Raw genomic sequence first — 57,671 nt, 5'->3', positions numbered from 1 at the left:
ATGTTCTGGGGTGCGACGCGGCGTGCCGAGATATCGGCGCGCGAGACGGCCGAGGAGATCGTGGAGTTTCTCGAGATCGAGACCATTCGCGACCTGCCGGTCGGGACCCTGTCCTATGGCCTGCAGAAGCGGGTCGAGCTGGGGCGCGCGCTTGCCATGCAGCCACGCCTGCTGCTGCTCGATGAGATGGTCTCGGGCATGAACCAGGAAGAGACCGAAGACATCGCCCGGTTCATCCTCGACATCCGCGAGGAACGCAACATCACGGTGATGATGATCGAGCACGAGATGGGCATCGTGATGGACATCTCCGACCACGTCTGCGTGCTGAACTTCGGCCGCAAGATCGCCGACGGCACGCCGGCCGAGGTCGCGGCCGATCCCGCCGTTGTCGCGGCCTATCTGGGCGTCGGCACGGAGGCCCTGGCATGACGCGCGACCATCGCCTGAGCGCGGACTCGGCGCTGCCGCCCGGCGTCGCCGAAGGCAGGGCGACCATGCCGGGTCTGCTGCGCCATCGGGCGCGTCATACGCCGGACCGCGTCGCCTTGCGCGAGAAGGTCCGCGGCATCTGGCAGGGCACCACCTGGGCCGCCTACTTCGAGCAGGTGCGCGCCTTCGCCCTGTTCCTGCAGGACGCCGGCTTCGGCCAGGGCGACAAGCTGGTGATCGCGTCGGACGGCACGCCCGAGTGGTTCATTGCGGATCTGGCGGCGCAGTCGCTCGGCGGCGTGACGGTCGGCATCTACCCGACCAACCCCTGGCCGGAGCTCCAATACATCGTCCGGCACTGCGCCGCCAAGGTCGCGGTATGCGGCGACCAGGAGCAGACCGACAAGGTGCTCGAAGCCATGCGCCAGGCAGACGGCCTGCCGGCGCTCCAGCGGGTGCTCGCGGTCGACTGGAAAGGCATGCGCCACTACGACGAGCCGATGCTCATGCCGTTCGCGAGCGCCCTCGAACGGGGCCGCGCGCTGGCACGACAGCCCGGGCGCTGCGAAGCATGGGAATCGATCGTCAAGACCCTGAGTGCCGACCAGGATGCGCTCATCGTCTACACCTCGGGCACGACCGGAATGCCGAAGGGCGCGCGCCTGTCGCATGCGGGCATCCTCTCCGACGCGGCTGTTCTGGGCCAGGTCCAGGGCTTCGCCGGCAAGCCGCTCACGGTGGTGTGCTACCTGCCCCTGTGCCACGTGGCGGAGCGGCTCATGTCGCCCGTCATGCAACTCGTGTATGGCTCGGTCGTCAACTTCGCCGAGTCGATCGATGCGGTTGCGCACAACCTGCACGAGATCGGGCCGAGCTTCTTCTTCGGCGTACCCCGCATCTGGGAGAAGCTGCAGTACGAGATCCTCATCAAGTCGCGCGATTCGCGGCCCATCGCGCGCCGCGCCTTCGAGCGCGCGATGGCCATCGCGACACCCATCGCCGAGCGCACGATCGCCAACGGCGGCCGCCCGGTGAGCCGGCGCGATGCCCTCGTGGCCTGGGCTCTTCGCGTCGCGGTGTTCAGCAACCTGCTCGCCGGCATCGGGCTCGACCGCACCTGGGTCGCGATGACGGGCGGTGCCTCCATATCGCCTTCGGTGATCCTGTTCTTCCGCGCGCTGGGCGTGCCGATCTACCAGATCTACGGCATGACCGAGACCAGCGGCGCGACCCATGCGCAGTCGGCCGCCATGTCGCGGCTGGGCTGGTGCGGCCCGCTGCTGCCGGGCATCGCGGAGCAGCGCGTCGCGCCCGACGGCGAACTGCAGGTGCGCGGTGCCGTGGTGTTCAAGGGCTATCTGCATGACGATGAAGCGACGCGCGCCGCCTTCGACGATGGCTGGCTTCGCACCGGCGACATCGTCGAACTGGACGAGGCCACCGGGCAGGTGCAGATCGTCGATCGCAAGAAGGCCATCCTGATCACGAGCGGCGGCAAGAACATCACGCCCTCGCTGATCGAGAACGCGCTGAAAGAGAGCCTTTATATCAGCGAAGCCGTGCTGCTCGGCGATGGCCGGCACTTCGTATCGGCGCTGATCCAGATCGACCTCGACACCGTGGGCAAGTGGGCGCAGGAGCGCGGCATCGCCTACACCACCTACGAGACCCTCGCGCAGCTGGACGCAGTGCGGGAACTGATCGGCATCGAGGTCAAACGGGTGAACGAGCGCTTTTCGCGCGTCGAGAGCATCCGCAAGTTCGTCCTCATCCGCAAGCAGCTCGACCATGACGACGGCGAGCTGACGGCGACCATGAAGGTGCGCCGGCGGGTCATCGAGCAGAAGTTCGCGGCCGAGGTCGCGCACATCTATGGACCCGTGGAGGAGGCCGCCTGATGAACTACTTCCTCAATCTGGTCACCTCCGGTCTCGTGATCGGCTCCTTGTACGGGCTGGTCGCGATGGGCTTCGCCATCGTCTACCGCGCCACCGGCATGGTCAACTTCGCGCAGGGCGAAGTGATGATGCTCATCGCCTACATCAGCTTCAGCCTGGCGACGATCCCGGGCATCGGCTTCGGTCCGTTGCTGGTTTGCGTGCTGGCGGTGTCGGTGCTGCTGGGGCTTGCGATCGAACGTGTGTTCATCCGGCCGATGCTGGGCGAGCCGATGTTCTCGCGCGTGATGGTCACCATCGGCCTGGCGGTGGTCATCCGCTCGGTCGTGATCCTGGTCTGGGGCGTCGAGCCGACCGCGTTCCCTCGCCCTTTCGGCAATGCGGTGATCCGCTTCGCGGGGCTGGCGCTCTATCCGGGCCAGATCTTCGCGCTGGTATCGCTGGCCGTGCTGTGTGTGCTGATGTGGCTCTTCTTCTCGCGCTCGCGCATCGGCATCGCGATGCGCGCGACCTCCAACAACGAGACGACGGCCTTGCTGATGGGCATCAACGTCAAGCGCATCAGCGGCATCGCGTGGGCGCTGTCGGCGGTGTTCGCGGCCTTCGCGGGCCTGGCCTTCTGCCTCATGTTCAGCCTGGAGCCCGAGATCTCGCAGATGGGACTGCGCGGCTTCCCGGCCACCATCCTCGGGGGCCTCGACTCTGTCATCGGCGGCGCGCTCGGCGGCCTGGTGATCGGCGTGTTCGAGAACCTCGCCGGGGGCTACCTCGGGCGCGGTCTCAAGGAAATTGCGGGCTTCGTGCTGATCATCGTCGTGCTGATGGTCAAGCCCTACGGCCTCTTCGGCCAACGCGAAATCGAAAGAGTCTGATGCGCAGCAGAACCTATCAAGTCTCCTATGCCGGGTTGGTGTCGCTCTCGACCCAGCCCGCGACCTGGTGGTGGTCGTTCGCCGGGCTGGCACTGCTCGCGCTGGCGCCGGCGTGGTTCGGCTCGCACGGACTCAACATGCTGACCACCATCTTCGTGGTGTCGATCGGGGTGCTCGGGCTCAATCTGCTCTCGGGCGTGGCGGGCCAGATCTCGCTGGGCCATGCGGGCTTTCTCCTGATAGGCGCCTATGCCCAGGCCATCCTGACGACCGACTACCGCATTCCGACGCTTTTGGCGATTCCGATGGCAGGCGGCGTGGCCGCGGTGGCGAGCCTCGTCGTCGGCGTGCCATCGCTGCGCCTCAAGGGCTTGTACCTGGCGATCACCACCCTGGCCTTCACTTTCATCGTGCGGCATGTGGTGCTCTTCGCCGAGGAGGTCACGCGCGGTTCGGCGGGGATGCCGGTCGAGGCGTTGAGCGTGCTCGGCGTCTCATTCAAGGGCGACCAGCGTTTCTACTACGCGGCACTGGCGATGCTGGTGCTGTTCGTCTTCATCACGCTGAACCTGATGCGCACCCGCATCGGCCGCGCCTGGCTCGCCTTGCGCGACCACGACATCGCGGCCCGGGCGATGGGCATCGACCTCATGCGCTACAAGCTGTTGGCCTTCATGGTCAGCGCCTTCTACACCGGGGTGGCCGGGGCGATGGTCGCGTTGCAGACCCGCTTCGTCAACGTCGACACTTTCAGCGTGCTGATCAGCATCGAGGCGCTGGCGATGATCATCGTCGGCGGCATGGGGCGTGTCCATGGCGCGATCCTCGGCGCGGCGCTGATCCTGCTGCTGCCCGAATTGCTGAACCTGGGTTTCGATGCCGCGGGCGATGGCGTTCGCATGCTCATGGCCGACCGCATCTACGAGATCAAGGGCTTGATGTACGGCGTCGTCATCCTGCTGTTTCTGCGGCTCGAGCCCGAGGGCCTGGCCGGCATCTGGCGCAAGTCGAAGCGCTTCTGGGTGCAGTGGCCGCTGTCGCAATGAAAGCGCTCGCCACGCCACATCGATGACTTTCGCGAACTACGGGTTTCGGTCACAACAGGAGACAAGCATGCACAAGAGAAACGAAGCGATCGGGAATCGAACGCGCGGCGCCCTCGTCGCGCTGGCGGCATGGGGTGTGGCGTCGGCTGCGCTGGCGCAGGACGTGGGCGTCACCGCCACCGAGATCCTGATCGGCGAGGTCCAGCCCATGTCGGGCCCGGCCTCGCTGATCGGCAAGGCCGGCGCGGCAGGTTCCAAGCTGGCGATCGCCGAGATCAATGCCGCGGGCGGCATCAATGGCCGCAAGCTGCGCGCCATCTACGAGGACGACGGCTACGTGCCCGCGCGCTCGGTATCGGCCGTCAAGAAGCTGATCGATTCGGACAAGGTCTTCGGCCTGACCGGAACCACCGGCAGCTCGCACATGGTGGCGATGCTGCCGGCGATCGAGGAGGCGAAGATCCCGACCATCGTGCACATGGCGCCCAACCCGGCGGTGGTGACGCCACGCCGGCCCAACGTCTTCATGATCGGGCCCGACTACGACTATGCGGGCTATGTGCCGATCCGCTACATGGTCGAGAAGATGGGCAAAAAAGGCGGCAAGTTCGCAATCCTCTACCAGGACGACGACTTCGGCAAGGCGCTGCTGGCGGGCTACCAGAAGGCGGTCAAGGAGTTCGGGCTCAACAGCGTGGCCGAGATCTCGTTCAAGCGTGGCGCCAAGGACTTTTCGGCCGAAGTGCTGACGCTGAAGGAAAAGGGCGCCAACGCCATCTATCTGGGCACGCTCACGACCGAGTCGGCTTCGATCATGTCGGAACTGCGGCGCCTCGACATGGATGCGACGCTCGGCACCTTGTGGGCGGGGCAGCTGCCGGCCGCGGTGAAGCTGGCGGCGCCCTCGGGCTACCAGTACCTCATTCCCGACTACTACGCGTCGAACTACGACCCGGCGGGCGTCACGCTGATGGCGTCGGCCAAGAAGCTCCTCGGCGCGGACGACTACGCCAACTTCAACCGCTACACGGTGAGCGGCTATGTCGGCACGATGGTCTTCGCCGAAGGCGTGCGCCGCTGCGGCGCCAACGTGACGCGCACCTGCGTCATTTCGCAACTCGACAAGCTCAAGGACTTCAAGGTCGGCGGACTGAGCGGGCCGGTCTCCTTCGACAACCCGAAGGGCCAGGCCGTGATGCCGATCAAGCTCTTCCAGACCGATCCGGAAAGCGGCACCGTGAAGGCGCTGACCGACTTCATCGCCTACTGAACCGCACGGCCCGACCCGGACTTCATGACGATGCCGAAAACTCCATCCTCCGCCAGCACCGAGCGCTACCGTTCGGCCTTTCGCCCCGGCCTGTTCGAGGGCCGCACGGTCGTGGTGACCGGTGGCGGCAGCGGGCTCGGCCGCTGCGCGGTGCATGAGCTCGTCAGCCTCGGCGCCAACGTCGCGCTGGTCGGACGCCAGATGGACAAGCTCGATGCGGTATCCGCGGAGATCGCCACGATCTATCCGGAGCGGGCAGGCGGCATCACGCGCCATGCCTGCGACATCCGGGACGAGGAAGGCGTGAAGGCCACCGTGGCGGAGATCGTGGCGCGGCACGGCCGGATCGACGGGCTCTTCAACTGCGCCGGCGGGCAGTATCCGGCGAGGCTGCGCGATATCTCGCTCAAGGGCTGGGATGCGGTCGTTCGCAACAACCTGCACGGCACCTTCCTCTTCTCGCGCGAGTGCTACGTGCAGTGGATGGAAGCGCACGGCGGCAGCATCGTCAACATGCTGGCCGACATCTGGGGCGGCCTGCCGGGCATGGGGCACTCGGGCGCGGCGCGCGGCGGCGTGCTGACCTTCACCGAGACCGCGGCCTGCGAGTGGGGCCATGCGGGTGTTCGCGTCAACGGCGTCGCGCCGGGCTGGATCGCCTCGGCCGGTATCGACACCTACGACGAGGGCTACCGCAACGTGTTGCGCGGCCTGCGCGACAAGGTGCCGCTGCAGCGCTTTGGCACCGAGGCCGAGCTGTCGTCGGCCGTCGTGTATCTGCTGTCCGAGGCCGCCGGCTTCATCAACGGCACCGTCATCCGGGTCGATGGCGGCGTGCCGACCGCGCGGCCGACCTGGAAGCTGGAACCGGCCGAGCGCAGCTTCCCGTTCGATGGATTCCCGCAGTACCGGCCGCCCGAGACCTTCGCGGACCGCCAGCCGCCGGGAGCTGCGAAATGACCGCCGAACGTCCCCAGGTCAAGGTCGAGCGAGACGGCGCCGCCTGCCGCCTCACCATCGATCGCGCAGAGTCGCACAACACGATGTCCGACGCCGTGATGCTGGAACTGGTCGATGCGCTGCATGCCGCGGAGTCGATGGAGGGCGTGCGAGCCATCGTCCTCACCGGCGCGGGCGACAAGACTTTCTGCGCGGGCGGGCAGCTCAAGCCGACAGCCGATGGGTCGCCCTTCGCGCTGGAGCCGGGCCGCTTCGACAATCCGGTCGCCGAACTGTTCCGCGCACTGGACAAATGCAACCTGCCGGTGATCGCTCGCGTCAACGGCAGCGCCTTCGGCGGCGGACTGGGCCTGGTCTGCGCATGCGATTTCGCGGTGGCCTGCGACGACGCCATGTTCGGCACCACCGAAGCCAAGGTCGGCGTGTTTCCGATGATGATCCTGCCGCTGCTGATGCGCGTGATCCCACGGCGCCGGCTGCTGGAGATGTGCTTCTTCGCGCACCGTTTCGGCGCCGCCGAGGCCGAGCGCTTCGACATCGTCAACCGCGTGGTGCCGCGCGATGGCCTCGATGCGGTGGTAGACGACATGGTCGCGCGGCTGGCCGCCAACTCGCCGGTGGCGCTGCGCATCGGTCGCCGTGCGATCGGCGCGATCACCGACCTCTCCTACCATGACGCCCTCAACCTCGCGCAGGCCATCCTGCCGGTGCTCTCGCAGAGCGAGGACACGCGAGAAGGCATGAGGGCCTTCGCCGAACGCCGGGCACCCGTCTGGCCCGGACGCTGAGATCGACATGACCGCAGCTGCCACACCCTTGTTGTCCCGTCCCTTGCGGATCGGTTGCGCCAGCGGCTTCTGGGGCGACTCCGAAGCCGGCGCGGCGCAGCTCGTGCGCCACGGGAATGTCGATTTCCTGGTGTTCGACTTCCTCGCCGAGATCACGATGTCGCTGCTGGCGCGGGCCCGGGCGAAGTCGGCGGACGCGGGCTACGCGCCGGATTTCGTCCGCATCGTCGCCGCACTGGCGCCGGAACTGAAGGCGCGCGGGATCCGCGTGGTGTCGAACGCGGGCGGCGTCCATCCGGCCGCCTGTCGCGACGCACTGAAGAAGGCACTCGATGCGCAGGGCGTCGCGATGCGGATCGCGGTCGTCGAGGGCGACGACCTCTCCGTGCAGGCCGACGCGCTGCGTGCGGCCGGAACGCGGGAGATGTTCAGCGGCGCGCCGATGCCCGACAACTTCCTGAGCATCAATGCCTATCTTGGCGCGCAGCCGATCGCCGCCGCGCTCGACGCCGGGGCGGACATCGTCATCACGGGCCGGGTGGTCGACAGCGCCGTCACGCTCGCGCCGCTGGTGCACGCCTTCGGGTGGCGCTGGGACGAATGGGACAAGCTCGCGACCGGCAGCCTCGCCGGCCATCTGATCGAATGCGGCGCGCAGGCCACCGGCGGCATCTTCACCGATTGGGAACAGGTGCCGGGCTGGGACGACATGGGCTTTCCCGTCGTCGAGTGCGCGCCCGACGGCAAGAGCTTCGTTCTGACCAAGCCCCCGGGCACGGGCGGCCTGGTTTCGCCCGGCACGGCGGCCGAACAGATCGTCTATGAGATCGGCGATCCGCGGGCCTACCTGCTGCCGGATGTCTGCTGCGACTTCGCCGATGTGCGGCTGGTGCAGGAGGGCGAGCATCGGGTCCGCGTGAGCGGCGCGAGAGGCACCCCGGCCCCGCCGGACCTGAAGGTCAGTGCGACCCATGCCGACGGATGGCGCCTGCTCGGGACGCTCATGATCGGCGGCCCCCGCGCGGCCGGGAAGGCGCAGCGGGTCGGGGACGCGATCCTCGCACGGTGCCGGCGCCTGCTGGCCGAACGGGGCCTGACGGACTTCGGCGAGACGAGCCTGGAAGTGCTGGGTGCGGAAGGCACCTACGGCCCTCATTCGCGCATGCAGGACAGCCGCGAAGTCATCCTGAAGATCGCCGCACGGCATGGAGAGCGCGCCGCGCTCGAACTGCTGGCGCGCGAGATCGCGCCATCGGCCACCGCCATGGCGCAAGGCATCACCGGCTTTGCCGCCGGCCGGCCGTCGCCATCGCCTGTCGTGCGGCTCTTTTCGCTGCTGGTGGATCGCGGGGAGGTCGAGGCGCGCGTGAGTCTCGATGGAGAGGCGCTGCACTTCAACGAAATCCGGCCAACACTGGCGGGCGACGCGCCACGGCAACCGGACATCCCGGCGCCGCCGCAGCCGCGGATCGACGGGCCGACCGAGCGCGTGCCGCTCCTGCGCATCGCCCACGGCCGCAGCGGCGACAAGGGCGACATGGCCAACATCGGCATCATCGCGAGGTCGCCGGAGGCCTGGCGCGTGCTGCTGGAGGAACTCGACGCAGACAAGGTGGCGGCGTACTTCGCGCATGTCTGCAAGGGCACGGTCAGGCGCTATACGCTTCCGGGCTTTCACGCCCTCAATTTCACGCTGGCCAACGCACTCGGTGGCGGCGGCATCGCGTCGCTGCGCTACGACCCGCAAGGCAAGGCCTTCGCACAGATGCTGCTCGACCTGGAGATCGACGTGCCGACAGCCGTACTCCGGAAACTCTCATGAAACAGAACACCAAACCCGATTCGAGCAACGGCGGCGAAGCCGACAAGGTGACGCCGATCGCCGCCGGCAAACAGACGCCGAGACGATTGCGCCGCGCGGCAGAGATCCTCGCCGCCGCACGCGAGGTCTTTCTCGAAAAAGGCTTCGAGCGTGCGTCGGTCGGCGAGATCGCGACACGTGTGGGCGTGGTCGAAGGGCTGGTGTACTCGTACTTTCCGACCAAGCGCGACCTGCTCAACGAAGTGCTGCGCGGCATGTACGAGCCGCTGATCCAGGACATCGCCGACAGCTTCGCGCGCATCCATGGCCTGCGCAGCCGCCTGCGCTACCTCGTCTGGCGGCACCTGCGCGTCTATGTCGAAGAGCCCAGCCTGTCCCGCATCGTGCTGCACGAGGTGCGCACCAGCCCCGAATACTTCAAGTCGGTGCTACACGACCTGCATGTGCGCTACACGTCGTTCCTGCTGCTGACGGTGCGCGAGGCCATGCAGGCGGGCGAACTGCCGGCCGACACCGATGCCGAGACGGTGCGCAGCATGGTCTACGGCGGCATCGAGCACCGGATGTGGTCGCTGCTCTACGGCAGGGGTTCGATCGATGTGGAAGCCGTGGCGGACAGCTATACCGCCATGCTGCTGCACGGGATCCTGTCGCCGCGCGAGCGCGCGGGCGGCAGCGAAGCCGTGGCGCGCATGGCCAGCCACGGCGACGCGCCGTCGAGCGAAGACATCGAACGCCGCCTGGCGAGGCTGGAGCGCATCGTCGCGCAGGGACTGACACCCGCGCCCGCGCAGACGCCCGTCGTACCCGCTGCCGCCAAGCGGCGCAGGAAGTCGACATGACGCGGATCCGCAAGCTCTTCATCGCCAACCGCGCCGAGATCGCCCTGCGCATCGTGCGGACGGCCACGCGCATGGGCATCGAGACCGTCGTGCCGTGGCACGAGAAAGACCGGGCGGGCCCGGCGCTCGGCGCCGCGACCGAGACCGTCGAGGTGTTCGGCGAGCCGCCGGTGGCTGCGTGGCTCGACGCCCAGGCGATGATCCGCGCCGCGCGCGAAACCGGCTGTGATGCCATCCATCCGGGCTACGGATTCCTGTCGGAGAACGCGGCTTTCGCGCAAGCCGTGGCGGATGCCGGGCTGATTTTCGTCGGCCCCTCGGCCGCCGCGATCGAGTTGATGGGCGACAAGATCAGCGCGCGCCGCTTCGCGATCGGTCACGACGTGCCGGTGACGCCCTCGGCCGACGAGGCCGACGATCCGGCGAGCTTCGCGCAGCGGGCGCGCAGCATCGGCTTTCCCCTGCTCATCAAGGGCGCCGCCGGCGGCGGCGGCAAGGGCATGCAGATCGTCCGGCGAGAGCAGGATCTCGCGGCGGCCATCGACATCGCGCGGGGCGAGAGCCAGCGCTACTTCGGCGATGGCCGCCTGTTCGCGGAGCGCTTCATCGAGCAGCCGCGGCACATCGAAGTCCAGGTGTTCGGCGATGCGCACGGCGCAGTCATTCACCTCGGCGAGCGCGAATGTTCGATCCAGCGCCGCTTCCAGAAACTGATCGAGGAATCGCCGGCGCCCGGGCTCGCCCCGGCTTTGCGCGAGCGCATCTGCAGTGCGGCGGTGCGGCTGGCCTCCGCGGCAGGCTACGTGAACGCCGGCACGGTCGAATGCATCGTGTCGCCCGAGGGCGATTTCTTTTTCCTCGAGATGAACACACGGCTGCAGGTCGAGCATCCGGTCACCGAGATGGTCACCGGGCTCGATCTGGTCGAGCTCCAGCTGAGGGTCGCGCAAGGCGAGCCCCTCGACATCGCGCAGGACGATGTGCGCACCTCCGGACACGCGATCGAATGCCGCATCCTGGCCGAGGATGCGGACGCGGGCTTCGTGCCCGACACCGGGCGCGTCCTGCTGCTGCGTACGCCGCAAGGGCCTGGCGTGCGCTTCGACGGCGGCGTGACCGAGGGCGCGGCGGTCACGGCCGATTTCGACTCCATGCTGGCGAAGCTGATCGTGCATGGCGCGGACCGCCGGCTCGCCATCTCGCGCATGCGCACCGCGCTGGCCGAGACGACGATGCTCGGCGTGACCCTCAACAGCGACTACCTGGCTCGCGTGCTCGCTCATCCCGCCTTCGGGCGAGGCGAGACCGACACCGGCTTTCTCGAGCGGCATCGGGACGAGCTGCGTCCCGCACCGCTCACCGACGGCGAGCGCCGCGCCTTGCTGGCCGTCGCCGCCAGCGCTGCGCCCGACCGCGCGGTGCATCGGGTTCCCGAACCCTACGCCTCCATGGGCGCATGGCGCAACTGAATCAATCGAAGCGATCCTCATGACGACCCTACTTTTCAGCAACGCGCCGGGAGAGCGGCACCAGGTGCACAGGCTTGGTGAGGGCATGCAGGTGGACGATGCGAGGCTCGCAGTCAGGAGCCTCGGCGGGGGCGACTTCATCGCCCCCGTCGACGGCCGCGGCGAGCGCCTGTGCGCGGTGGCGCACGGGGACGCGATCTATGTGCAGCTCAAGGGGCGCGCCTGGCGGATCGATCGCGTGGACGCCACGCGCTCGCGCGGCGGCAGCGCATCGGAAGCCGCGGGCGCTTCGGTCGCGCCGATGCCTGGCGTGGTCGTGTCCGTTCACACCAGCGAGGGCCAGGCCGTGCGGCAGGGCGATCCATTGATGGTCATCGAAAGCATGAAGCTGCAGATGACCATCGGCGCTGCCGCGGACGGTGTCGTCGCCGAACTCCCATTCGCCGTCGGCCAGACCTTCCAGCGCGGCGCGATGCTGGTGCGCATCGCGTCGGGGGAGGGCGAAGCATGAGCCGGATCGAAAGCCGCATCGACACCGGGAGCGAGAGCTTCAGGCAGAACCGCAAGGCCATGCTGGCGCACGTCGAAGGCCTGCGCGCCCGCCTGCGCAAGGCCCGCTTCGAGCGGCCGGAGCGCGACATCGAGCGCCTGCACCGCCAGAACAAGCTCACGGTGCGCGAGCGGCTCGACCTGCTGCTCGATCCGGGCACGCCCTTCCTGGAAATCGGTGCGCTGGCCGCCAACCGTGCCTACGAGGGCGAGGTGCATGGGGCCGGGCAAGTGTCGGGCATCGGGATCATCGCGGGGCGCGAAGTCGTCATCCATGCCGACGATCCCAGCATCAAGGGCGGCGCCTGGTATCCGTTGTCGGTGAAGAAGATCGTCCGCACGCTGGACATCGCGATCGAGAATCGCCTGCCCGTCGTGCACCTGTGCGACAGCGCCGGCGGCTTCCTGCCGCTGCAGTCGGACCTGTTCCCCGACCGGCATGCGGCCGGACGCATCTTCCGCAACCAGTGCACGCTGTCGAAGATGGGCGTGCCGCAGATCGCGGTGGTGCTCGGCCACTGCACGGCTGGCGGCGCCTACATTCCGGCCTTGTGCGACTACAGCGTGATCGTGCGCGGCAATGGCGGCGTCTTTCTGGGAGGCCCCCCGCTGGTGAAGGCCGCGACCGGGGAGGTCGTTTCGGCCGAGGCCCTGGGCGGCGCGCAGATGCACACGACGGTCTCGGGCACCTGCGACTACGCCGCCGACGACGAGCCGCATGCCATGGCCATCGCGCGTGACATCCTCGCCCAGACCACGCCGATCCGCAAGCAGCAGATCGACCGCGTCGATGCCCAGCCGCCGCACTACGACCCGGTCGAGCTGTACGGCATCATCCCGACCGACTGGAAGACCGGCTTCGACATGCGCGAGGTGATCGCGCGCATCGTCGACGGCAGCGAGTTCCACGAGTACCAGCCCGGCTACGGCACCACGATGGTGTGCGGCTTCGCGCGCATCTGGGGGTGCAAGGTCGGCATCCTGGCCAACAACGGCGTGCTCTTCAACGACAGCTCGCTCAAGGCCGCGCACTTCATGCGGCTGTGCGACCGCGACCGCACGCCGCTGGTCTTCCTGCAGAACATCACCGGCTACATGGTGGGTCGCGAGTACGAGGAGCGCGGGATCACAAAGGACGGCGCCAAGATGATCATGACGCAGGTCGGCTGCACCGTGCCCAAGTTCACCGTGATCGTCGGCGGCTCGTTCGGTGCCGGCAACTACGGCATGTGCGGCCGCGCCTTCGACGGCCGCTTCCTCTGGATGTGGCCGCAGTCGCAGATCGCGGTGATGGGCGCCGAGCAGGCCGCCAATACGCTGGCCGAGGTCAAGGTGCGGCAGCTCCAGCGCAAGGGGCACGAGCTCACGGCGGAAGAAATCGCTGCCATTCGCGACCCGGTGCTGAAGAGCTTCGAGGAAGAAAGCGATGCCTACCACTCGACCTCGGAGCTGTGGGACGACGGCATCCTCGACCCGGTCGATACGCGCAATGCACTCGGCATGGCGATCGTCGCTTCGCTCAACGCGCCGTTCAACGAAGACATCGGCTACGGCGTGCTGCGGCTCTGAACGCCGGCCGGACCGCGCAGGAGACCCGCTTTCATGATCACGATCGGCGAAGACACGACCATCGGCAGCGCCTTCCTCGGCGCCGCCCGCCGCTACGGGGGCAATGCCTTCCTCGCGGTGCCGGCAAACCCTTCGCGCAGCTATGCGGCGGGAGGGCGGGAGATCAGCTACGCCGACGCGGCGGCGGAGGTCGAGCGGCTGATGCGCGTCTACGCGGAGGCCGGATACGGCGTCGGCCATCGCGTCGGCCTGCTGCTGGAGAACCGCCCCGAGCACCTGCTGCACAAGCTGGCGATGAACGCGCTGGGCATCTGCTGCGTGCCGCTGAACCCCGACCACAGGGCCGGAGAGATGGCCTTCGTCATCGATCACGCGCGCATCGACATGGTGGTGGTGACTGCGTCGCTCGAGCCGCTGCTGCGCGGCGCGATGAGCGAGTCGACGCGGCAGCCCCTGCCGGCCCGGCTGGACGCCTTCGACAGGATCCCCTCGCCACAGGTTCGCGCGGCTTCCACGACCCCCGGCCCCGAGACACCGGCCAGCGTGCTCTACACGAGCGGCACCACCGGCCGGCCCAAGGGCTGCGTGCTCTCGCATCGCTACGAACTGGCCGCCGGCGCCTGGTACGCGACGCGCGGCGGGCTGGCGACTTTCGGCGAGGGCAGCGAGAGGATCTACAACCCGCTGCCGCTGTTCCACGTCAACGCGTCGATCTTCTCGTTCTTCTGCGCGATGCTCAAAGGCAATTGCCAGATCCAGACCGACCGGTTCCAGAGCTCGCGCTGGTGGACCGAGGTGCGCGAGACGCGTGCGACCGTCGTGCACTACCTCGGCGTGGTCGTCCCGATGCTGCTGGGGCTGCCGCCTTCGCCGCAGGACCGCGACCACAGGGTGCGTTTCGCGATCGGTGCCGGCGTCGAGCCGCAGCGGCACGCGGTTTTCGAGCAGCGCTTCGGCTTTCCGCTGATCGAGATCTGGGGCATGACGGAGATGGTCCGTGCGCTGATCGACAACGCGGCCCCGCGCCAGGTCGGCACGCGCGCCTTCGGCCGTGCGCAGCCCGGGGTCGACGTCCGTGTGGTCGACGATGCCGATGTCGATGTGCCCGATGGCACCGATGGGGAGCTGATCGTGCGCCACTCGGCCGCGACGCCGCGCAAGGACTTCTTCAGCGGCTACCTCGACGACCCGGCCGCGACCGAGACGGCCTGGCGCGGCGGCTGGTTCCACACCGGCGACATCGTCAACCGCTCCGCCGACGGCATGCTGCGTTTCGTCGACCGGCGCAAGAACATCATCCGCCGCTCGGGCGAGAACATCGCAGCCGCGGAGGTCGAGGCGCTGCTGCAGACRCATTCGCTGGTCGAGCAGGTCGCGGTGCTGGCCGCACCCGACGAGATCCGCGAGGAAGAAGTGCTGGCCTGCATCGTCCTGCGGCAGAACGCCATGGAGGATGTCGATGCTGCCGTGAAGGCGCTTTTCGACTACTGCAATGCGAGGCTGGCGTACTACAAGGCGCCGGGCTGGGTCTGGATCACCGACCGCATCCCGACCACCGCCACGCAGAAGATCCAGAAGCACCAGATCTTTCCACCGGGTGTCGACCCACGCGAGCTGGCCGGCATGCGCGACCTGCGCAGCTGGAAGAAGCGGGGCTGAAAAGAAGGAACCGCCATGCCGATGCCTCCGCTCTTCCAGCGCGCGCTGTCGCTTCCCGCGATCGGGTCGCCTATGTTCCTCGTGTCGTTTCCGCCCCTCGTCACGGCACTGTGCAAGGCGGGCGTGGTCGGGACCTTCCCGCATGTCAATGCCAGGCCGCAGCCGCAGCTCGATGCATGGCTGGACGAGATCGAGCGTGAGCTTGCGGCCTTTCGGGCATCGAACCCCGATGCGGTCGTCGCGCCGCATGGCATCAACCTGATCGTGCATCGCACGAACCCGCGCTTCGAGCCCGATCTCGAAGTGGTCGTGCAGCACCGCGTGCCTTTCGTCATTACATGCCTGGGCAATCCGGCGCCGGTGGTGGAGGCAGTGCACGCCTACGGAGGCACGGTCTTCTGCGATGTCACCAGCGCCGACCATGCGCGCAAGTCGCTGCATGCCGGGGTCGACGGCCTGATCTGCGTCGGCGCCGGGGCGGGCGGACATGCGTCGAGCCAGAGCGGGTTTTCGATGGTGCGGGAGATCCGCGAGTTCTGGGATGGCTGCCTGGTGCTGGGCGGGGCGATCAACGACGGCTGGCAGATCCGCGCCGCCGAGGCGCTGGGTGCCGATCTGGTCTACATGGGCACGCGCTTCCTCGCGACGAAGGAGTCGCAGGCGCAGGACGCGTACAAGCAGATGGTGGTCGATTCGAGAGTGAGCGACCTGGTCTACACCGACCGCTTGTCGGGCGTGCATGCCAACTACCTCCGTCCATCGATCGAGCGCTTCGGCATCGACGTCGACACGCTGCCGCCCAAGGCGCCCGACATGAGCGCGCTGACCAACTCGGAGGCGCGGCTCTGGAAGGACCTGTGGAGCGCGGGGCAGGGCATCGCGACCATTCACGACATCCCCACGGTGGCGCAACTCGTGGAACGCATCGGGGCCGAGTACCGCGCGGCCTGCGCCCTGCCGCCCAGCCCGGCATTGGCGAAGCCGCTTCGATGACTTCAACGCCCGTCGACTTCTGGTTCGACTTCGCGTCGCCCTACGGCTATTTCATGGCCGAGAAGATCGACGCCGTCGTGGCCCGGCATGGCCGGCGCGTGCGATGGCGGCCGGTGATCCTGTTCGCCGTCCTGCGCGCGCTGGACCTCCCGGCGCCGATGGGCAGCGAGGTCAAGCGCGAGTACATGTGGCACGACTTCGAGCGTTCGGCCCGATTCCTCGGCGTTCCGTTTTGCATGCCGGCGGGGTTTCCGGCCGTCACGCAGAACGTGGCGCGTGCCTTCTATCTGCTGGAGCAGATCGATTCCTGCGGCGCGATCGACTTCGCGCGTGTCGCGATGCGGGGCTATTTCGTCGAGGGTGCGGACCTGGGCGATGCGATGCAGTCGGCGCGATGGGCATGCGGCGTGAATCCGGCGCTCGGCGATCCGGCGGACTTCGTATCGCGTCTGCGGGCCGACGACGCGCGGGCGATGCTGGCATCGGCCGTCGATGACGCGGTGCGGGAACGGGTGTTCGGTTCGCCAACGGTCGTGATCGACGGCGAGCGTTTCTTCGGCGTCGATCGCCTCCCGCAGATCGAAGCCTGCCTTGCGGGGACTCTATGAACGAATCGAGCTCAGATGCGCACGTGCTTGTCCATGTCGAAGGCGCGGTCGGCGTCATGCGCTTCAATCGCGCCGCGACGCTCAACACCCTCGACATCCCGATGCTGCTGGCGATGGAAGCCGCGCTCGGCGAACTGGAGGCGAACGATGCGGTGCGGGTCGTCGTGCTGACCGGCGCGGACGACCGTGCCTTCCTCGCCGGCGGCAACATCGCCGACCTCGACAGCCGGCGCGGCCTCCGGCATTACCAGGAGTTCGGCGCCATCGTGGCCCGGGTGTTCCAGCGCTTCGAGGCATGCCCGAAACCCACCGTGGCGGCGGTCAATGGGTGGGCGCTCGGCGGCGGGATGGAACTGCTGCTGTGCACGGACATCCGCCTGATCGCGGAGGATGCGCAGATCGGCCTGCCCGAGATCAAGCTCGGCCTCTTTCCCGGCGGTGGCGGTTCACAGCGTTTGATGCGCCAGATGCCCCTGTGCCAGGCCAAGCGCCTGATGTTTCTCGGCGAGCCGGTGTCGGCGCGGGAGGCCGTGACGCTCGGCCTCGTCAATGAATCGGTGCCGCGCGAGGAACTCATGCGCACGGCCATGGCGCTCGCCCACAAACTGGCCGCGAGGGCGCCGCTCGCGCTGAAGATGCTGAAGAGCGCCATGCACCAGGGCGCCGACATGCCGCTGGACAATGCCCTGCAGTACGAGCGGGCGATGATCAGCCTGGTCTTCGACAGCCATGACGCGCACGAGGGCTGTGCGGCCTTTCTCGAAAAGCGCCCGGCCCGGTTCCAAGGCACCTAGATCTGCGGCGATCGCCTGCCGCCAGCAGACTTGCAGGCATCGGCGCAGAATCCCTCGTCCAACATCGACGAGGAAAGATTCATGCGGATCCTGGTAGTGGGCGCGGGTGCGCTCGGCGGGTATTTCGGTGGCCGGCTGCTCGAGGCAGGCAAGGATGTCACCTTCCTGTTGCGTCCGCGAAGGGCGGCGCAACTCGCGAAGACCGGCCTGGTGATCAAGAGCCCGAAGGGCGACCTGGCGCTGCCGGCGCCGCCTTCGGTGCAGGCCGATGGCATCGAAGGCCCCTTCGATGTCGTCGTGGTCGGCTGCAAGGCCTACGACCTGGCAGAGACGATGACATCGTTCGCGCCCGCGGTCGGACCCGAGACGGCCATTCTTCCCTTGCTGAACGGCATGCGCCATCTGGACGAACTCGGCAATCGCTTCGGCGCCGAGCGCGTGCTCGGCGGACTGTGCATGATCTCGGCGTCCCTGGACGACGAGGGCACGGTGCTGCATCACAACGACATGCACGGCCTGACCTATGGCGAGTTGAACGGCGAGCTTTCGGCCCGCGTGCAGGCCCTCGTGCGCGCCTTTGCCGGCGCGAACTTCGATGCCCGCGCCTCCGGCAACATCCTGCAGGACATGTGGGAGAAGTGGATGTTCATCGCCTCGGCCGCCAGCATGACCTGCCTGATGCGCGGCACCGTCGGCGACATCGTGCAAAGCGGCGGCACCGATGTCGCGGACGCCATGGTGGACGAGTGCGCCGCGATCCTGGCCCACAACGGCTTTGCGCCGCGACCGGAGTCGCTGGCACGCGCGCATGCGATGCTGAAGGTCAAGGGTTCCTCGATGACGGCGTCGATGTTCAAGGACATCGAACGCGGTGCCGCGATCGAAGCCGATCACATCGTGGGCGACTTGTTGCGCCGCAGGGCCGACGGCGGCGAACGGGTCACGCCGCTGCGGATCGCCTGCGCTCACTTGCTGGCCTACGAGGCCCGGCGAGCGCGGGAAGCGAACCGCGGCTGATCGGCTACTTCAGCCTGCAGAAGGGCCAGCCCTCGATACCGGCCCAGATGCAGGCCCGAATCCATGCGACCACGATCTGCGGGTCCTGGGCTTGCGGCACGGTTGTCATCTTGATCAGCATCACGGCCTCCGTAGCGGTGTGGAGCGAACTCCCATGTGTGAAGGTATAGCGCCGTCGGCGCGACGGCGGCAGCAGTCGCCAGCCTGAGACGGCGTGGGCCGCAGCGCGGGCCGGCTGTACGCCGTTTGTCGGTTGCGGGCCGTCGGTCGCGGCTGACAGGCGTCGGACGCCTTCGCCTGCCTCAATGCCTGGCGCTTTCCACCACGCCGGCGCCGCGCACCTCGAGCCTGATTTCGTCGGCCACCTGGCCGCGCGCGTCGATCAGCTGCACCCGATGCCGGCCGGGCCAGGGCAGCCATTGCGCGCTGGCACCGCGCGCCAGGGGCTTGCCGTCGATGCGCCATTGCACGCCGCGGCCCTCGGCCTCGAAGCGCACGCGCTGACGATCCGGCGGGATGTCGGGGTCGAGCGCGAGGATCGTGCCGTCCGCCGGCGCCGTGATGCGCGGCGCCGCCTGCGCCGCCGACGCTTCGGGCGCGATCGCGAACAGGGGCTGCTCGGTGCCGGCGATGAACCACTCGCTGCGTGCCGCCTCGAGCGCATCGCCGAAGTGCACCTGCGCCTGCAGCATGCCGGCCGGCGGTGTCGGCGCCCGGCTCGGTTCGTTGCGATGCAGGAACGCCATCGTCTGCGCCCAGACCGGCGCGGCCCCGCTGGTGCCGCTCACGTCCCACATCGGTGCGCCGCTGGCGTTGCCGACCCAGACGCCGACCGTGTAGCGCTCGGACCAGCCGATCGCCCAGTTGTCGCGCATGTCCTTGCTGGTGCCGGTCTTCACGGCACTCCAGAAGCGGGTGCCGAGCACGCTGTCGAGGCCGAAGGTGCGGGCGCGGGCGTTCGGGTCGGCCAGGATGTCGCCGACGATGAAGGCGGCGCGCGGATCGATGGCGACGGCCTGGCCCCTGCCGGTGGAAGCCGGCCCGGGCAGGTCGCGGGTGTCGCCGAAGCGCCCGCCGTTGGCGAGCGTCCGGTAGGCGTTGGTGAGCGTCAGCAGCGAGACCTCGGCGCTGCCGAGCGCCAGGCTGTAGCCGTAGTAGTCGCCGCTCTGCGCCAGCGGCAGGCCAGCCGCACGCAGCTGGCGCGAGAAGGCCTCGGGCGAGACCATCACCAGCGTGCGCACGGCCGGCACGTTGAGCGAGGCCGCGAGCGCGGTGCGCACCGAGACGTAGCCCTTGAACTGGCGGTCGTAGTTCTGCGGGATGTACAGGCCGCCGGCGGTGTTGATCTGGGCCGACGAGTCGTCCAGCAGCGAAGCGGCCGTGAGCCTGCGTTCGGCCAGCGCCTGCGCGTAGAGGAAGGGCTTGAGGGTCGAGCCCGGCTGCCGTTGCGCGAGCACGCCGTCGACCTCGGCCGCGCGGCTCAGCGTGCCGGACGAACCGACCCAGGCCAGCACCTCGCCGCTGGCGTTGTCGAGCACCACCAGCGCGCCGTCCTCGACGTTGCGTCCGCGAAGTTCGCGCAGCTGGCGCTGCAGCGCATCGAGCGCGAAACGCTGCAGCGGCGCCCGCAGGGTGGTTCGCAGCGGCCCGGCCGGGTAACCGGCTTCCTTGAGCGCCCGGCGTGCCAGGTGCGGCGCGACGCCTTCGCTCGGATCGAAAGCGCGCCGCTGCAGCGCGGCGCTGGCGAACATGTCGAGCGCCGCGCAGTCGGGCTTGTCCGTGGGCTCCATCGCCCGCATCAGCTCGCAGGCCCGCTGCGCCACCAGCGCGGGCCTGGCGTTGGGCGCTCGCACCAGCGCGGCCGCCAGCGCCGCCTCGCGGGCGTCGAGTCCGTGCGGCGCCTTGCCGAACAGCGTGCGCGACAGGGCGTCGATGCCGACGATCTCGCCGCGGAAGGGCACGGTGTTGAGGTAGGCCTCGAGGATCTGGTCCTTGCGCCATTGGCGCTCCAGTTGCTGGGCGGCGACCGTCTGGCCCAGCTTCTGCGCCAGGCTGCGTCCGCCCCCGGCGCGGTGCAGGTCGTCGTCGAGCAAGCCGGCGAGCTGCATCGTGATCGTCGATGCGCCGCGGGTGCGGGTGTTCCAGAGGTTGCCCCAGGCGGCCGCCGACACCGCGCGCCAGTCGACGCCGCTGTGCGCGTAGAAGCGCTTGTCCTCGCTCAGCAGCATCGCGCTGCGCAGGGCCGGCGAGATGTCGGCCAGCGCGATCCAGTCGCCGCGCCGCACGCTGGTGTCGGTGCGCACGCGCTGCAGCAGCAGGCCGTCGCGGTCCAGCACCGCGCTGTCGGACGGGCGGAAATCGCGCCGGACCTCGTCGAAGGTGGCAAGACCGGCCCAGGCCGGTGCCGCCAGCAGGACGGCCAGCGCGAGGACGAGTGGTGCGGACTTCAAGTCGGTTCCAGTTGCTCCATGTGCCGGCAGATCTCGCCTGGCGTGGTGAACCATATCTCGCCGCGGTCGCGCAGGCCCGCCAGATGCGCGAGCGCGCGGCGCAGGTGCCGCAGCCGGTAGGGCTGGCCGACGATGTAGGGGTGCAGCGCGAGGCCCATCACCAGGGGCTGGCGGCGCGACTGCTCGAGCATCTCGTCGGCATTGTCGATGACCATGGCGGCGAAATCCTTGGCGTCCATCTGGCGCGCGATGATCATCGGGATGTCGTTGAGTTCCTGCGGATAGGGCACCGACCACAGCGTGCGGCCGCTGCGCGTGCGCATGCGGATCGGCTGGTCGTCATGGCACCAGTTGAGGGTGTAGCCGTAGCCGGCCTCGGCCAGCAGGTCGGGCGTCAGACGGCTTTCTGAAATCCAGGGCGACAGCCAGCCGGCCGGTGCCTGGCCGCTTTCGGCCTGCATCCGTTCGCGGCGGTCGGCGAGCAGCGCCGCTTCTTCGCCTTCGGCCATGTCGGCCTGGCGCTCGGAGTTGCTGTGGCCATGGCCGATGAGTTCGTCGCCCCGCGCGACCGAGGCCGCGACCAGTTCCGGGCAGTGGTCGTAGAGCGCGGTGTTGAGCAAGGTGCTCGAGGGCAGGCCGAGGCTGTCGAACAGTTCGAGACAGCGCCAGGCGCCGACCCGGTTGCCGTATTCTCGCCATGAGAAGTTCAGCACGTCCGGATGCGGATGCGCCGGACCGATGCATGCGCCCATGCCCTCGCCGAAGGCGAAATGCTCCAGGTTGAAGCCCAGGTAGACCGCCAGCCGGGCCCCGTTGGGCCAGGCATGGTCGGCCCGCCGGGTGATCGGCAAGTAGTCGAAGCGGCCGTGCGCGGGCAGCGGGCCGAGGTAGCGGGCGGTCATCGGGAATGTCCGGATCGGGCGCCTCACACCGGTCGCCGGGCCAGCAGGGCCCAGATGCCGGCGGCCGACAGCAGCGAGCCGCCGGCGAGGTTGAAGCGCCGCTGCGCGCGCGGCGAAGCCAGCAGGCGCCGCGCCGAGCCCGCGAACACCGCATACAGCGTGGCGTTGAGCGCCGCCATGGAGACGAAGGTCAGGGCCAGCACCCACAGCTGATGCGTCACGCTGGCGCGCGGATCGATGAACTGCGGCAGGAAGGCGACGAAGAAGACGATGCCCTTGGGGTTGAGCGCGGTCACGAGGTAGGTGTTGGCAAACAGCTTCCAGCGCGAGCCGGGCGCGGCGGGCGCCGCCAGCACGGCCGGCGAGATGCCGGCGCGCAGCAGCTTGATCCCGAGGTAGAGCAGGTACAGGCCGCCGACCCACTTGATGGCGGTGAACCAGAAGGCCGAGGTCGCGAGCAGGGCGCCGAGGCCCAGCAGCGAGACGACCAGCGCGGTCGAATCGCCGAGCGCGACGGCCGCCACCAGCGGCACGTTGGCGCGCTTGCCGTGGGCCACCGAATAGCTGATGACCGTGAGGATGGTGGGCCCGGGAATGATCAGCAGCACCGCCGATGCGGCGACGAAGGCGAGCCAGAGCTGGAGGGACATGACGAGGTTTTCCTTTGTGTCGAACGGTCGAAAGGTGCCTTCGACCCGGAGGCGGCGCGAGTACGCCTAGGGACCTTGGCGTTCAAGAATGACTTCCCACAGGGCCTTGGGCTGCTGATAGCGTTCGACGACCTGCTCGTCGGCGCTCAGCACGCGCCAGCCCGAGGCGAACAGCCGGTCGATCGCGGCGCGGTCGAAGAAGCGCTTGGGGAAGCCGTCCACCAGGTAGAAGTTGTCGGCGCCCGCTTCGAGGTCGCGGCGGGCGCCATGATGGAAGTCGCGGGTCGAGTTGAGCCGGCACAGCAGCAGGCCGCCGGGCCGCAGGTGCCGACGGATGCGCTCCACCAGCGCCATCGTCTCGGGCCAGTCGAAATAGTGCAGCGAGAGGCTGGCGACGACCACGCCGACCGTGCCGGCGGCCAATGGAAAGGGCTCGCGGATATCCCGGCAATGGAACTCCGCCGCGGGCACGCGAGCGCGAGCCTCTTCGATGGCTTCGGCGCTGAGGTCGATGCCCACCACCGGCAGGCCAGCGGCGGCCAGCGTCCGGGTGTCGCGGCCGCTGCCGCAGCCGAGTTCGAGAATCGCCGTGCCGTCGGCGTGCGCGACCACCGTCGGCAGCCAGCGTTCGAGCCAGGGGTCGGTTGGGGAGGGCGCAGCCATCGGCGCCTTCGGGCTATGCATCCAGGACCAGCTGCGTCTGCGTGACCACCGCGCACAGCTTGCCTTCGGCCGAGCGGATCGTGGTCTGCCACACCATCGTGGTCCGTCCCCGGTGCAGCGCCAGCGATTCGCCGACCACGGTGGTGTCGACGCGCGCCCCGCCGATGAACTTGGTGCTGGAGTCGGTGGTCGTGGTGCGCTTGCCCTGCGGCAGGTTGATGATCGTGCCGACGGCGCCCAGGGTGTCGGCGAACGCCATGTAGGCGCCGCCGTGCAGGATGCCGCCGGCGGTGCAGAGGTCGGCCCGCACGGTCAGCTCCGCAACGACGCGTTCGGGTTCGAGCGTGACGAGGCGAACCCCCATCAGCCCGGGGAACAGCGGTTCGAGGATCTGCTGTATTTGTTCGACGGTGGGCATCGGTGCGTCCGGTTCTCAGTCTTGGGCACCGAAGCGAACGGCGGTCCGTGCGCGCGCGCGCGCGGCCTCGATCTCGCGGTCGCGCGGATCGGCGGTGGTCACCAGCGATTCGATCAGCGCCCGGGCCGCGGCCGTGACGTCTTCGACCGCGCGATCGAAGGCTGCCTCGTTGGCCTTGGAAGGGCGGGCGAAGCCGCTGAGCTTGCGCACGAACTGCAGCGATGCCGCACGCATTTCTTCTTCGGTGGCGGGCGGCTCGAAGTTGAACAAGGTCTTGATACTTCTACACATCGTTTCTCCATGCGAGAGGGTTCGATCGCGCAGTGTGCGCAAGTTCGAGCGCGAGCTCAACCCCGCGCCACCCCGCTACTTCGCCGCCTCCACCTTGACCCGCGCATTCGGCATCTCGCCGAACATCTCGGGCGCATACAGCGCCTCGACCCGGCTCGGCGGCAGCGCGAAGTCGCCGACGTTGTTGAGGCGGAGCGTGTATTCCATCTTCACGACCCCCTTGGGCAGGTATTCGTAATAGCTGCGGAAGGCCTGGAAGCTGCGTTCCTCGAAGGCAGGCCAGCCGCTGCCGGAACGCTTCTCGCCCTGGGTGGCGATCTGCGAGTCGCGGCCCAGGCCGCCGCCGAGGATGGTGGCGCCGCCGGGGATCGGGTCGGTGATCGCGACCCAGGTCATGTCGGCGCTGGCATTGACCTCGAGGCTCACGCGCAGCACGTCGCCCCGCGTGAAGACGCCCGCCACGGCCTGCTCGACCGGGGTCACGGTCTTCTTGATCGCGTAGCCGGCCGCGAAGGCTTCCTTCAGCGGCACCGCGGCCAGCGACTGCAGCGTGAGCCAGGGCTTGCCGCTGCCGCTCTGCGTGACCAGCAGCGTGTCGTGCCCGGCGGCGGCCGGCCATGGAACGAACATGGTGTTGTTGCGCAGCATGCCGGGCGACGCCGGTGCGCCGAAGGCGCTCGCCTGGTTCGGGGCGCCGCCGGGGTCGCCGGCCTTGACCGGCTCGACCTTGCGCCAGTCGACCTGGGCCTTGGCCGTGCCCAGGGTGGCCGCGGTGATGCCGGTGACCGGCGCGCTCTCGAAACGCTTCGAGAACTTCTCCAGCGCCAGGCCGCCCCAGAGGTTGGCGGTGGTGGTGCGCCAGGCGCCGTTCTGCTGGCGTCCGATGAAGCCGTTCGCCAGTTTGCCGATGTCGTCCTTCCACGCCGGATCGTCCAACACCGCCAGCAGCAGCCGCGCGGTGTTGACGTCGCCGTTGGCCATCAGCCACCACCAGTTGTCGTCCTGCTCGGTGCTGAACCCGAGGCGCGTGCCCTGGAAGCTCAGGCGCGCCCTGAGCACGTTGTTCGCTTCGTCCAGGCGCTGCTGGCGCTGCGGAACGTCCGGCACCCGCCGCAGGATCTGCAGCCAGTCGATCAGCGCGCTGGTCGGCCACTGGTTGGGGGCGATGGTGATGCTGCCGGTCATGCGGCCCTGGGCCTTGCCGTAGCGCGACAAGGCCTCGAGGGCGGCCAGCTTGCGCACGTCGAGGTCCTTGCGCGGGCTCCAGAACTCGCGCTGGATGCGGCCTTCGACGAAGGCGATCAGGCCCTGGACCATCGGTGCACTCGCCGATTCGGGCAGGGCGAAGGCCGGGTCGAGCGCCGCCGCCTCGTGGGTCGATGCCAGCAGGTAGGCGGTCAGGATGTCGCTGCCGCGGTTCGCCTCGCCATCGCGCGGCGGGAAGTAGTTGGCCAGGCCGTCGCCGTCGAGGTAGGTCGGCAGCTGCGCCACCACCGCCTGCCAGCCCTTGCCGTCGCGCAGGCCGATCGACTTGCTGGCCTTCTGCTCCAGGCAGGCATAGGGGTAGGCTGCGAACCAGTCGCGCACGCCGGTCAGGCCTTCGGCCAGGCGCGGCTGCAGCGACATGCGCAGGCCGCCGCGACCGGGCAGGGCGTCCGCGGGCGGGCCGACGTCGAGCGTGAACGGACCGTCGAGCTGCACCAGGGTCGCCTGCTGCACCGTCAGCGGCACCGCCGGCAGGATGCGCTGGCGGACCTTGAGCGCATCGCGCGCCCCGCCGAGCGTGTCGCGGGCTTCGATTTCCCACAGGATCGATTCGGCCCGCGTCTGTGCCAGCTGCGCCGGCGCGGTCACGCTCCAGGCCAGCTCGCGCGCTTCGCCGGCCGGGATCTCGACCGTCTGCGGCTCCAGCGTGAGCAGGGTCGCGCGCGGCGTGGCCTCGACCTTCATCGCGTTGGCCGTGGTGTTGCGCAAGGTGACCTGGGCCCGGAACTGGTCGTCCTCGCGCACCAGTGGCGGCAGGCCGCTGATGATCTGCAGGTCCTGAGTGGCGCGGATCGAGGCCTGGCCGGTGCCGAAGAGGCCGGTGCCGGCGTCGGCCACCGCGACGATCCGGAAGGTCGTCAGCGCATCGTTGAGCGGCACCGTCAGCGTCGCCTGGCCGTTGGCATCGAGCACCACCGCCGGCTTCCAGAGCAGCAGGGTGTCGAGCAGTTCTCGCGTCGGGCTCTTGCCGCCGCCGCCGCCCGCGGGCACGGCCTTGCGGCCGTAGTGCCGGCGGCCGACGATCTCCATCTGCGCGGTCGAGGTGCCGACGCCCCAGCTGCGCCGCTGCAGCATGGCCTCGAGCAGGTTCCAGCTGTCGTTGGGCAGCAGTTCGAGCAGCGCCTCGTCGACCGCCGCCACCGCCACCTCGGCGCCGGCCGCGGGCTTGCCGTCGGGCAGCCGGCCGCTGATCGTGACCTGCGCCTGGCCGCGCACCGGGTAGGCCGGCTTGTCGCTCGCGACCTTGACGTCGATGCGATGCGCCTGCGTGCCGACCCGGATCTCGCCCAGCCCGAGCCGGTAGGCCGGCTTGCTGAGATCGACCAGGGCGGTCGGCGCCACGTATTCCTTGCCCTCGTACCAGAAGGCGGTCCACCACTCGCGCGGCGAACGGAAGCCCCAGGTGAAGAAGCTGTACCACGGCACTTCGCGCAGCCGCCCGCGCAGCGCCAGCACGCTGACGTAGACGTTGGGGCCCCACTCGGGCTTGACCTGCAGGGTCACGGTCGGGTCCTGGCCGTTGAGCTGCACCACGTGGGTCTCGATCACGCCTTCGCGCTCGACCGAGACCAGCGCGGTGGCGAAGCGGAACGGGCTGCGGACCTGGAACCTGGCGACCTCGCCGGGCTGGTAGCTCTTCTTCTCGGGCAGCACGTCGATGCGGTCGTGGTCTTCGCCGCCGAACCAGAGCTCGCCCTGCCGCGTGACGTAGACCGAGCTCGCGGCGCGGCTGTCGCGGCCGTCCTTGTCGGTGGCGCTCGCGATCAGTTCGACCTGTCCCGGCTCCTTGAGCTCGACCTCGCACAGCAGCAGGCCGCGGGCATCGCTCTTGCCGCTGCAGATGGTGCCGATCTCCTTGACCTCGGTCTTGTTGTCGTAGGTGTAGAAGCCGCCCACCATGCGCTTGCGGCTGGTGGTCGTGATGCGGGCGATGGCGCGCACGTTGAGCGTCACGCCTTCCTGCGGCTTGCCCGCCAGGTCGAGCGCCAGGGCCTGGAACCTGAGCTTCTGGCTGGCCGACACCCAGCCTTCGGTCTTGATGCCGGCGATGACCGCGGCCGGCCACAGCGTGTGGGTGCTGCGCAGTGTCTGCACCTCGCCGTTGGGGTCGGCGTAGCTGGCTTCGAGCAGAAGTTCGCGCGGGCTGGCCCTGGCGACCGGGATCTTGTCGATCGTGAGCTTGCCGGCGCCTTCGCGGTTCAGCGTCAGGGGGAGCTTGTCGGCGATCACGCGCGGATCGTCCGCAGGCGCGGTGGCTTCGTCGCTGTCTTTGCTGGGAGGGGCGAAGCTGAAGGCGTCGAAGTCGGGGAAGGAGGGCTGCTTGCCGCGCACCAGAGCCGACACGCGCACCGGCAGCGCCGCCGCGCCACCGCCGGCCACGTAGTTGATCTGCAGGTCGACCGGCAGCGAGCCGATGGCCACCAGCGGCTTGCTGTCGCTCGGCCCGATCCGGCCCTCGAGCACCGGCAGGCGGAACTCCTCGACCCGGAACTGCCCGCTGGCATAGCTGCCCGGACCGCCTTCCTCGGCGCTGGCGCTGCCTTCCTTGCCGCTTCGGAGCTCGACCTGGTAGATCCCGAGCTTGGCCGCCGGCGGGACCGCGAAGCTGCTTTCGCTGCTGAGCCCGCCGGTGGCGGTCTTGCGCCACTTGAGCGGCTGCGTGAACTGCTGTCCGCTGCCGGCATGCGTGACGACCAGCGTGTCGGGCAGCGTCTCGGGCAGGCCGAAGCCCTTCTGGGTCTGCGTGCGGATCAGGTGCTTCATCGAGACCGTCTCGCCGGCGCGCAGCAGCGTGCGGTCGAACACGGTGTGGGCGATCCGGTCGGGCTGCGCCTGGAGGCTGGTCGGCACGTTGAAGCGCCAGGGCTCGATGCCGCGCTGCCAGTCGCTCCAGGTGAAGGCCAGGTCCTCGACGCCTTGCGCATCCTTGGCGCGGGCGCTGACGAAGTAGGCGCCGGCCTCGTAGTCGTCGTCGCTGGCGCAGGAGGGCGCGTCGGGCGAAATGCCGGTCAGGGTCACCAGTCCCCGGGCGTCGGTGCTGCCCCGGGCCACTTCGCGGCCGTCGCAGGTCGACACCCGCACCGCGGCGTTGGCGACCACGCTGCCCTTGTCCAGGGTCGTGACCCAGGCCACCGCGTTCTCGCGGCCAAGCTTGAAATGCACCGCCAGGTTGGTGGCGAGCGCGGAGGTGCGCACGAACATCGTGCGGCCGCTGCCGTAGCGTTCGTCGAGCAGCGCGTCGCCGAGCTTCTGCGAGGCGATCTCGAGCACATGGAAGCCGGGCGTCAACGGGATGCCGACCACCTCGAAAGGCCTCGGGTCGCCGCTGTCGACCTTCGGCATGTCCAAGGTGCGCACGCCGGCCTGGCCACCGAGCAGCGACACCATGCGGGTCTGGATGCTGTCGCGCTCGTCCTTGTCGATCACCTTCGGCAATGCGCCCTTGACGTCGCGCGCGGCCAGCTTGCGCGACACGTTGTAGTTGTCGTAGCGGCGCACCTTGCGGAACCAGGCAATGATGTCGGCGTCGCTCTTCGGATTCAGGTCGCTGACCTGGCCCGGCGCTGGGCCCAGGGTCAGCGCCTGCACCTGCAGGGCCGGCTCGACCCGGCGCACCGTGACCGGCATCAGCGCCACGCCGCCGGGCTCGGCCAGCCGCTCGACCACGCCGAAGGGCGAGGCCGCGAACTTGGCCAGCGGCGGCATCAGGCCGGTCGCGACCTTGAGCGGGAAGCTGTCGGGCGCGGCCAGCGGACGGCCCGACGCATCCTCGAACTTCGGCGGCAGGGTGATCGTGAACGGCGTCTGCTCGGCGAAGGGCCCGGCGAAGCTCAGCGACTCGACCACGCCATCGTCGTCCCGGGCAGCGTTGTCGTCGAACTGCGGCTTGAAGGTCTTGCCGGCGCCGTCGAGCGTGATGGCCGCGGCCAGCTTGCGCGCCACCGGGGCGTTGAAGCGCAGCACCATCGGCTTGAGCGGCAGGCAGGCCGACTGCGCGTTCTCGCGCTCGCAGCTGAAGGAGACCGCGAAGGGTTCGCGCACATCGAAGCTGAGGCGGCGCTCGACGTTGTTGACCACGCCCGAGGGCGTGGCGACGCCCTTGCCGTAGACCAGCTGCACCCGGCTGGCCGGCGGCAGCGTGCGGTTGCACTGCAAGGTCAGGAAGCGCTGCGGCGCCTTGTCGGCGTCCTGGTCGCGCCCGAGCGCCCTGAGCAGGGCGGCGCGCTGCCCGCCGTCGATCTGCCTGACCGGGATGCGCTCGCCGATGCCGCTGGCGGTGCACCAGACGTTCTCCTGCACGCTCTCGGGGGTGGCGGGGCCGTTGAGCTCGAGCATGAAGATCTGCTGCTCGTCGATCTTGCCGTAGCTGGGCTGCCAGTTGCGGATGAAGGGGCCGCCGCTGTTGAAGCGCCAGCTCTCGGGGCCGGTCAGCGCGGCACCGGTGGCCGACTGGAAACCGGCGACCCGCGTGACCGTGCAGCGCACGCCCGGCGGCAGGTCGTTCTCGAAGTCGAAGACCCACTGCCGGTCACCGGTCCAGCGGCCGCTGCCCTTGCCGGCCTCGGCGTCGGCGCAGGCGACGACCAGCGGGGCCGGCGCCTTGGGGTCGCCGAAGCGCACCGCGGGCTGGTCGAATTTGGCGACCACCTGGCGCACCCTGGAGACTTCGCCCTGCGGCGTCAGGCTGGTGATCTGCAGCGCGTGGGCCGCTCCCGCGGCCAGGAAGGCGCTGGCAGCCAGCAGGAAGGCGGGTGTCGTTCGGCTCAAGTTTTTTTTCTCCATCCGGTCCGTAGCGCGTCGAGCGTAGCCCATTTGCCCCGGGGCGGCGCCCGGCCTGGGGCCCGTTCCTTACAATTCGGGGCTCGTCGTGCGGGTCTCGCGCGTACCGCTCACAGATCACGCCGACCGATGAAACGCTACTGGGAAATCGATGCATTGCGCGGGCTCATGCTCGTGCTGATGACCGTCACCCACCTGCCGACCCGGCTGACCGACCCGCTCGGACAGCCCTTCGGCTTCGTGTCGGCGGCCGAGGGCTTCGTGCTGCTGTCGGCGTTCGTCTCCGGACTGGTCTACAGCCGCATCGCGCGCACCCAGGGCGTCGAATCGATGCGCCGGGCCTTCTGGCGCCGCGCGCTCAAGGTCTACCTGAGCCAGGCCGCGACGCTCCTGTTCCTGTTCACGGTCATCTCCGCCGTGGGGCTGCGCATCGACCAGCCGGCGGTCAAGAATCTCTTGTCGTTCTATCTGGCCAATCCGCGCGAGGGCTTCCTGTACTCGCTGCTGCTGATCTACGAGCCGGCGCTGCTCGACATTCTTCCGATGTACATCTTCTTCATGCTGCTGAGCCCCTGGGTGCTGGCCTTCGCGCTGCGCCATGGCTGGACCGGCGTGATGGTGGCCAGCGCCAGCCTGTGGGCGCTGGCGCAGTTCGGGCTCAGCGAATGGCTCTACGGCCTGACCGTGCGCCACACCGGCCTCGCCGTGCCTTTTCACGAGATGGGCGCCTTCAACGCCTTCGCCTGGCAGTTCCTCTGGTTCGCCGGCCTCTGGATCGGGGCCGGCCGCAATGCGCCCGGCGCGCAGCCGCTGCGCTTTCCGCCCTGGCTGGTGTTGCTCGCCGGCGCGGCTGCGCTCTACGGATTCTGGTGGCGGCACCACGGCATCAACGGCCAGGCGCCCTTCGGCGGCGATGTCGAGCTGAACCTGCTGTTCGACAAGTGGCAGCTCGGTCCGCTGCGGCTGGTCAACCTGGCGGTGCTGGGCATCGTGGCGGTCCGCTTCGGGCCCGCCTTCATGCGGCGCATTCCCCGCCTGCAGTGGCTCGAAGACCTGGGCAGCGCGTCGCTGCCGGTCTTTTGCGCTCACCTGGTGGCGGTGCTGCTGGTGCTGGCGGTCTATGGCGACAGCCAGACGGCGCGGCCCTGGTGGGGCGACGTGCTCCTGCTGGCGACGGTGTTCGGCTGGCTCTACGGCGTGGCCCGCGCCACGCTCTGGTGGGACGGGCGGCAGAAGCCGCCGGCCCTGCCGCTATCGCGCGCCCTGGGCGACTGAGGTCCCGGTCGGCGTCGTTTCCTGCAGGTGCGAGGCGATCACCGACTGCCAGAGCCGGTAGCCCTCGTCGTTGAGGTGCAGCCGGTCGCCGCGGAACAGCTCCGGCCGGGGCCGGCCGTCGGCGGCCAGCATCGGCGTGAAGACGTCGATGTAGTCGCTGTTGGGCAGCCGCTTCAGGTAGGCGCCGATCACGTTGTTGGTTTCGCGGATGCCGGGCAGCAGCTTTTCGCGCGAGGGGCTGGGCTTGACCGAGATGTAGGCGATGCGGGTGTCGGGCAGGGCGGCGCGCACGGTGCTCGCGAACTGGGCAAAGCTTTCGAGCACCTGCAGCGGCGTGCGGCCCTCGGCCAGGTCGTTGTCGCCGGCATAGACCAGGACCAGCCGCGGCCGGTAGCGCACCACGAGCTCGGAGGCGAACAGGCTGCAGTCGGCCATGGTCGAGCCGCCGAAGCCCCGGTTGACGACCACCGGCTGCTGGTTGAAATCTTGCGCAAGGCGCGACCACATGCGGATCGTGGAACTGCCGACGAAGACCACGCCGCCCGGCTCGGGCAGCTGTTCGCGGTCGGCCGCGGCAAAGGCGGCGAGGTCGCCCTGCCAGCGGGCGCGCGCGGCGCTGTAGGCGGGCGAGGGGGTGGCTGCAGGCGCCGGCGCCGCGCTGCCGGGCAGCGGCTCGGCCTGCGCCGCCAGCATGCCCGCGAACGCGAGGGAGACAAGGGCAAGGCGGGCAGCAGCTTTCATCGACACCATCAGGGAGCAACGTTCTTCGACCGGAAACCGTTGGCAGCTTCCTGCCGACGCGGGCGCAAATGGTAACGACTCGTCAGGGCGTCCCGCTCACTGGCTGTTGCGGCCGATGCCCTGGTACACGATGCCGGCCTCTTTCATGGTGCCCGGCTCGTAGAGGTTGCGGCCGTCGAACACGACCGGCGTCTTCATGAGCGCCTTGAGCCGTTCGAGGTTGGGGCTGCGGTAGGCTTTCCATTCGGTGACGATGATCAGCGCATCGGCGCCGGCCAGGGCCTCCATCGGGTCCTTGGCGGAAACGAAGCGGACGTTGTCGAGCAGCGCCGGCGCATCGGCGAAGTCCAGCTTCAGCACGCGCCGGGTCTCCTCGATCGCGATCGGATCGTGCGCCACCACCCGGGCCCCGGCGCGCAGCAGCACGTCGAGCACGACCCGGCTCGGCGCCTCGCGCATGTCGTCGGTGTTCGGCTTGAAGGCCAGTCCCCAGAGTGCGAAGGTGCGCCCGGCGAGGTCGGTGCCGAAGCGCGCCAGCACCTTGTTGGTCAGCACGCTCTTCTGGTCGTCGTTGACCGCCTCGACCGCTTCGAGCACCCGCAGCGCCTTTCCGTTGTCGCGGGCGGTCCGGGTCAGCGCCTGGATGTCCTTCGGAAAGCAGCTGCCGCCGTAGCCGGTGCCGGCGTACAGGAAGCTGTAGCCGATGCGCGGGTCGGAGCCGATGCCCTGGCGCACCGCCTCGATGTCGGCGCCGACCTGGTCGGCCAGGTTCGCCAGCTCGTTCATGAAGCTGATGCGGGTGGCCAGCATCGCGTTGGCCGCGTACTTGGTGAACTCGGCCGAGCGCACGTCCATCACCCGGGTGCGCTCGTGGTTGCGGTTGAAGGGCGCATAGAGCCGGCGCATCCAGGCCAGTGCCTCGCGGCCGTTGTCGTCGTCGCTGTAGCCGATCACGATCCGGTCGGGCCGCATGAAGTCCTCGACCGCCGCGCCTTCCTTCAGGAACTCGGGGTTGCTGACGACCGAGAACCGGAGGTCGGAACGGCCGCGCCGGTCGAGTTCCTCCTGGATCACGGCCGTGACCTTGTCGGCCGTGCCCACCGGCACCGTCGACTTGTCGACCACGACCTTGAAGCCGTTCATGTAGCGGCCGATGTTGCGCGCCGCGGCCAGCACGTACTGGAGGTCGGCGCTGCCGTCCTCGTCGGGCGGCGTGCCGACCCCGATGAACTGGATGTCGCCGAAGGCCACCGAGGCCTCGATGTCGGTCGAGAAGGACAGCCGTCTGGCCGCGACGTTCGATTCCACGACGGCCTCGAGGCCGGGTTCGTAGATCGGGATGCCGCCGGCGTTGAGGGTGGCGATCTTGCTGGCGTCGACGTCGAGGCAGAAGACGTTGTTGCCGATGTCCGCCAGGCAGGCGCCGGTGACCAGGCCGACATAGCCCGTGCCGATGATCGTGATGTTCATGCGTTCAAGCCGACTCGGGCTCCGAGAGAATCTGGTCGAAGTAGGCGATTGTCTTTTTCAGGCCTTCTTCGAGTTGCGTGCGCGGTTCCCAGCCGCCCAATGCCTGCTGCGCCAGCGAGATGTCGGGTCGGCGCTGCTTGGGATCGTCGGCGGGCAGGGGCTGCCTGACCAGCTTGCTCTTCGAGCCGGTGAGCTCGATCACCTTGTTGGCCAGCTCGAGCATCGAGAACTCGCCCGGGTTGCCGATGTTGATCGGGCCCGGCACCTCGTCGCCTGTGGCCATCATGCGCAGCATCGCTTCGAGCAGGTCGTCGACGTAGCAGAAGCTGCGCGTCTGCTGGCCGTCGCCGTAGATCGTGATGTCCTCGCCCTTCAGCGCCTGGACGATGAAGTTCGACACCACGCGGCCGTCGTTCAGGTGCATCCGCGGCCCGTAGGTGTTGAAGATGCGCACCACCTTGACGCGCAGCTGATGCTGGCGGTGGTAGTCGAAGAACAGCGTCTCGGCGCAGCGCTTGCCTTCGTCGTAGCAGCTGCGCAGGCCGATCGGGTTCACTCGGCCCCAGTAGGACTCGACCTGCGGATGGATTTCCGGGTCGCCATAGACCTCGCTGGTCGAGGCCTGCAGGATCTTGGCCCGCACGCGCTTGGCCAGACCCAGCATGTTGATGGCGCCGTGCACGCTGGTCTTGGTGGTCTGCACCGGATCGTGCTGGTAGTGGATCGGCGAGGCCGGGCAGGCGAGATTGAAGATCTCGTCGACCTCGACGTACAGCGGAAAAGTGACGTCGTGCCGCATCAGCTCGAAGCGCGGATGGTCGAGCAGGTGCTCGACGTTGCGCTTGGTGCCGGTGAAGAAGTTGTCGACGCACAGCACGTCGTGGCCCTGCTCGATGAGGCGGTCGCACAGGTGGCTGCCGAGAAAGCCGGCGCCGCCGGTGACCAGCATTCGTTTGGAGGCGTTGTATTTGCGCATGCGAGAGTCACTCCCTGGGAGGTCAGTTCGTTGGGTGCTGATGGCGTTGCTCGTACATCTTCGCGTCGACCAGCATGCGAAACCACAACGCCTGGAAAAAGGCGAAGTAGAAGCCTGTGGTGCCGTCCAGGAAGCCGAGCCGGAAAATGTAGCGGTAGATGAAATAGCCGAGCGAGCGGATGCCGGTCGGCAGCTTGTAATACAGCTCCTTGATGAAGCGGGTGCGTTCGCGGGCATCGCCCATCAGGCGCGGCTGGAGCACATTGTCTCCGGCGACGCGGGGGCCGAGCTTTTCCCTGGCCTCGGCATCGCTCCATCGGTTGTGGCTGGCGATCCAGTCGGCCAGGCGGGCCGAGTTCTTGTCGTGCATGAAGCCGTCGAGGCGGCCCGGCTTCGCGCTGCTGATGAAGTGCTGGTCGTAGAGCCGCGATTCGCAGCGGCCCAGGCCCGAACGGAAGAGCCGCAGGTGCCACGGATTGACGCCGCTGAAGCGCAGCATCCTGCCCATGAAATAGTCGCGGCGACGCAGCATGTAGGCATCGAAGGCGGGCTGGCCCGCCAGCACGGCACTGATTTCAGCCACCGCGCGGTCGTCCAGCACCTCGTCGGCGTCGAGGTGAAGCTGCCAATCGCAGCTGCCCTCGACCTGGGCGATGGCCCAGTTGCGCTGGTCGCTGTAGTTGGAGAACGGGCGCTGCATGACCGTGCAGCCCAGCGCCTCGAGGATCGCGGGAGTGCCGTCCGACGAATGCGAGTCGACCACGACGATGTGTGGGCTGGCTTTCCTGGCCTGCGCCACGGTCTCGCGAATGATCGACGCGGAATTGAAGGTCAGGATGACGATGACGCAGCGGTGTTTTTCCATGGGGTTCGGCGCTTGGAAGCAGCTTCGAAGGCAGGGTTCACCCGAATTCGTAAGCGCGAAGCATGCCAAACTTTAGCACTACATTCTTACATTTAGGAACATAGCTGACGGTCGACCCCCTCCGTCCGTCGGCCTATTGCCGTAGGACTGCACGGTTTGTGCCGACGGTGGGTGTCAGGCCAGCCGGGCCTGGTGCCGGGCGATCTGCTGGCGCACCTGCGCCGGCGCCGTGCCGCCGAGGATGTCGCGGGCGTTCAGCGAGCCGCGCAGGCTCAGCACGTCGTAGACATCCTTCTCGATCGTCGGGTTGAAGCTCTGCAGCACCGCCAACGGCAGCTCCGACAGATCGACCTGGTGCGAGATCGCCGCCTTGACCGCGTGCGCCACGGTTTCGTGGGCGTCGCGGAAGGGCAGGCCCTTCTTGACCAGGTAGTCGGCCAGGTCGGTCGCGGTGGCGTAGCCGCGCAGCGCGGCCTTCTCCATCGCCTCGGGCTTGACCGTGATCCCGCCGACCATCTCGGCAAAGATCCGCAGCGTGTCCTTCAGCGTGTCGACGGTGTCGAACAGCGGCTCCTTGTCTTCCTGGTTGTCCTTGTTGTAGGCCAGCGGCTGGCCCTTCATGAGCGTGATCAGCGCCATCAGGTGGCCGACCACGCGGCCGGTCTTGCCGCGCGCCAGCTCGGGCACGTCCGGGTTTTTCTTCTGCGGCATGATCGAACTGCCGGTGCAGAAGCGGTCGGCGATGTCAATGAAGCCGAAGGACTGGCTCATCCACAGCACCAGTTCCTCGCTCAGCCGGCTGATGTGGACCATGGCGAGCGAAGCGGCGGCCGTGAATTCGATCGCGAAGTCTCGGTCGCTCACCGCGTCCAGGCTGTTCTGGCAGACCCCGTCCATGCCCAGCGCCCGGGCCACCGCCTCGCGGTCCAGCGGGTAGCTGGTGCCGGCCAGCGCGGCGGCGCCCAGCGGCAGCCGGTTCACGCGGCGGCGCACGTCGACCATGCGTTCGGCGTCGCGCGCGAACATCTCGACATAGGCCAGCATGTGGTGGCCGAAACTCACCGGCTGGGCCACCTGCAGATGGGTGAAGCCGGGCAGGATGACCTCGACGTTCTTCGCGGCCAGTGCCAGCAGCGACTTCTGCAGGTCGACCAGCAGGCCGCCGATCAGGTCGATCTCGCCGCGCAGCCAGAGCCGCACGTCGGTGGCGACCTGGTCGTTGCGGCTGCGGCCGGTGTGCAGCCGCTTGCCGGCATCGCCGACCAGCTGGGTCAGGCGGGCCTCGATGTTGAGGTGCACGTCTTCCAGGTCGAGCTTCCAGTCGAAGGCGCCGGATTCGATTTCGTTGCGAATCTGCGTCATCCCGCCTTGAATAGCGGCGAGGTCCTGCACGCCGATGATTCCCTGGGCTGCCAACATGCCGGCATGCGCCAGAGAACCCTCGATGTCCGCCTGCCACAGCCGCTTGTCGAAGAACACGCTGGCGGTGTAGCGTTTGACCAGGTCGCTCATCGGTTCGGAGAACAGGGCGGACCAGGCTTCGGATTTCTTGTCGAGTTGGTTTTGAGTCATGGGAACCGTTCGGGAGGCAATAATGGGTTTGTCACCCATTGTTTCTGCGATGCGCAACCCGTCGATTTTATCGGCCACCCCTTCGGCGTCGCCGGCGACGCCCCCCGCCACGCCTTCGACCGCCAGGGCGAAGGGGCCCGCGCGTCCCGCGAGGGCCCTGTTCGACGCCTGCCAGACCGGGGTTGTACTGCGCATGGTGCTGTTCGTCGAGGTGGTGGTGGCGGTCACCACGCTGTTCGCGGTCTCGACCTTGTCCGAATGGCTGCTGCTGGCCGCGACGGTCACCGGCGGCGCCTTGCCGGCCACGCTGACCTGGCTGCTCGCCACCTGCGCCTTGAAGCGCCTGCTGGCCCGGCTGCCGGTTCCGGGGCAGTATGCGACCGGTGCCTTGCTCGGCGCGCTGGCCGCCCTGTATGGCTGCGGCCTGCTGCGGCTGACGGGCGTGGTCGGCAGCGCGCCATGGCTGGCCAGCGCGCTGGCCGGCGCCTTGCTGGCCGGGCTGATGATGGCGGCGCTGGCGCTTCGCGCCCGCGGCCAGACGCCGGCGGCCACCACGGCGCGGCTGGCGGAACTGCAGTCGCGGATCCGCCCGCACTTTCTTTTCAACACCTTGAACAGCGCGATCGCCCTGGTCCGGCAGGAACCGGCCAAGGCCGAGGCCATGCTCGAAGACCTGAGCGAGTTGTTCCGCCAGGCCTTGGCCGACCCGGGCGAGTCGGTCACCCTGGCCGACGAGATCGCGCTGGCCGAACGCTACCTGGCGATCGAGCAGGTGCGCTTCGGCGACCGGCTGCGCGTGCGCTGGGACATCGATGCGGACGCGCTTGGGGCCCGCCTGCCGCCCCTGCTGCTGCAGCCCCTGGTCGAAAACGCGGTCAAGCACGGTGTCGAGCCGAGCCCCGAGGGTGCCCGGCTGCGCATCCGCACCCAGCGCCGCGGCGCGATGGTGCTGATCGAGGTCATCAACAGCCTGCCGCCGCTGCGCTGGGCCGATGCGCCGCTGCCGCGCGGCCACGGCATCGCGCTGGACAACGTGCGCGATCGGCTGCGCCTGCTGCACGACATGCAGGCGCAGTTCAGCGCCGGCATGGACGACAAGAGCTATCGCGTCCGCATCGCCATTCCTGCTGAACCATGAGCATGTCGCCCCCACTTCGCACCCTCATCGTCGACGACGAATCGCTGGCGCGCTCGCGCCTGCGCAATCTTCTGGCCGACTGCCAGTCGCCGCCGGCCGAAGTCGTGGCCGAGGCGGCGCATGGCGAAGGCGCCCTCGACCAGCTGGCCCGCGCCCGTTTCGACCTGGTGCTGCTGGACATCCACATGCCGGGCCTCGACGGGCTCGAGCTGGCGCGCCGGATCCGGGCCCGGCCGGCAGCGCCGGCGGTGGTGTTCGTGACCGCCTATGCGGCCCACGCGGTCACCGCCTTCGAGCTCGAAGCCGTCGACTACCTGACCAAGCCGGTCCGCGCCGAGCGCCTGCAGCAGGCGCTGCAGAAGGCCGAGCGCTACCTGAAGGAGCGGCGGTCGCCGGTCGCCGAGCCGCAGGACGTGCTGCTGATCCAGGACCGCGGGCGCACCGAGCGGGTGCCGCTGTCGGAGATCCTGTATCTCAAGTCGGAGCTCAAGTACCTGACGGTGCGGACCGCCTCGCGCAGCCACATCTTCGACGGTTCGCTGGCCGAGCTCGAGGAGCGCTACCCGGCCCGCTTCGTCCGGGTCCATCGCAACGCGCTGGTGGCCCGCGCGGCCATCCGCACCCTCGAGAAATACGACGACGGGGAGGACGCCGAAGGGTGGGCGCTGCGGCTCGACGGCATTCCCGAGCCTGTGATGGTGTCGCGGCGCCAGTTGTCGAGCGTGCGCGAAGCACTGAGGGACGCCCGGTGACCGAGCCCGTTACCCCCGAACCCGTTACCCCCGAACCCGTCGTGGCGGCCGAAGCCCAGGAGCCTGACCGCCTGATGCTGCACATGCCGGTCGACGTCCGAAGCGCCTCGCTGGTGGTGCTGGCGGTGCTGGCCAGCGTCTTCGCGCTGCGCTGGGCGGCGGCGGTCTTCATCCCGCTGCTGGTGAGCCTCATGCTGACCTACGCACTGGCACCGCTGGTCGACCGGCTCGAACGCTGGAAGGTCTCGCGCTGGATCGGCGCGGCCGTGATCCTGCTCGGCCTCGGCGGTGCCTTCGGCTGGACCGGCTACACGCTGGCCGGCAATGCCGGCGCGCTGGTCGATTCGCTGCCCCTCGCGGCGCAGAAGCTGCGCCTCGCGATGCGCACCGACGCCCGCGGCGCCGATCCCAGCACGCTCGACACCGTCCAGAAGGCCGCGGCGCAGCTCGAGCAGGCGGCCGAGGAGAACTCGGCCAAGGTGGCTTCGCGCAAGGGCGTGGCGCGGGTGATGATCGAGCGGCCGTCTTTCAACGTGCGCGACTACCTGTGGAGCGGCACGGTCGGGCTGATCGGCGCCGCCGGCCAGCTCACGCTGGTGGCCTTCCTGACCTTCTTCGCGCTCGGCAGCGGCGACACCTTCCGCCGCAAGCTGGTCAAGATCACGGGACCCAGCCTGCAGAAAAAGAAGATCACGGTCCACGTGCTCGACGACATCACGGGCCATATCGAGCGCTACCTGCTGGTGCAGATCCTCACCAGCGCCATGGTGGGCGTCGCCACTGGCCTCGCGTTCTGGGCGATCGGCCTCGAGAACGCGGCGGTCTGGGGCATCGTGGCCGCGGTCACCAACCTGATTCCCTACATCGGCTCGGTGATCGTGATGGCCACCGCCGGACTGGTCGCCTTCCTGCAGTTCAACGGCATCGAGATGGCACTGCTGGTCGGCGGCACCTCGCTGGTCATTCACACGCTGATCGGCAACCTGCTGGTGCCATTCCTCACCAGCAAGACCAGCCGCATGAACCCGGTGGCGGTGTTCGTCGGCGTGATCTTCTGGGGCTGGCTGTGGGGCATCTGGGGCCTGCTGCTGGGCATCCCGATCATGATGGTCGTCAAGGCGGTCTGCGACCACGTCGAAGACCTGGAGCCGATCGGGGAACTGCTGGGGGATTGAGCCGGGCGCCGCTCAGCCGATCTGCACGATCGCGTCCTGCGGCCACATCCGCCAGATCACCCATTCGCCGATCGCCGCCCGGTGCGTCGCCGGCGCCGTTCCCGATTCCCCGAACCGCAGCGTGAATCGCTTGCCGGCCAACCGCAGCGCGATCTCGAAACCCGGCCAGTGGGCCGGCACGCGCGGCGTCAGTGCGAGCTGGTCGCCGCGCACCGAGAGGCCCAGCAGCGTCTCTACCGCCGCCCGGTGCAGCCATGCGGCCGAGCCCGTGTACCAGCTCCAGCCGCCCCGGCCTGCGTAGGGTGCGGCGCTGTAGATGTCGCCCGCCATCACGTAGGGCTCGATCTCGTAGAGCGGGCCGCGCTCCGGATGGCGCGCGCGGTGTGCGGGGCTCAGTCCCTCGAAGGTGTCCCATGCGCCTTCGGTGTCGCCATTCAGGGCCTGCGCCATGAGCGCCCACACGGCGGCGTGCGCGTACTGGCCGCCGTTCTCGCGCACGCCGGGCGGGTAGGCCTGGATGTACCCCGGGTTGTTCGGCGAATGCGCGAGCGGCGGATCCAGCAGCCGCATCAGGCCGAGGCGTTCGTCGTGAAGGTGCGACTTCATGGACGCCAGGGCCACCCCCGTGTGTGTCTGGTCCGAGGCACCGGAGAGCACCGACCAGGCCTGCGCGATCAGGTCGATCGCGCATTCGTCGTTGATCGACGAGCCGAGCGGCGCGCCGTTGTCGAAGAAGGCGCGCCGGAACCAGGCGCCATCCCAGCCGGCGGCGTGCAGCGCGGTGATCCATCCCTGCCGGGCGGCCAGCCAGCGCTTCGCGCGCTCGCCCTCGCCGCGTGCCAGCGCGAAGGGGGCGAAACGCTCGACCACGCTGCACAGGAACCAGGCCAGCCAGACCGACTCGCCGCGGCCTTCGTGGCCGACCCGGTTCATGCCGTCGTTCCAGTCGCCGGTGCCCATCAGCGGCAGCCCGTGCAGGCCGGTCGCGAGGCTCTTGTCGATCGCGCGGGCGCCGTGCTCGTAGACGCTCGCGCTCTGCTCGCTGGTGCGCGGCGGGTAGTAGGCGTCCTCGGCACCCTCGGGGATCACCGGGCCGTCGAGAAATGACACGCGCTCGTCGAGCAGCGAGCGGTCCGCACTGACTTCGACGTAGTGGGCGGCGGCGAAGGGCAGCCACAGCAGGTCGTCCGAGAAATGCGTGCGCACGCCGGCGCCGCCGGGCATGTGCCACCAGTGCTGGACGTCGCCCTCGGGGAATTGCCGCGCCGCGTTGACGAGGATCTGCTCGCGCAGGCGCAGCGGGTCGGTCAGCGCGAAGGCCATCGCGTCCTGCAGCTGGTCGCGGAAGCCGAAGGCGCCGCCGGCCTGGTAGAAGCCCGCCTTGGCCCAGAGGCGGCAGGACAGCGTCTGGTACACCAGCCAGCGGTTGACCATGGCGTCGAACAACGGGTCGGGGGTGCTCACCTGCAGCCGGCCCAGCAGTTCGTCCCAGAAGCCGCGTGCCTGCGCCAGCGCTTCGCCGATGTCGCGCTGCTGCCAGCGCCGCGCCATGTCGACGGCGGCCTCGGCGCTGTCGGCATGTCCCAGCATGAAGCAGAAGCTGGTGCTGGCGCCGGCCGCCAGGCTGAACTCGCCGGCCACCGCCGCGCAGGCATCGAGGCCGCTGCCGGCTCGCCCGGCCAGGCTGTCGGGCAGCTCGATGCTGCCGCGCCCGGCGAAGAACTCGCTGCGGTCGCTGGTCCATTGGGTGGCCCCGCCGAGGCCGGCGATGGCGACAAAGCCACTGCTGCCGCCGAAGCCGGCACTCGATTCGCGCTGCTGACCGAACACGGCGGGCAGGTCTTCGGGCTTCCAGGTGTGGACCGTGCGCCGTTCGCCGCGGGCCGCGCCGAGCTGCCACTCGACCATCGCGACGGCGCGCAGCCGGCGCGCGCCGACGCCTTCGTTGCGCACCTTCACCTGGACCAGCTTGATGCGCTCCTCGCGATCGGCGAAGAAGGTGGTCTCGAGCACCACGTTGCGGTGCAGGCATTCGAACACCGTGTAGCCCTGGCCGTGCCGCACGCGATGCCTGGCCGCGGCGCCGCCCCGGCCGGCCGGCGTCAGCGGCAGCAGTTCGCGGCTGTCGAGGTCCTGCAGCAGGTAGTGCTCGAAGGCCGGGTCCTGGACCGGATCGTTGGACCAGGGCGTGACCTGGTGCAGGCGGCTGTTGGTGGCCCAGGTGTAGCCGGTGCCGGCTTCGGAGACCTGGAAGCCGAAGCTCGGGTTGGCGATGACATTGACCCACGGCCGCGCGGTGCGGCGATTGACGTCGACCTCGAAGCGGAATTCCCCGCTCTGCGCATCGAAGGCGCCTTGCGGCGCGCTCGCCGCGTCGGCCAGGTGCGCCATCGCGGGAAGCCGGGCGATCGCCAGCGGCGGCCTCGCCGCCGCGCCTTCGGACGGCGGGCCCGCCGATTCGCGCAGCGCCGCCACCTGGGACTCCAGCGTCCGTCCGTCGGCCGTGAAGACAGCCCGCGCCAGGCTCGACAGCGCGGCCTTCTCGGCCGGCGTCAGTTCGGCATCGCGCAGCAGGTAAAAGCCGGCCGCATCATTGCGCGGGAAGCTGTTCTGAGTCTGCTGCGCGACCCGGCTGCGCAGTGCCTCGATGTCGCGCTGCAGCGGCATCAGGTAGGAGTGTGGCTCGCCGTTGATCACCACCAGGTCGCAGGCGACGCCGCCGAAGCCCCACCAGGGCTGGGCCCGCAGCAAGGTGTCGACCAGGCCCACGCCGGCCGTCGAATGGATCGTCACGAGCACGATCGGCTTGTCGCCCGAGATGCCGAAGCGCCAGATCTGGCGCAGGTCGATCAGGCCGCGATCGCGCATGGTGCGCGGCGTGGTGTAGGTCAGGATGGTCGTGAGGTCCTGCAGCGCGAGATTCTTCGCCGGGTCGATGCTGAGGTCGCGCAGCCGCACCTGCGCCAAGGTGGCGGCCATCCGGGTCGCGCGCTCCACGTGCATCGGTTGCAGGTAGCGGTCGATGCAGGGCATCAGCGTCTCGATGCTGTCGCCGGCCGCGGTCGCGAAGGTCAGGCGCGCGCTGGCGCCCGGCGCGACCGACAGCGTGACCCGCAGGCAGGCGATCGGGTCGAGCCCGTTGACCGGCGTGCCGTCGGCGGCCAGCGGCTGGGCGTCGAGCGCGGGCTCGGCCAAGGTGCGGTTGCGTCCGATGAAGGCGCGGCGGTCGGTCATGCAGTCCACCGCCAGCACCTGCGCATCGACCGCGGCGACGAAGTGCGCGGCGGCCACCACCGGGTCGCCGTGCAGGCGCGGCTTGCGTGCCATCAGCAGCGCGCGCCAGCCCGGCTCCCAGCGGCTCTCGACGAACAGGTTGGCGAAGGCCGGATGGGCCTCGTCGGCCTTCGGGTTCGACAGCACCGGCTCGAAGTACGAGATCAGTTCGAGGATGCGGGCCTCGCTGCCCGTGTTGTGCAGTTCGACGGTGCGCAGCTCGGTGTCGTCCTCGGGGCTGATCAGCACCGTGGTTCGCGCCTGCAGGCCCGGGCCGCTGGCTTCGAACTGCACCTGGTCGGCCAGGAAGCGCGCGCCGTAGCGCCAGCCGGGGCCCGGCGCCGGGAGCGCGGTCAGCGAGGCCAGCGCGTGGGTCTGTGTGTCGCGCACATAGAAGAAGCTGCCGTAGCCGTCGCGCAGCGGATCGTCGCGCCAGCGGCTGACGTTGAACGAACGCCATCGGCTGACGCCAGCGCCGTTGGCGCGCAGCGCCACCGTGTAGCGGCCGTTCGACAGCAGATGGGTCGGCTGGAAGCCGGCGCCCATCGGATCGACCGTGCGCGGCTGGAACACCGGCGCCGCCTCGCCGGTGGCCGGCTCGGGCGGCGTGCGCGGATCGGCGCTGCCGATGATCTGGCGCGGCGTGCGCTCATGCAGCAGGGAGGCGTGCGCCTGCACCAGCGGCGCGCTGCCGAACCAGCGCCGCGCCGCGCCGCCGCGCACCGCGTTGCACAAGGCCACCAGCGACATGCCCTGGTGATGCGCCATCACGTTGCGCACCACGGTGAAGGCCTGGCCATCGGTCTGGCGCGAGACCGTGAAGTCGACCGCGTCGTAGAAGCCGAACTCCCCGCGCGCCCCGAGCGATTCGAGCCGGCGCAGGTTGGCGACCGCGTCGACCGGCGCGATCGCCGCCGCCATGGCGCTGGCATAGGGCGCCACCACGCGGTCGGCCGGCGGCGTGCGGCGCAGTGCGAGCCGCGGCACGCCGAAGGGCGAGTACTGGTAGGCGAGCGAATGGTCCTGCGCGAAGTAGGCGGATTCGGAGACGCCCCAGGGCAGGCCCTGGGCGTTGCCGAAGACCTGCTGCTCGCCGATCGCGGCGCGCATCGCGACCTCGAGCAGCCCGCCCTCGGGCTCGGCCATCACCAGCGTGGGCATCAGGTACTCGAACATCGAACCCGACCAGGACTTGAGCCCCGGCAGCACGCCGACCGACAGGAACGGCCGCCCGAGCGCCATCCAGTGGCGCCGCGGCACGTCGCCCTTGGCGATCGCGAGGAAGCTCAGCAGGCGCGCCTCGGAGGCCAGCAGGTCGTAGTAGCTGGCATCGAGCAGGTTGTCGTCGACCCGCAGCCCGATGTGGAACAGGTGGCGCTTGGTGTCGTAGAGGCCGCTGAAGTCCATCCCGGCGCAGAGGGTCTCGCAGCGCACGGCGAGCGCCTCGAGCGCTGCGGCCTCGGATGCGTCGCTGCCTTCGGCGGCGAAGCCGCGGCAGGCCTGTGCCACGGCGATCAGGTGGCCGGCGAGGTTGCCGCTGTCGACACTGGACACATAGGCCGGCGGCAGCTTCTGCAGGTTCCGGGTGTCATACCAGTTGTAGAGATGGCCCTGGTGCTTGTCGAGCCGGTCGATGGCGTCGAGCGTGGCGGCCAGCCGCCCGGCCAGCGCCGGGGTGCCGATCCAGCCGAACTCCCGGGCGCAGCAGCAGGCCAGCAGGTACATGCCGATGTTGGTCGGCGAGGTGCGGTGCGCGACGGTCGGCTCGGGCTCGAACTGCAGGTTGTCGGGCGGCAGGTGATTGTCTTCGGGGCCGACGACATGCTCGAAGAAACGCCAGCAGTCGCGTGCCAGTGTCTCGAGATAGCGCTGGTGCTCGGGTTCGAGGGTGCTCGCGGACCCGGTCGGTGTGCGGCTGCTCCACCAGGCCGCCAGCGGGGCCAGCGCCCACAGCGCGAAGAGCGAGGCGCCGAGCCAGGGGTGCGGGCTCCGGAGCGATGCCAGCGCGAGCGCGATGCAGGCTGCGCTGCTGAGCGCCGAGCCGCGCACGAAATCGATCAACGCGTAGCGCGCCTGCGCCTGGGCCTGCGCGGCAGTGGTCCATTCGAGCAGATGCCGCCGGCTGGCCAGCAGCCTCCATGCGGCCCGCGCGCTGGCGTCCAGAAGCAGGCGTGCCTGCGCCGCCAGCTGCACGAACTGCCAGCACGCGCCGGCCATCGCGCGCAGCAGTTCGGTGCCGCCGACATCGAAGAAATGCGGCAGCTCGATCGAGCGTCGGGTCGGCACCAGTCCCGCCAGCGCCCCGAGCAGCGGGCCGAGCACCAGGGCCGATGCCACGGCGGCGAACGCCCACGACAGTGGCAGTGCGTCCGTGAAGAGGACCCAGGCGAGCAGCGCCGCCGAGGCCGGCACCACCAGGGCGCGCCGCAGGTTGTCGCACATCTTCCAGAGCCCGAGTGCGTCGATGCCGAAGCGCCACGGGCGCAGCATCAGCGGCAGCAGCTGCCAGTCGCCGCGGGTCCAGCGATGCACGCGCGAGGCGGCCACGCCGGCGTGATGCGGATGGTCCTCGACCAGCACCAGGTCGCTCACCACGGCGCAGCGCGCCACCGTGCCTTCGAGCAGGTCGTGGCTCAGCACCGCGCCGTCGGGCAGCCGGCGGTCGAGCGTGGCGTGCACCGCCTGGACGTCGAGCAGCCCCTTGCCGGTGAAGGAACCGGTGCCGAAGACGTCCTGGTAGATGTCGGAGGCGCTGTTGCTGTAGGGGTCGAGGCCGCACTGGCCGGCGAACATCCAGTGAAACGGGGAGCGCTCCTCGCGCTCCGGGAACGGTGTGACGATGCGCGGCTGAAAGATGCCGAAGCCGGCCGTGACGCGCCGGCCGGCGGGGTCGGTCTGCGGCGCGTTCAGCGGGTGCGCCGCCACCGCCACCAGCTCGCGCAGCGTACCGGGGGGCAGGCCGGTGTCGCTGTCGAGCGTCATCACGTAGGGAATGCGGTCGGCGAGCCCGGCGCCGCCGGCTTCCGCCACGAAGCCGCTGGCGTCGCCGGTGGCCAGCAGGCGCAGCAGCATCTCGAGCTTGCCGCGCTTGCGCTCCCAGCCCATCCACCGCTGCTCGGTCTCGGACCAGGTGCGCGGCCGGTGCAGCAGCAGGAAGCGCGCGCCGGCGCCGGGATAGGTGTCGTTGAGCGCGCCGATCCGGCGCAGGGCGTCGTCCAGCAGCAGCGAATCGCCGGGCATCGACGCCTGGTCGGCATCGGCCCAGTCGGTGAGCAGCGCGAACTGGGCCTGGTCTTCGCGGTTGGCGAGCCAGTGCAGCTCGAGCCGCCGGGCCAGCTGCGCGTTCGCCTCGATCGAACTCAGCATCGAAGGCACCACGACCAGCACGCGGTGCGCCGGCGGAATGCCGTCGGCGAATTCGAGCCTTGGCAGGGCCCGGACCCGGGTCGATTCCGCGACGATGCGGTGCACCAGCGCGATCACCGCTTCGGACAGCGGCCAGGCGAGCAGCACCAGCGCCACCACCGCGGTCCAGGCGGCGTCGGGCCAGCCGTTGCGATTCAGACCGTGGACCGCGGCGGCCAGCAGCAGCGAGGTGCCGGTGGCGATGGCCGCCAGGTAGAGCGCCAGGCGCCAGTTGCGGGGCTGGCGGCGGTGCCGCACCGCCGCGGCCTTGTCATCGCTGCGTGCCGGTGCGAGCGCGGCGACCAGTTCCGGGCGGCCTTCACCGAACAGGTAGTAGCCGGCCGTCCGTTCGGCGCTCGACCCGCGGGCCGGCTGCGCGACTTCGGGGACGTCGGCATCGGCGGCGGCCTGCAGCGCCAGTCCGACCACGGCCTGCGCCACCTCGCGCTCCGTTTGCCTGGTGCTTCGCGCCACCTGTTCCATCGCCTGCGTGATCTGCTGGCGCGTGATTTCGCTCTCGCTGCCGAAGCTCGGCAGCTCGCGCAGCACCCGCAGCGAGCGGCTCACGGGCTCGATCAGGTCGGCCCAGTCGACTTGGCCGATCATGCGCAGCGTCGTGATGATGTTGCCGACCGTGAGGTTGGCCGCCGCCTGCGCGGATTGGGCGTCGGCGATCAGCGCCGGGCCGTTCGGGCAGTGCTGCTCGCACCACTTGACGAGCGCGGGCGGATGCTCGCCCTGTTCGACCGGCAGCCGTTGCCAGAGCTGGGTCAGGTAGCTGTCCTGCATGCCGCGGCTCTGCAGTGCGCGATACAGCACGTCGAGTTCGTGCGACGACAGCGAATCGGCCGCGTCCCAGGCCGCGTGCGCCACTTCGCGCGCGACCTTGTTCTCCGCGATGCTTTCGGCGACCCGGCGCAGGTTCTCGAGCAGCACCACGCGCAGGGTGGTCGGCAGCGCCCACAGTTCGCCGAGCGTGAGCTCGTTGATGTCCTGGTAGGCATCCAGGAAAGCCGTGAACAGCGTCTTGTTGAGGACGCTGTCGGTGTGCGCCACGTAGGCCCAGGCGATCCCGTAGACACGCGGCAGCCCGGCCAGCGGCGGCACCGCGAGCTTCGGCAGGCGCGCGTAGTAGCGGCGCGGCACGCCTTCGCGGATCTGCTGCAGCTGCGCCTCGACCAGGTGGAAGTTGTCGAGCAGCCATTCGGCCGCTGGCGACACATAGCGCCCGCTGCGCGAGATCAGCGCGATGTAGTCGTAGGCGCTGCGCAGCGAGTCGAGGTTCTTGTCGACCCGCGGAAAGAAGGGGTGGCCGTCGCCGCGCGCATCTGCGGATTGCACCACCTGCGCCCGTGCCAGGCTGTGGCCGTGCTGTGCGAAACGCTGGGCGCCGAACAGCTCGGCGCGGATCGGCGCTTCGACCGGCTCGTGCGGCCCGAGCAGGAGGGCGCGCGCGTACTGACTGAGGGTGTCGAGCCGGTCGACGACCGCCGCGGCACTCAAGCGAACGCGAACAGTCCGATGGCGAGCACGCCGGCCACGCAGGCCATGGTCACGATGCGGCCAGCGACGACGGATCGCACCTGCTGCAGATGGCTGCGGACCGCGAACCATCGTCCCTGGGCCCGTGCGCAATGCCGCATGTGCGAAGCCAGCGCGTCGAAGTCGCCGCTGACGAAGTCGATCGGGGAACGGACAAGCGATTGCGGGGATGACATGGCGGAGTTTTCCTGTGAACGACCCTGAAGCCGCCGCGCGATTGCGAGAGCTGTGAACGTGGGGGTCAGGGTACTCCCTCTGCCATGGCCTTTATTTCCGCTTGGCCGTGAATAGGTGTAGGAGATCGCGGACAGTGTCCGCTCGCGCCAGTTCAGCCGGTGTTGCGCAGGCCCGCCGCCACCCCGTTGATCGACATGTGGATGCCCTTCTGCAGCCGCTCGTCGACCTGGCCCGCGCGGTAGCGGCGCATCAGCTCGACCTGCAGGTGGTGCAGCGGATCGATGTAGGGGAAGCGGTGCCGGATCGAACGCTGCATGTCGGCGTTGCCTTCCAGGCGCTGCCTGGCGCCGGTGATCAAGGTCAGCGCGTCGGAGGTGCGGTGCCATTCGGCCTCGATCATCGAGAACACCTTCTGCCGCAGCTTCTTCTCGGCCACCAGCTCCGAGTAGCGCGAGGCCAGGGCCAGGTCGCTCTTGGCCAGCACCATGTCCATGTTCGACAGCAAGGTGCGAAAGAAGGGCCACTGCGCGTACATGCGCTGCAGCAGCGCCTGGCGTTCCTTGCGCGCGGCCGGGTTGGCCGCCTGCGCGAGGAAGCGCTCGATCGCCGAGCCGAAGCCATACCAGCCGGGCAGCGTCAGGCGGCACTGGCCCCAGCTGAAGCTCCAGGGTACGGCGCGCAGGTCCTCGATGCTGCGGCTCGGATTGCGCGAGGCCGGGCGCGAGCCGATGTTGAGTTCGGCGATCTCGCGGATCGGCGTGGCGCTGAAGAAGTAGTCGCCGAAGCCCGGCGTCTCGTAGACCAGTGCGCGGTACGCGGCCATGCTGGCCGCCGACAGTTCGGCCGCCGCGGCGACGAAGGTGGCGGGCGCGGCCTTGGCGGTCGGCAGCAGCGTGGCCTCGAGCGTCGCGGCCACCAGCGTCTCGAGGTTGCGGCGGCCGATCTCGCTGTTGGCGTACTTCGAGCCGATCACCTCGCCCTGTTCGGTCAGCCGGATCTGCCCGCGCACCGTGCCCGGCGGCTGCGCGAGGATCGCCTGGTAGCTCGGACCGCCGCCGCGCCCCACGGTGCCGCCGCGGCCATGGAACATCCGCAGCCGGATCGCCACCCCGCTGTGCGCATTGAGGTCGTCGAACAGCGCCACCAGCGCCAGCCCGGCGCGGTACAGCTCCCAGTTGCTGGTGAAGATGCCGCCGTCCTTGTTGCTGTCGCTGTAGCCCAGCATCACGTCCTGCTCGGCGCCCGAGCGCTGGATCAGCGCGTGGATGCCCGGCAGCGCGTAGAAGGCGCGCACGATCGGCGCCGCGTTGCGCAAGTCCTCGATGGTTTCGAACAGCGGCACGACGATCAGGTCGCAGGTGGCGTTGTCGGCGAGCGTGCCGCGCAGCAGGCCCACTTCCTTCTGGAGCAGCAGCGCCTCCAGCAGGTCGCTCACGGTCTCGGTGTGGCTGATGATGTAGTGGCGGATCGCCGCGGTGCCGAAGCGCGCCCGCGCGGTGCGGGCGGCGGCGAAGATCGCGAGCTCGCTCCTGGCGAGCGCGGAGTAATCGGCGTCGGGCACGCGCAGCGGCCGGGCGTCGTCGAGCAGGCGCAGCAGCAGCGCCTGCTTGTCCTCTTCGGACAGCGCGGCGTAGGCCGGCTCGATGCGTGCGGTGGCCAGCAGCTCGGCCACCACCGCTTCGTGCTTGTCGGAGCTCTGGCGCAGGTCGACGGTCGCCAGGTGGAAGCCGAATACCTCGACCGCCCGGATCAGCGGATGCAGGCGCGGCGCGGCGAGCACGCTGCCGTGCTTGTCGGCCAGCGACTCCTCGATGGTGTGCAGGTCGGCCAGCAGTTCCTCGGCCGTGGCGTAGGGGTTCTGCGGCCGCACCGCGTGGCGCGCGGCCTCGCCGCCCGTGAGCTCGCGCAAGGTGGCGGCGAGCCGCGCGTACATGCCGGTCAGCGCCCGGCGGTAGGGCTCGTCGACCCGGTGCTCGTTCTTGTCGGGCGAGCGCTCGGCCAGCGCCTGCATCTCGATCGAGACGTCGACCAGCCCGGCCGACAGCGACAGTTCGCCGCCGAGGTAGTGCAGTTCGGTGAGGTAGTGGCGCAGCGCCAGTTCGCTCTGGCGCTTGAGGGCGTATTCGAGGGTCTCGGCGGTCACGTTGGGATTGCCGTCGCGATCGCCGCCGATCCACTGGCCCATGCGCAGGAACGGCGCCACCGCAGGCACGCTGCTGCCATGGGCCAGGGCCTTCTCGAGCTCGGCATAGACGCGCGGAATCTCGCGCAGGAAGGTGGCCTCGTAGTAGCTCAGCGCGTTCTCGATCTCGTCGGCCACGGTGAGCTTCGAAAAGCGCAGCAGGCGCGTCTGCCACAGCTGGGTCACGCGGGTGCGCATCTGGCGTTCGTTGTCGGCGTACTCGATGGGCGTCAGCGCGTCCTTGCTCCCGGCGAAGGCGCGCTGGCGCAGCGCGATCTCGTCGCGCGCCGTGAGCAGCTGCGCGATGGCGCGCTCGGCGTCCAGGATGCTCTTGCGCTGCACTTCTGTCGGGTGCGCCGTGAGCACCGGCGAGACATAGCTGTGGGCCAGCGACTCGACCACCGCCTCGGGCTTGATGCCGGCCTTGCGGATGCGCGCCAGCGCCGTCTCCAGACTGCCCTCGGCGCTCTCGCCCGCGCGCTCGGCCTCGGTGCGCCGGCGGATCTGGTGCCGGTCCTCCGCCAGGTTGGCCAGGTGGCTGAAGTAGGTGAAGGCGCGGATCACGCTCACGGTCTCGGCCGCGCTGAGCCCTTTCAGCACGTTCTTCAGGGCCCGGTCCGCGGCATGGTCGGCATCGCGCCGGAAGGCCACCGACAGGGTGCGGATCTTCTCGACCAGCGCGTAGCTCTCGTCGCCTTCCTGTTCGCGGATCACATCGCCCAGGATGCGCCCGAGCAGCCGGATGTCAGCAATCAGCGGCAGGTCTTCGTCACGGGTCCGGCGCTTCGCGGCAACCGGTGCGGGGCTCGTCTTCATTCGAAACTTCTCCTCGGGGACTGGGGATGCGCCGACGTTGCTGCGGCGCAACATGCTAGCATCCTCCGGTCTCTTTCTCATTTGGAAAACGGTCTTGAGCAACATCGTGATCGCCACGCGCGAAAGCCGCCTGGCCATGTGGCAGGCCGAACACGTCAAGGCGCTCCTGCAAGAACAGGGCCACACGGTCGAACTGCTGGGCATGACCACCCGCGGCGACCAGATCCTGGACCGCTCGCTCAGCAAGGTCGGCGGCAAGGGCCTGTTCGTCAAGGAACTCGAAACCGCGCTCGAAGACGGGCGTGCCGACATCGCGGTGCATTCGCTCAAGGACGTGCCGATGGACCTGCCCGAGGGCTTCGCGCTGGCCTGCGTGCTCGAGCGCGAAGACCCGCGCGATGCGCTGGTGTCGCCGCGCTACGCCTCGCTCGCCGAGCTGCCGCAGGGTGCGGTGGTCGGCACCTCCAGCCTGCGTCGCGTGGTGCTGCTGCGCGCGCTCAGGCCCGACCTGCGCATCGAGCCCCTGCGCGGCAACCTCGACACCCGGCTGCGCAAGCTCGACGAGGGCCAGTACGACGCCATCGTGCTGGCCGCCGCCGGGCTCAAGCGGTTGGCGCTGGAAAGCCGCATCCGCGAATGCTTCGAACCCGACACGATGCTGCCGGCGGCGGGGCAGGGTGCGCTCGGCATCGAGGTCCGGACCGAGCGGGCCGATCTGCTGGCGCTGCTGGCGCCCCTCGACAGCCGCCGCGACGGCCTCGCGACCGCCGCCGAGCGCGCCGTCAGCCGCACGATGGGCGGCAGCTGCTCGATGCCGCTGGCGGCCCACGCGCGCTGGCAGCCCGACGGCCGCCTGCGCATCGACGCCGCGCTGGGCGACCCCGAAGGCCTGACGCCGCTGGTGCGGGCCCAACTGGTGGCCGAGGCCGCCGATGCAGCCCAGGCCACGGCGCTGGGCGAGGCCGCGGCACGTCTGCTGCAGGGATGAGGCCTCTTTCGGTTTGTCCATGCTGCTGATCACACGACCGGCCTCGGAAGCCGCGCGCTGGGTGGACGACCTGCGCGCCGCCGGCGTGGACGCCGTGGCGCTGCCCCTGATCGCGATCGCGCCGCTCGAAGACCCCGCGCCGCTGCAGGCCGCCTGGCGGCGGCTGTCGGGCTACGACGCGCTGATGTTCGTCAGCGCCGCGGCGGCCGAGCACTTCTTTCGCGGCATCGACCTGCCGCTGCCTGCGCGCCTGCGCTTCTGGGCCACCGGTCCCGGCACCGTGCGCGGGCTGCATGCGGCCGGTGTGCCGCCGGCGGCGATCGACGCGCCGCCCGCCGATGCGGCGCAGTTCGATTCCGAGCAGCTCTGGGCCCGCGTGGCGGACCAGGTTCGTCCGGGCGTCCGGATCCTGATCGTCCGCGGCGGCGATGCCACGGGGCAGGCCACGGGACGTGACTGGCTGGCCCGCGAGATCCTGGCCCAGGGCGGCGCCTGCGATGCGGTGGCCGCCTACCGGCGCTTGCCGCCGCCCTTCGGCGAGGCCGAGCGCCGGTTGGCGGCCGAGGGCGCCAGCGGGGCCGCCGCCTGGCTCTTCAGCAGCTCGGAGGCGATCGCCAATCTGTGCCGCCTGATGCCGGCCGCCGACTGGCAGCAGGCCCGTGCGCTGGTCACCCACGAGCGCATCGCCGAAGCCGCGCGCGCTGCCGGTTTCGGCCGCGTGGAGGTCTCGCGTCCATCGCTGTCGGCCTTGGTCGCGTCGATAGAATCCCTGGCATGAGCGACGCTCCCGTCTTCAACGAGCCCTTGCCGGAACCCGCATCGCGCGCGCCGGTGCCGGCTGCGTTGCCGCTCGGCCATTCGGCCGCGGCGGCGCTGCTGTCGCGGCTCGCGTTCGGCCTGCTCGCACTGGTCGCCGTGGTGGCCCTGCTGATGGCGCTCGCGCTGTGGCAGAAGGTCAGCGGCATGCAGGAGCAACTGGCCCGCCAGAGCGCGGATGCGCTGGCGCAGTCGCTGGAGGCCCGCACCCTGGCGCGCCAGGCGCAGGAGGTCGTGCGCGACACGGCCGCCCGGCTGGCGCTGGCCGAGACCCGGGTCGGCGAAGTGGCGCTGCAGCGCTCCCAGCTCGAGGAGCTGATGCAGAGCCTGTCGCGCTCGCGCGACGAGAACCTCGTGGTCGACATCGAGGCGGCCGTGCGGCTGGCCCTGCAGCAGGCCCAGGTCACCGGCAACGTGCAGCCGCTGCTGGCCGCGCTCAAGGCCGGCGACACGCGCATCGCCCGGGCCGGGCAACCGCGGCTGGCGCCGCTGCAGCGCGCCATGCAGCATGACGCCGACCGGCTGCGCAGCAGCGCCAGCGCCGACAACGGCGAAGCGCTCCAGAAGCTCGACGAACTGATGCGCATGGTCGACGACCTGCCGGCGCTCAACGCCGTGGCGGCGCGCGGCGGCGGGCTCGACACCTTGCAGGTCGAGCCGCTGCCGGCCAATGCACCCTGGTGGCAGCGCTTCCTGATGATGGTGCGCACCGAGGCCCGCTCGCTGCTGCGGGTGGGGCGCATCGAGCGGCCCGAGGCGGTGCTGCTGACGCCCGAACAGACTTTCTTCCTGCGCGAGAACCTCAAGCTCAAGCTGCTCAACGCCCGGCTGGCGCTGCTGTCACGGCAGGTCGACACGGCGCGCGGCGAAATGGCGACCGTCTCGGCGGCGATCAACCGCTACTTCGATCCGGCCTCGCGCCGGGTCCAGGCCGCGGCCACGCTGGTGCAGCAGGTGCAGGCGCAGATCCGCACCAGCGAGCCGCCACGGGTCGACGAGACCCTGGCCGCGCTCGCCACGGCGGCCGCAGGGCGCTAGGGCGGGCCTGAAGCCATGCGCGCCGCCCTCTGGTTCCTGGCCCTGTTCGGCATCGCCGCCGCGGTGGCGCTGTTCGCCGGCAACAACCAGGGCACGATCACTGTCTTCTGGCCGCCCTGGCGGGTCGACCTGTCGCTGAACCTGGTGCTGCTGCTGCTGTTTGCGGCCTTCGTGCTGCTGCACCTGGCGCTGCGCGGATTGGCCGCCCTGTTCTCGCTGCCCAAGCAGGCGCGCCAGTGGCGGCTGCAGCAAAAGGAGCGTGCGCTGCATGCGGCGCTGCTCGATGCCGCGGCGCAGTTGCTTGCCGGGCGCTTCTCCCGGGCCCGCAAGGCGGCCCAGGCGGCCCTGTCGCAGGAGCGTCGGCTGGCCGCGCTCGACGCCCGGCTGCCGCAGGCGCTGCAGGTCCGCGTGATCGCGCACCYGCTGGCGGCCGAGAGCGCGCAATCGCTGCAGGACCGTCCGGCACGCGATGCGCATCTGCAGCAGGCGCTCAACGAAAGCGCCGAGCGCGGCCCGCAGCTCTCGCCCGAAACGCGGGAGGGCGTGCAGCTGCGCGCGGCCCGCTGGGCGCTCGACGATCGTGACGCCCCGGCCGCCCTGGCGCGGCTCGGCGAGCTGCCGCTGGGCGCGCAGAGGCGCACGCTGGCACTGCGGCTGCGCTTGAAGGCCGCGCGCCAGGACCGGCGCACGCTGGAAGCCCTCGAGACCGCCCGGCTGCTGGCCAAGCACCGGGCCTTCTCGGAGGCGGCTGCGCAGAGCATCGTGCGCGGCCTCGCCACCGAGCTGCTGTCGGGCGCCCACGATCCGGCCCAGTTGCTGCGCGCCTGGAGCGAGTTCGAACCCTCGGAGCGCGAGATGCCCGAGGTCGCCATCCATGCGGCCCAGCGGATGGTGGCGTTGCGCGGCGACCTGACCTTGGCGCGGGCCTGGCTGCTGCCGGTCTGGGAGCGCATGGTCCAGCATCCGCAGGGCCTGGGCGAATCCTTGCGCGTGAAACTGGTCCGTGCGCTCGAAGCCGGCCTCGACTCGGTCGATGCCGACTGGCTGGCACGCATCGAATCCGCGCAGCGGAACAACCCGCGCGATGCCAACCTGCAGTATCTGGCCGGCATGGCGTGCATGAAGCGCCAGCTGTGGGGCAAGGCGCAACAGTTGCTCACACAGGCCGGATTGGCCCTGCAGGACGCCAACCTACATCGCAGGGCATGGCAGGCGCTGGCGCAACTGGCCGAAGCGCGCGACGATGCCGACCAGGCATCGGCCGCCTGGAAACGTGCGGCCCAAACAGAGACCCCCTGAGCGCGGCTTGCTGCTGTTGGTTCTGCTGCTATTGAATCAATAGCACCCGAAGCCGGGTCTTGCTGCATTGCAAGATTGCACCGGCTTGGAAAATGCCCGGAATCGTGCTATTTCAGCATCTTGTAGGACAATTTCTCTGCCTTATGCTCTAAGCCGACAAAGGGTTTGAAACCCGCGCCCATACTGATGTACAGTCGTAACTGTTTGCAAAAGTATTCATTCCAGGGTCACGATGCGGAGCTGCACTTGAAGCATTTTTTACTACATGTCGCGCTGCTGGCTTCGGTGGGCTTGCTGGTTCAAGGCTGTGCGCCGCTGGCGCCGGGCTTCAGTTCAGCGAGCAATGATGCCGCGTCGGCCGTTTCGCCTTCGGGCTTTTCCACGGCCGACATCGATCCGCCGCCAGCGGGTGCCTTGACCGAAATTACCCCCGAACTGATCCGGGCTCAACGCGCGGCCACCCAGGCGACGACGCTCGGTCCCGAAGTCATGAAGCTGGTCGGCGAGACCGGGCCATATCGAATCGGGCCCGGCGACGTCCTGGGTATCGCGGTCCTGGACCACCCCGAGATTTCCTACAGTTCGGGCGCCCCGCCCTCTGGCGGGGGCGACGGTGCCAGCGTGGCGGCTGCGCCCGGCTACATCGTTTCGGCCACGGGCCAGTTGAGCTTTCCGTACATCGGTTCGCTGGTGGTCTCGGGCATGACCATCGAGGAGGCGGAGGCCGCCCTCGTCAAGCGCCTGTCGCGCGTCTACCGGGACCCGCAGCTGAGCGTGCGCGTCAACGCCTTCCGCAGCAAGCGCGCCTACATGGACGGTGAGATCCGGACACCGGGCCTGATGCTCTTCAGCGACATCCCGATGACGCTCGCGGAGGCGCTCAATCGCGCCGGCGGCGTGTCTCCCAACGGCGACCGTTCCGCCATCATGCTCACGCGCGACGGCAAGATGACGCAGCTCAATCTGGTGGCGATGGCGGATGCCGGCATCGACCCCAGCCGCATTCCCCTGAAGCCGGGCGACATGCTGTACGTGCGCAGCCGCGAAGAAAGCAAGGTCGTGGTGATGGGTGAGGTGACGACTCAAATGGGCGTCCTCATGCGCAACGGCCGGCTCAGCCTGAGCGATGCCTTGATCGAGGTGGGCGGCGTCAACCTGAACACGGCCAATCCGCTGCAGATCTATGTGATCCGCAACGAAGCGAAGGGCGGCCAGTCGATCTTCCATCTCAACGCACGCACGCCGACGGCCATCGCCATGGCCGATGGCTTCGCCCTCCGGCCGAAGGACGTGGTCTATGTCGATCCAGTGCCGCTGGTGCAGTGGAACCGGGTGCTGAACCTGATCCTGCCGTCGACCTCGTACGGGTATTCGTATCTTTATCGCGGCGGCAGCACCTCCGGCAGCCGATAGCGGACCGATCGTGACCATCCGGAACATCCTCGTCGTGTGCATCGGGAACATCTGCCGCAGTCCGATGGCCGAAGGCCTGCTCGCCGCGGCGCTGCCCGATGCGCAGGTCGCGTCCGCAGGGCTGGCCGCCATGGTGGGGGAGCCGGCGGACGAGATCGCGCGCGACCTGATGCGCCAGCACGGCATCTCCATCGAATCGCATCGCGCGAAGCAGATCGGCCTCGATGCCTGCCAGCGCGCCGACCTGATTCTGGTCATGGACGGCAAGCAGCGCCGGTCGGTCGAGGAGCGCTATCTTTTTGCCGCCGGCAAGGTATTTCGCCTGTGTGAGTTCAGCGATCAGGACGTGCCGGACCCGTATGGTGCCGGTCGCGCCTCTTTCGAGCGTGCGCTGACGCTTATCGAAGACGGCACCCAGCAATGGGTCCAACGCATTTCAAGAGTATCCAGTCGATGAATTCCACACTCACCCCCAAATCCAATCCCAGTTCGTTCGATACGGCGGAGGAGCAGGATTTCAACATCGGGCACTACATCGAAGTGCTGGTGGCGAACAAGTGGCTCATCGCCTTCATCACGCTGGTCGTCTTCCTGGGCGGCGTGGTGTATGCGCTCCTCGAGCGGCCGATCTACGAGTCCACCCTGGTGATTCAGGTGGAAGATCCCGAAGGCAGCAAGGGGATCTTGAGCGAAGCCGGCGGCGCGCTGTTCGACGTCAAGACGCCGGGCTCTGCAGAAATGGAGATCATCC

At 69.3% G+C, this 57,671-nt stretch carries 43 protein-coding genes (2 of these 43 running past the window's edge); 28 read left to right on the top strand and 15 right to left on the bottom strand.

Translation table 11 applies throughout. The features are described 5' to 3' along the window. The 17 genes from AC1DF3_RS17395 to panE all read left to right on the top strand — a co-directional run. On the top strand, positions 1–432 hold the 3' portion of the coding sequence (locus tag AC1DF3_RS17395; RefSeq protein WP_478140316.1) for an ABC transporter ATP-binding protein. Its footprint begins 363 nt before the window's first position; 432 of the gene's 795 nt are visible here — the last part of the coding sequence; its start codon lies off the left edge, out of view; its stop codon occupies positions 430–432. Next, a complete protein-coding gene (locus AC1DF3_RS17390) occupies positions 429–2,330 on the top strand; it encodes an AMP-dependent synthetase/ligase (RefSeq protein WP_478140315.1) in 1,902 nt (633 codons plus the stop codon). Before AC1DF3_RS17395 ends, AC1DF3_RS17390 begins: the two co-directional genes overlap by 4 nt. Next, entirely contained in the window at positions 2,330–3,202 is an 873-nt protein-coding gene (locus AC1DF3_RS17385; protein ID WP_478140314.1) for a branched-chain amino acid ABC transporter permease, read from the top strand. Before AC1DF3_RS17390 ends, AC1DF3_RS17385 begins: the two co-directional genes overlap by 1 nt. After that, positions 3,202–4,248: a branched-chain amino acid ABC transporter permease gene (locus tag AC1DF3_RS17380; protein WP_478140313.1), complete on the top strand. Its 1,047-nt coding sequence runs from the start codon at positions 3,202–3,204 to the stop codon at positions 4,246–4,248. The genes AC1DF3_RS17385 and AC1DF3_RS17380 overlap by 1 nt, the downstream gene beginning before the upstream one ends. 67 nt (positions 4,249–4,315) lie before the next feature. Continuing rightward, on the top strand, positions 4,316–5,518 hold the full coding sequence (locus AC1DF3_RS17375) for an ABC transporter substrate-binding protein (RefSeq protein ID WP_478140312.1): 1,203 nt from the start codon (positions 4,316–4,318) through the stop codon (positions 5,516–5,518). A 30-nt stretch (positions 5,519–5,548) separates the two neighbouring features. Next, on the top strand, positions 5,549–6,478 hold the full coding sequence (locus AC1DF3_RS17370) for an SDR family oxidoreductase (RefSeq protein WP_478140311.1): 930 nt from the start codon (positions 5,549–5,551) through the stop codon (positions 6,476–6,478). After that, entirely contained in the window at positions 6,475–7,266 is a 792-nt protein-coding gene (locus tag AC1DF3_RS17365) for an enoyl-CoA hydratase-related protein (RefSeq protein ID WP_478140310.1), read from the top strand. Before AC1DF3_RS17370 ends, AC1DF3_RS17365 begins: the two co-directional genes overlap by 4 nt. A 7-nt stretch (positions 7,267–7,273) precedes the next feature. Then, positions 7,274–9,088, top strand: coding sequence for an acyclic terpene utilization AtuA family protein (locus tag AC1DF3_RS17360; RefSeq protein ID WP_478140309.1), 1,815 nt, complete (start codon positions 7,274–7,276; stop codon positions 9,086–9,088). Beyond that, entirely contained in the window at positions 9,085–9,930 is an 846-nt protein-coding gene (locus AC1DF3_RS17355) for a TetR/AcrR family transcriptional regulator (protein WP_478140308.1), read from the top strand. Before AC1DF3_RS17360 ends, AC1DF3_RS17355 begins: the two co-directional genes overlap by 4 nt. Then, entirely contained in the window at positions 9,927–11,399 is a 1,473-nt protein-coding gene (locus AC1DF3_RS17350) for an acetyl-CoA carboxylase biotin carboxylase subunit (protein ID WP_478140307.1), read from the top strand. Before AC1DF3_RS17355 ends, AC1DF3_RS17350 begins: the two co-directional genes overlap by 4 nt. Before the next feature lie 19 nt (positions 11,400–11,418). Next, positions 11,419–11,910 carry an acyl-CoA carboxylase biotin carboxyl carrier protein subunit gene (locus AC1DF3_RS17345; RefSeq protein WP_478140306.1) on the top strand — a complete coding sequence of 164 codons (492 nt, stop codon included), beginning with the start codon at positions 11,419–11,421 and terminating at the stop codon, positions 11,908–11,910. Then, positions 11,907–13,517 carry an acyl-CoA carboxylase subunit beta gene (locus tag AC1DF3_RS17340; RefSeq protein ID WP_478140305.1) on the top strand — a complete coding sequence of 537 codons (1,611 nt, stop codon included), beginning with the start codon at positions 11,907–11,909 and terminating at the stop codon, positions 13,515–13,517. Before AC1DF3_RS17345 ends, AC1DF3_RS17340 begins: the two co-directional genes overlap by 4 nt. A gap of 33 nt (positions 13,518–13,550) precedes the next feature. Beyond that, on the top strand, positions 13,551–15,176 hold the full coding sequence (locus AC1DF3_RS17335) for an AMP-binding protein (RefSeq protein WP_478140304.1): 1,626 nt from the start codon (positions 13,551–13,553) through the stop codon (positions 15,174–15,176). Between the two features lie 15 nt (positions 15,177–15,191). Beyond that, the gene (locus tag AC1DF3_RS17330; RefSeq protein ID WP_478140303.1) at positions 15,192–16,169 is read left to right on the top strand and encodes an NAD(P)H-dependent flavin oxidoreductase; all 978 of its coding nucleotides are present in this window, start codon (positions 15,192–15,194) and stop codon (positions 16,167–16,169) included. Then, positions 16,166–16,777: a DsbA family protein gene (locus AC1DF3_RS17325; RefSeq protein ID WP_478140302.1), complete on the top strand. Its 612-nt coding sequence runs from the start codon at positions 16,166–16,168 to the stop codon at positions 16,775–16,777. The genes AC1DF3_RS17330 and AC1DF3_RS17325 overlap by 4 nt, the downstream gene beginning before the upstream one ends. Next, positions 16,774–17,571 (top strand): enoyl-CoA hydratase/isomerase family protein, encoded by a 798-nt coding sequence (locus tag AC1DF3_RS17320; protein WP_478140301.1) that lies wholly within the window; start codon positions 16,774–16,776, stop codon positions 17,569–17,571. Before AC1DF3_RS17325 ends, AC1DF3_RS17320 begins: the two co-directional genes overlap by 4 nt. A gap of 81 nt (positions 17,572–17,652) precedes the next feature. Beyond that, positions 17,653–18,588, top strand: a complete 936-nt coding sequence (gene panE, locus AC1DF3_RS17315; protein ID WP_286536915.1) for a 2-dehydropantoate 2-reductase — start codon at positions 17,653–17,655, stop codon at positions 18,586–18,588. Positions 18,589–18,890: 302 nt separating this feature from the next. Here the strand turns inward: panE and pbpC are convergent, their stop codons facing one another. The 7 genes from pbpC to AC1DF3_RS17280 all read right to left on the bottom strand — a co-directional run bounded on the left by pbpC (position 18,891) and on the right by AC1DF3_RS17280 (position 30,010). After that, entirely contained in the window at positions 18,891–21,038 is a 2,148-nt protein-coding gene (pbpC, locus tag AC1DF3_RS17310) for a penicillin-binding protein 1C (protein ID WP_478140300.1), read from the bottom strand. After that, positions 21,035–21,940, bottom strand: a complete 906-nt coding sequence (locus AC1DF3_RS17305) for a polysaccharide deacetylase family protein (RefSeq protein WP_478140299.1) — start codon at positions 21,938–21,940, stop codon at positions 21,035–21,037. Before AC1DF3_RS17305 ends, pbpC begins: the two co-directional genes overlap by 4 nt. A 23-nt stretch (positions 21,941–21,963) precedes the next feature. Beyond that, a complete protein-coding gene (locus AC1DF3_RS17300; protein WP_478140298.1) occupies positions 21,964–22,590 on the bottom strand; it encodes a LysE family translocator in 627 nt (208 codons plus the stop codon). A gap of 66 nt (positions 22,591–22,656) precedes the next feature. Next, on the bottom strand, positions 22,657–23,253 hold the full coding sequence (locus AC1DF3_RS17295) for a class I SAM-dependent methyltransferase (protein WP_478140297.1): 597 nt from the start codon (positions 23,251–23,253) through the stop codon (positions 22,657–22,659). 13 nt (positions 23,254–23,266) lie between these two features. Next, entirely contained in the window at positions 23,267–23,671 is a 405-nt protein-coding gene (locus AC1DF3_RS17290) for a PaaI family thioesterase (protein ID WP_286536920.1), read from the bottom strand. Positions 23,672–23,686: 15 nt separating this feature from the next. Beyond that, positions 23,687–23,962 carry a DUF2277 domain-containing protein gene (locus AC1DF3_RS17285; protein ID WP_286536921.1) on the bottom strand — a complete coding sequence of 92 codons (276 nt, stop codon included), beginning with the start codon at positions 23,960–23,962 and terminating at the stop codon, positions 23,687–23,689. 75 nt (positions 23,963–24,037) lie between these two features. After that, the gene (locus AC1DF3_RS17280) at positions 24,038–30,010 is read right to left on the bottom strand and encodes an alpha-2-macroglobulin family protein (RefSeq protein ID WP_478140296.1); all 5,973 of its coding nucleotides are present in this window, start codon (positions 30,008–30,010) and stop codon (positions 24,038–24,040) included. Between the two features lie 126 nt (positions 30,011–30,136). Here AC1DF3_RS17280 and opgC point away from each other — a divergent pair, with 126 nt between their 5' ends. Continuing rightward, a complete protein-coding gene (gene opgC, locus AC1DF3_RS17275; protein ID WP_286536923.1) occupies positions 30,137–31,282 on the top strand; it encodes an OpgC domain-containing protein in 1,146 nt (381 codons plus the stop codon). On the opposite strand, the gene AC1DF3_RS17270 is transcribed toward opgC, so the two are convergent. The 5 genes from AC1DF3_RS17270 to argH all read right to left on the bottom strand — a co-directional run bounded on the left by AC1DF3_RS17270 (position 31,259) and on the right by argH (position 36,906). Further along, complete coding sequence (locus AC1DF3_RS17270) at positions 31,259–32,032, bottom strand: SGNH/GDSL hydrolase family protein (RefSeq protein ID WP_478140295.1); 774 nt, start codon at positions 32,030–32,032, stop codon at positions 31,259–31,261. The two genes, opgC and AC1DF3_RS17270, sit on opposite strands and share 24 nt — an antisense overlap. A gap of 87 nt (positions 32,033–32,119) precedes the next feature. Continuing rightward, on the bottom strand, positions 32,120–33,493 hold the full coding sequence (locus tag AC1DF3_RS17265; protein WP_286536925.1) for a UDP-glucose dehydrogenase family protein: 1,374 nt from the start codon (positions 33,491–33,493) through the stop codon (positions 32,120–32,122). A 4-nt stretch (positions 33,494–33,497) separates the two neighbouring features. After that, complete coding sequence (locus AC1DF3_RS17260) at positions 33,498–34,469, bottom strand: UDP-glucuronic acid decarboxylase family protein (RefSeq protein ID WP_286536926.1); 972 nt, start codon at positions 34,467–34,469, stop codon at positions 33,498–33,500. 22 nt (positions 34,470–34,491) lie between these two features. Further along, positions 34,492–35,334: a glycosyltransferase family 2 protein gene (locus AC1DF3_RS17255; protein WP_286536927.1), complete on the bottom strand. Its 843-nt coding sequence runs from the start codon at positions 35,332–35,334 to the stop codon at positions 34,492–34,494. Between the two features lie 174 nt (positions 35,335–35,508). Next, positions 35,509–36,906 (bottom strand): argininosuccinate lyase, encoded by a 1,398-nt coding sequence (gene argH, locus AC1DF3_RS17250; RefSeq protein ID WP_286536928.1) that lies wholly within the window; start codon positions 36,904–36,906, stop codon positions 35,509–35,511. A 49-nt stretch (positions 36,907–36,955) separates the two neighbouring features. Between argH and AC1DF3_RS17245 the strand changes: the two genes are divergently transcribed. The 3 genes from AC1DF3_RS17245 to AC1DF3_RS17235 are packed head-to-tail and all read left to right on the top strand — an operon-like array spanning position 36,956 to position 39,971. Further along, the gene (locus tag AC1DF3_RS17245; RefSeq protein WP_478140326.1) at positions 36,956–38,044 is read left to right on the top strand and encodes a sensor histidine kinase; all 1,089 of its coding nucleotides are present in this window, start codon (positions 36,956–36,958) and stop codon (positions 38,042–38,044) included. Between the two features lie 2 nt (positions 38,045–38,046). Further along, the gene (locus tag AC1DF3_RS17240) at positions 38,047–38,796 is read left to right on the top strand and encodes a LytR/AlgR family response regulator transcription factor (protein WP_301804718.1); all 750 of its coding nucleotides are present in this window, start codon (positions 38,047–38,049) and stop codon (positions 38,794–38,796) included. Continuing rightward, positions 38,793–39,971: an AI-2E family transporter gene (locus tag AC1DF3_RS17235; protein ID WP_478140294.1), complete on the top strand. Its 1,179-nt coding sequence runs from the start codon at positions 38,793–38,795 to the stop codon at positions 39,969–39,971. Before AC1DF3_RS17240 ends, AC1DF3_RS17235 begins: the two co-directional genes overlap by 4 nt. Positions 39,972–39,983: 12 nt before the next feature. Here AC1DF3_RS17235 and AC1DF3_RS17230 read toward each other — a convergent pair whose 3' ends face one another. The 3 genes from AC1DF3_RS17230 to ppc form a co-directional block, all read right to left on the bottom strand. Continuing rightward, positions 39,984–48,152, bottom strand: coding sequence for a glycoside hydrolase family 94 protein (locus AC1DF3_RS17230; protein ID WP_478140293.1), 8,169 nt, complete (start codon positions 48,150–48,152; stop codon positions 39,984–39,986). Beyond that, entirely contained in the window at positions 48,149–48,367 is a 219-nt protein-coding gene (locus AC1DF3_RS17225; RefSeq protein WP_286536932.1) for a hypothetical protein, read from the bottom strand. The genes AC1DF3_RS17230 and AC1DF3_RS17225 overlap by 4 nt, the downstream gene beginning before the upstream one ends. Before the next feature lie 152 nt (positions 48,368–48,519). Beyond that, on the bottom strand, positions 48,520–51,366 hold the full coding sequence (gene ppc, locus AC1DF3_RS17220; RefSeq protein ID WP_478140292.1) for a phosphoenolpyruvate carboxylase: 2,847 nt from the start codon (positions 51,364–51,366) through the stop codon (positions 48,520–48,522). Positions 51,367–51,418: 52 nt separating this feature from the next. Between ppc and hemC the strand changes: the two genes are divergently transcribed. The 7 genes from hemC to AC1DF3_RS17185 all read left to right on the top strand — a co-directional run. Continuing rightward, positions 51,419–52,354, top strand: a complete 936-nt coding sequence (gene hemC / locus AC1DF3_RS17215) for a hydroxymethylbilane synthase (RefSeq protein WP_286536934.1) — start codon at positions 51,419–51,421, stop codon at positions 52,352–52,354. Between the two features lie 19 nt (positions 52,355–52,373). Further along, positions 52,374–53,132 (top strand): uroporphyrinogen-III synthase, encoded by a 759-nt coding sequence (locus tag AC1DF3_RS17210; protein ID WP_286536935.1) that lies wholly within the window; start codon positions 52,374–52,376, stop codon positions 53,130–53,132. Beyond that, positions 53,129–54,208: a uroporphyrinogen-III C-methyltransferase gene (locus AC1DF3_RS17205; protein ID WP_286536936.1), complete on the top strand. Its 1,080-nt coding sequence runs from the start codon at positions 53,129–53,131 to the stop codon at positions 54,206–54,208. The genes AC1DF3_RS17210 and AC1DF3_RS17205 overlap by 4 nt, the downstream gene beginning before the upstream one ends. Positions 54,209–54,223: 15 nt before the next feature. Continuing rightward, the gene (locus tag AC1DF3_RS17200) at positions 54,224–55,507 is read left to right on the top strand and encodes a heme biosynthesis HemY N-terminal domain-containing protein (protein ID WP_478140291.1); all 1,284 of its coding nucleotides are present in this window, start codon (positions 54,224–54,226) and stop codon (positions 55,505–55,507) included. A 246-nt stretch (positions 55,508–55,753) separates the two neighbouring features. Continuing rightward, complete coding sequence (locus AC1DF3_RS17195) at positions 55,754–56,920, top strand: polysaccharide biosynthesis/export family protein (RefSeq protein WP_286536938.1); 1,167 nt, start codon at positions 55,754–55,756, stop codon at positions 56,918–56,920. Positions 56,921–56,936: 16 nt separating this feature from the next. Continuing rightward, the gene (locus AC1DF3_RS17190; RefSeq protein ID WP_286537038.1) at positions 56,937–57,377 is read left to right on the top strand and encodes a low molecular weight protein-tyrosine-phosphatase; all 441 of its coding nucleotides are present in this window, start codon (positions 56,937–56,939) and stop codon (positions 57,375–57,377) included. Then, positions 57,374–57,671, top strand: the beginning of a protein-coding gene (locus tag AC1DF3_RS17185; RefSeq protein WP_286536939.1) for a polysaccharide biosynthesis tyrosine autokinase. The gene runs 1,955 nt beyond the window's last position; 298 of the gene's 2,253 nt are visible here — the first part of the coding sequence; its start codon is at positions 57,374–57,376; its stop codon lies beyond the right edge, outside the window. Before AC1DF3_RS17190 ends, AC1DF3_RS17185 begins: the two co-directional genes overlap by 4 nt.

This window comes from Variovorax sp. 10N432, assembly GCF_056394465.1.
Note: the sequence above shows the minus strand (reverse complement) of the source record. Positions and strands in the feature narration are given on the sequence as shown.

What these genes read in the sequence shown, in the direction of transcription:
- AC1DF3_RS17390 (WP_478140315.1), top strand. Translation starts at nt 429, where the DNA reads ATGACGCGCGACCATCGCCTGAGCGCGGACTCGGCGCTGCCGCCCGGC.
- AC1DF3_RS17385 (WP_478140314.1), top strand. Translation starts at nt 2,330, where the DNA reads ATGAACTACTTCCTCAATCTGGTCACCTCCGGTCTCGTGATCGGCTCC.
- AC1DF3_RS17380 (WP_478140313.1), top strand. Translation starts at nt 3,202, where the DNA reads ATGCGCAGCAGAACCTATCAAGTCTCCTATGCCGGGTTGGTGTCGCTC.
- AC1DF3_RS17375 (WP_478140312.1), top strand. Translation starts at nt 4,316, where the DNA reads ATGCACAAGAGAAACGAAGCGATCGGGAATCGAACGCGCGGCGCCCTC.
- AC1DF3_RS17370 (WP_478140311.1), top strand. Translation starts at nt 5,549, where the DNA reads ATGCCGAAAACTCCATCCTCCGCCAGCACCGAGCGCTACCGTTCGGCC.
- AC1DF3_RS17365 (WP_478140310.1), top strand. Translation starts at nt 6,475, where the DNA reads ATGACCGCCGAACGTCCCCAGGTCAAGGTCGAGCGAGACGGCGCCGCC.
- AC1DF3_RS17360 (WP_478140309.1), top strand. Translation starts at nt 7,274, where the DNA reads ATGACCGCAGCTGCCACACCCTTGTTGTCCCGTCCCTTGCGGATCGGT.
- AC1DF3_RS17355 (WP_478140308.1), top strand. Translation starts at nt 9,085, where the DNA reads ATGAAACAGAACACCAAACCCGATTCGAGCAACGGCGGCGAAGCCGAC.
- AC1DF3_RS17350 (WP_478140307.1), top strand. Translation starts at nt 9,927, where the DNA reads ATGACGCGGATCCGCAAGCTCTTCATCGCCAACCGCGCCGAGATCGCC.
- AC1DF3_RS17345 (WP_478140306.1), top strand. Translation starts at nt 11,419, where the DNA reads ATGACGACCCTACTTTTCAGCAACGCGCCGGGAGAGCGGCACCAGGTG.
- AC1DF3_RS17340 (WP_478140305.1), top strand. Translation starts at nt 11,907, where the DNA reads ATGAGCCGGATCGAAAGCCGCATCGACACCGGGAGCGAGAGCTTCAGG.
- AC1DF3_RS17330 (WP_478140303.1), top strand. Translation starts at nt 15,192, where the DNA reads ATGCCGATGCCTCCGCTCTTCCAGCGCGCGCTGTCGCTTCCCGCGATC.
- AC1DF3_RS17325 (WP_478140302.1), top strand. Translation starts at nt 16,166, where the DNA reads ATGACTTCAACGCCCGTCGACTTCTGGTTCGACTTCGCGTCGCCCTAC.
- AC1DF3_RS17320 (WP_478140301.1), top strand. Translation starts at nt 16,774, where the DNA reads ATGAACGAATCGAGCTCAGATGCGCACGTGCTTGTCCATGTCGAAGGC.
- panE (WP_286536915.1), top strand. Translation starts at nt 17,653, where the DNA reads ATGCGGATCCTGGTAGTGGGCGCGGGTGCGCTCGGCGGGTATTTCGGT.
- AC1DF3_RS17305 (WP_478140299.1), bottom strand. Translation starts at nt 21,940, where the DNA reads ATGACCGCCCGCTACCTCGGCCCGCTGCCCGCGCACGGCCGCTTCGAC.
- AC1DF3_RS17300 (WP_478140298.1), bottom strand. Translation starts at nt 22,590, where the DNA reads ATGTCCCTCCAGCTCTGGCTCGCCTTCGTCGCCGCATCGGCGGTGCTG.
- AC1DF3_RS17295 (WP_478140297.1), bottom strand. Translation starts at nt 23,253, where the DNA reads ATGGCTGCGCCCTCCCCAACCGACCCCTGGCTCGAACGCTGGCTGCCG.
- AC1DF3_RS17290 (WP_286536920.1), bottom strand. Translation starts at nt 23,671, where the DNA reads ATGCCCACCGTCGAACAAATACAGCAGATCCTCGAACCGCTGTTCCCC.
- AC1DF3_RS17285 (WP_286536921.1), bottom strand. Translation starts at nt 23,962, where the DNA reads ATGTGTAGAAGTATCAAGACCTTGTTCAACTTCGAGCCGCCCGCCACC.
- AC1DF3_RS17280 (WP_478140296.1), bottom strand. Translation starts at nt 30,010, where the DNA reads ATGGAGAAAAAAAACTTGAGCCGAACGACACCCGCCTTCCTGCTGGCT.
- opgC (WP_286536923.1), top strand. Translation starts at nt 30,137, where the DNA reads ATGAAACGCTACTGGGAAATCGATGCATTGCGCGGGCTCATGCTCGTG.
- AC1DF3_RS17270 (WP_478140295.1), bottom strand. Translation starts at nt 32,032, where the DNA reads ATGGTGTCGATGAAAGCTGCTGCCCGCCTTGCCCTTGTCTCCCTCGCG.
- AC1DF3_RS17265 (WP_286536925.1), bottom strand. Translation starts at nt 33,493, where the DNA reads ATGAACATCACGATCATCGGCACGGGCTATGTCGGCCTGGTCACCGGC.
- AC1DF3_RS17260 (WP_286536926.1), bottom strand. Translation starts at nt 34,469, where the DNA reads ATGCGCAAATACAACGCCTCCAAACGAATGCTGGTCACCGGCGGCGCC.
- AC1DF3_RS17255 (WP_286536927.1), bottom strand. Translation starts at nt 35,334, where the DNA reads ATGGAAAAACACCGCTGCGTCATCGTCATCCTGACCTTCAATTCCGCG.
- argH (WP_286536928.1), bottom strand. Translation starts at nt 36,906, where the DNA reads ATGACTCAAAACCAACTCGACAAGAAATCCGAAGCCTGGTCCGCCCTG.
- AC1DF3_RS17245 (WP_478140326.1), top strand. Translation starts at nt 36,956, where the DNA reads ATGCGCAACCCGTCGATTTTATCGGCCACCCCTTCGGCGTCGCCGGCG.
- AC1DF3_RS17240 (WP_301804718.1), top strand. Translation starts at nt 38,047, where the DNA reads ATGTCGCCCCCACTTCGCACCCTCATCGTCGACGACGAATCGCTGGCG.
- AC1DF3_RS17225 (WP_286536932.1), bottom strand. Translation starts at nt 48,367, where the DNA reads ATGTCATCCCCGCAATCGCTTGTCCGTTCCCCGATCGACTTCGTCAGC.
- ppc (WP_478140292.1), bottom strand. Translation starts at nt 51,366, where the DNA reads ATGAAGACGAGCCCCGCACCGGTTGCCGCGAAGCGCCGGACCCGTGAC.
- hemC (WP_286536934.1), top strand. Translation starts at nt 51,419, where the DNA reads ATGCTAGCATCCTCCGGTCTCTTTCTCATTTGGAAAACGGTCTTGAGC.
- AC1DF3_RS17210 (WP_286536935.1), top strand. Translation starts at nt 52,374, where the DNA reads ATGCTGCTGATCACACGACCGGCCTCGGAAGCCGCGCGCTGGGTGGAC.
- AC1DF3_RS17205 (WP_286536936.1), top strand. Translation starts at nt 53,129, where the DNA reads ATGAGCGACGCTCCCGTCTTCAACGAGCCCTTGCCGGAACCCGCATCG.